General features: G+C 59.8%; 49 protein-coding genes and 2 pseudogenes (2 of these 51 cut by a window edge). 32 read left to right on the top strand and 19 right to left on the bottom strand.

All coding sequences use genetic code 11. From position 1 onward, the window contains the following. Window positions 1-400: the 5' portion of a PAS domain-containing protein gene (locus ACYZUC_RS15640; RefSeq protein WP_461989150.1), read on the bottom strand. 77 nt of this gene lie to the left of the window's left edge; 400 of the gene's 477 nt are visible here — the first part of the coding sequence; its start codon is at window positions 398-400; the stop codon falls past the left edge of the window. A gap of 143 nt (window positions 401-543) precedes the next feature. Here ACYZUC_RS15640 and ACYZUC_RS15635 point away from each other — a divergent pair, with 143 nt between their 5' ends. From ACYZUC_RS15635 to ACYZUC_RS15600, 8 genes are all read left to right on the top strand, one after another. After that, on the top strand, window positions 544-999 hold the full coding sequence (locus ACYZUC_RS15635; RefSeq protein ID WP_461989148.1) for a flavodoxin: 456 nt from the start codon (window positions 544-546) through the stop codon (window positions 997-999). Window positions 1000-1222: 223 nt separating this feature from the next. After that, window positions 1223-2005: a class II aldolase/adducin family protein gene (locus tag ACYZUC_RS15630; protein ID WP_461989146.1), complete on the top strand. Its 783-nt coding sequence runs from the start codon at window positions 1223-1225 to the stop codon at window positions 2003-2005. Further along, window positions 2005-2907, top strand: coding sequence for an alpha/beta fold hydrolase (locus ACYZUC_RS15625; protein WP_461989144.1), 903 nt, complete (start codon window positions 2005-2007; stop codon window positions 2905-2907). Before ACYZUC_RS15630 ends, ACYZUC_RS15625 begins: the two co-directional genes overlap by 1 nt. A 288-nt stretch (window positions 2908-3195) precedes the next feature. Continuing rightward, window positions 3196-4107: an SDR family oxidoreductase gene (locus tag ACYZUC_RS15620; protein WP_008026988.1), complete on the top strand. Its 912-nt coding sequence runs from the start codon at window positions 3196-3198 to the stop codon at window positions 4105-4107. Window positions 4108-4602: 495 nt separating this feature from the next. Further along, the gene (locus ACYZUC_RS15615) at window positions 4603-6396 is read left to right on the top strand and encodes a DUF1302 domain-containing protein (protein WP_461989142.1); all 1794 of its coding nucleotides are present in this window, start codon (window positions 4603-4605) and stop codon (window positions 6394-6396) included. 23 nt (window positions 6397-6419) lie between these two features. After that, window positions 6420-7787 carry a DUF1329 domain-containing protein gene (locus ACYZUC_RS15610; protein WP_461989140.1) on the top strand — a complete coding sequence of 456 codons (1368 nt, stop codon included), beginning with the start codon at window positions 6420-6422 and terminating at the stop codon, window positions 7785-7787. 140 nt (window positions 7788-7927) lie between these two features. Further along, entirely contained in the window at window positions 7928-10483 is a 2556-nt protein-coding gene (locus tag ACYZUC_RS15605) for a LuxR C-terminal-related transcriptional regulator (protein WP_461996672.1), read from the top strand. Window positions 10484-10623: 140 nt separating this feature from the next. Next, the gene (locus tag ACYZUC_RS15600) at window positions 10624-10959 is read left to right on the top strand and encodes a hypothetical protein (RefSeq protein WP_461996671.1); all 336 of its coding nucleotides are present in this window, start codon (window positions 10624-10626) and stop codon (window positions 10957-10959) included. A 25-nt stretch (window positions 10960-10984) separates the two neighbouring features. Here ACYZUC_RS15600 and ACYZUC_RS15595 read toward each other — a convergent pair whose 3' ends face one another. After that, window positions 10985-11779 (bottom strand): IclR family transcriptional regulator, encoded by a 795-nt coding sequence (locus ACYZUC_RS15595; protein ID WP_008026998.1) that lies wholly within the window; start codon window positions 11777-11779, stop codon window positions 10985-10987. A gap of 165 nt (window positions 11780-11944) precedes the next feature. Between ACYZUC_RS15595 and hmgA the strand changes: the two genes are divergently transcribed. The 3 genes from hmgA to maiA are packed head-to-tail and all read left to right on the top strand — an operon-like array spanning window position 11945 to window position 15205. Then, window positions 11945-13249, top strand: a complete 1305-nt coding sequence (gene hmgA / locus ACYZUC_RS15590; protein WP_461996670.1) for a homogentisate 1,2-dioxygenase — start codon at window positions 11945-11947, stop codon at window positions 13247-13249. A 3-nt stretch (window positions 13250-13252) separates the two neighbouring features. Continuing rightward, a complete protein-coding gene (gene fahA / locus ACYZUC_RS15585; RefSeq protein ID WP_461996669.1) occupies window positions 13253-14557 on the top strand; it encodes a fumarylacetoacetase in 1305 nt (434 codons plus the stop codon). Window positions 14558-14569: 12 nt separating this feature from the next. Further along, window positions 14570-15205, top strand: coding sequence for a maleylacetoacetate isomerase (gene maiA / locus ACYZUC_RS15580; protein ID WP_461996668.1), 636 nt, complete (start codon window positions 14570-14572; stop codon window positions 15203-15205). A 541-nt stretch (window positions 15206-15746) separates the two neighbouring features. Here the strand turns inward: maiA and ACYZUC_RS15575 are convergent. Continuing rightward, complete coding sequence (locus ACYZUC_RS15575) at window positions 15747-16550, bottom strand: SirB1 family protein (RefSeq protein WP_461996667.1); 804 nt, start codon at window positions 16548-16550, stop codon at window positions 15747-15749. Between the two features lie 172 nt (window positions 16551-16722). On the opposite strand from ACYZUC_RS15575, the gene ACYZUC_RS15570 reads away from it, so the two are divergent. The 3 genes from ACYZUC_RS15570 to ACYZUC_RS15560 all read left to right on the top strand — a co-directional run bounded on the left by ACYZUC_RS15570 (window position 16723) and on the right by ACYZUC_RS15560 (window position 19103). Continuing rightward, complete coding sequence (locus tag ACYZUC_RS15570) at window positions 16723-17742, top strand: Glu/Leu/Phe/Val dehydrogenase family protein (protein ID WP_461996666.1); 1020 nt, start codon at window positions 16723-16725, stop codon at window positions 17740-17742. Window positions 17743-17901: 159 nt separating this feature from the next. Continuing rightward, window positions 17902-18675, top strand: a complete 774-nt coding sequence (locus ACYZUC_RS15565) for a hypothetical protein (protein WP_461996665.1) — start codon at window positions 17902-17904, stop codon at window positions 18673-18675. Then, window positions 18672-19103 (top strand): hypothetical protein, encoded by a 432-nt coding sequence (locus ACYZUC_RS15560; protein ID WP_461996664.1) that lies wholly within the window; start codon window positions 18672-18674, stop codon window positions 19101-19103. The genes ACYZUC_RS15565 and ACYZUC_RS15560 overlap by 4 nt, the downstream gene beginning before the upstream one ends. Window positions 19104-19270: 167 nt before the next feature. On the opposite strand, the pseudogene ACYZUC_RS15555 reads toward ACYZUC_RS15560, so the two are convergent. Next, window positions 19271-19510: pseudogene (locus ACYZUC_RS15555) on the bottom strand (YebG family protein); the annotation flags it as partial. Between the two features lie 371 nt (window positions 19511-19881). Here ACYZUC_RS15555 and ACYZUC_RS15550 point away from each other — a divergent pair. Then, on the top strand, window positions 19882-20382 hold the full coding sequence (locus tag ACYZUC_RS15550; RefSeq protein ID WP_192417342.1) for a phosphate-starvation-inducible protein PsiE: 501 nt from the start codon (window positions 19882-19884) through the stop codon (window positions 20380-20382). On the opposite strand, the gene ACYZUC_RS15545 is transcribed toward ACYZUC_RS15550, so the two are convergent. From ACYZUC_RS15545 to ACYZUC_RS15535, 3 genes are all read right to left on the bottom strand, one after another. Continuing rightward, the gene (locus ACYZUC_RS15545; RefSeq protein WP_008025323.1) at window positions 20379-20696 is read right to left on the bottom strand and encodes a DUF3509 domain-containing protein; all 318 of its coding nucleotides are present in this window, start codon (window positions 20694-20696) and stop codon (window positions 20379-20381) included. The genes ACYZUC_RS15550 and ACYZUC_RS15545 overlap by 4 nt on opposite strands. Before the next feature lie 274 nt (window positions 20697-20970). Further along, the gene (locus ACYZUC_RS15540) at window positions 20971-22272 is read right to left on the bottom strand and encodes an HAAAP family serine/threonine permease (protein ID WP_461996663.1); all 1302 of its coding nucleotides are present in this window, start codon (window positions 22270-22272) and stop codon (window positions 20971-20973) included. A 63-nt stretch (window positions 22273-22335) separates the two neighbouring features. Continuing rightward, on the bottom strand, window positions 22336-23712 hold the full coding sequence (locus ACYZUC_RS15535) for an L-serine ammonia-lyase (protein ID WP_461996662.1): 1377 nt from the start codon (window positions 23710-23712) through the stop codon (window positions 22336-22338). Between the two features lie 135 nt (window positions 23713-23847). Between ACYZUC_RS15535 and ACYZUC_RS15530 the strand changes: the two genes are divergently transcribed. After that, window positions 23848-24795, top strand: coding sequence for a LysR substrate-binding domain-containing protein (locus ACYZUC_RS15530; protein WP_008025326.1), 948 nt, complete (start codon window positions 23848-23850; stop codon window positions 24793-24795). A gap of 213 nt (window positions 24796-25008) precedes the next feature. After that, entirely contained in the window at window positions 25009-25416 is a 408-nt protein-coding gene (locus tag ACYZUC_RS15525) for an HPF/RaiA family ribosome-associated protein (RefSeq protein ID WP_461996661.1), read from the top strand. A gap of 222 nt (window positions 25417-25638) precedes the next feature. Here the strand turns inward: ACYZUC_RS15525 and fecA are convergent, their stop codons facing one another. From fecA to ACYZUC_RS15510, 3 genes are all read right to left on the bottom strand, one after another. Next, on the bottom strand, window positions 25639-27972 hold the full coding sequence (gene fecA, locus ACYZUC_RS15520) for a TonB-dependent Fe(3+) dicitrate receptor FecA (RefSeq protein WP_461996660.1): 2334 nt from the start codon (window positions 27970-27972) through the stop codon (window positions 25639-25641). A 216-nt stretch (window positions 27973-28188) separates the two neighbouring features. Next, window positions 28189-29127 carry a FecR domain-containing protein gene (locus ACYZUC_RS15515; protein ID WP_461996659.1) on the bottom strand — a complete coding sequence of 313 codons (939 nt, stop codon included), beginning with the start codon at window positions 29125-29127 and terminating at the stop codon, window positions 28189-28191. Continuing rightward, complete coding sequence (locus tag ACYZUC_RS15510; protein ID WP_461996658.1) at window positions 29124-29612, bottom strand: sigma-70 family RNA polymerase sigma factor; 489 nt, start codon at window positions 29610-29612, stop codon at window positions 29124-29126. Before ACYZUC_RS15510 ends, ACYZUC_RS15515 begins: the two co-directional genes overlap by 4 nt. Before the next feature lie 183 nt (window positions 29613-29795). On the opposite strand from ACYZUC_RS15510, the gene ACYZUC_RS15505 reads away from it, so the two are divergent. The 6 genes from ACYZUC_RS15505 (at window position 29796) to ACYZUC_RS15480 (ending at window position 36187) form a co-directional block, all read left to right on the top strand. Continuing rightward, window positions 29796-30089, top strand: a complete 294-nt coding sequence (locus tag ACYZUC_RS15505) for a DUF3649 domain-containing protein (protein ID WP_461996657.1) — start codon at window positions 29796-29798, stop codon at window positions 30087-30089. After that, window positions 30086-31666, top strand: coding sequence for a PepSY-associated TM helix domain-containing protein (locus tag ACYZUC_RS15500; protein ID WP_461996656.1), 1581 nt, complete (start codon window positions 30086-30088; stop codon window positions 31664-31666). The genes ACYZUC_RS15505 and ACYZUC_RS15500 overlap by 4 nt, the downstream gene beginning before the upstream one ends. Then, a complete protein-coding gene (locus ACYZUC_RS15495) occupies window positions 31667-31993 on the top strand; it encodes a DUF3325 domain-containing protein (protein ID WP_461996655.1) in 327 nt (108 codons plus the stop codon). It abuts the gene before it with no gap. Window positions 31994-31997: 4 nt separating this feature from the next. Further along, on the top strand, window positions 31998-32561 hold the full coding sequence (locus tag ACYZUC_RS15490; RefSeq protein WP_461996654.1) for an RNA polymerase sigma factor: 564 nt from the start codon (window positions 31998-32000) through the stop codon (window positions 32559-32561). Next, window positions 32558-33544, top strand: coding sequence for a FecR family protein (locus tag ACYZUC_RS15485; RefSeq protein WP_461996653.1), 987 nt, complete (start codon window positions 32558-32560; stop codon window positions 33542-33544). Before ACYZUC_RS15490 ends, ACYZUC_RS15485 begins: the two co-directional genes overlap by 4 nt. A gap of 213 nt (window positions 33545-33757) precedes the next feature. Further along, the gene (locus tag ACYZUC_RS15480; RefSeq protein WP_461996652.1) at window positions 33758-36187 is read left to right on the top strand and encodes a TonB-dependent siderophore receptor; all 2430 of its coding nucleotides are present in this window, start codon (window positions 33758-33760) and stop codon (window positions 36185-36187) included. 113 nt (window positions 36188-36300) lie between these two features. Here ACYZUC_RS15480 and ACYZUC_RS15475 read toward each other — a convergent pair whose 3' ends face one another. Further along, window positions 36301-37176: a helix-turn-helix domain-containing protein gene (locus ACYZUC_RS15475; protein ID WP_461996651.1), complete on the bottom strand. Its 876-nt coding sequence runs from the start codon at window positions 37174-37176 to the stop codon at window positions 36301-36303. A gap of 136 nt (window positions 37177-37312) precedes the next feature. Here ACYZUC_RS15475 and ACYZUC_RS15470 point away from each other — a divergent pair, with 136 nt between their 5' ends. Continuing rightward, window positions 37313-38215: a DMT family transporter gene (locus ACYZUC_RS15470; protein ID WP_223434757.1), complete on the top strand. Its 903-nt coding sequence runs from the start codon at window positions 37313-37315 to the stop codon at window positions 38213-38215. A 28-nt stretch (window positions 38216-38243) separates the two neighbouring features. Here ACYZUC_RS15470 and ACYZUC_RS15465 read toward each other — a convergent pair whose 3' ends face one another. The 4 genes from ACYZUC_RS15465 to ACYZUC_RS15450 form a co-directional block, all read right to left on the bottom strand. After that, the gene (locus ACYZUC_RS15465) at window positions 38244-38753 is read right to left on the bottom strand and encodes a DUF2165 family protein (protein ID WP_461996650.1); all 510 of its coding nucleotides are present in this window, start codon (window positions 38751-38753) and stop codon (window positions 38244-38246) included. Window positions 38754-38924: 171 nt separating this feature from the next. Then, a complete protein-coding gene (locus ACYZUC_RS15460) occupies window positions 38925-39899 on the bottom strand; it encodes a 2-hydroxyacid dehydrogenase (protein ID WP_461996649.1) in 975 nt (324 codons plus the stop codon). A gap of 356 nt (window positions 39900-40255) precedes the next feature. Beyond that, complete coding sequence (locus ACYZUC_RS15455) at window positions 40256-40561, bottom strand: DUF6124 family protein (protein ID WP_461996648.1); 306 nt, start codon at window positions 40559-40561, stop codon at window positions 40256-40258. A 404-nt stretch (window positions 40562-40965) separates the two neighbouring features. Continuing rightward, window positions 40966-41934, bottom strand: a complete 969-nt coding sequence (locus ACYZUC_RS15450; RefSeq protein ID WP_008025343.1) for a LysR family transcriptional regulator — start codon at window positions 41932-41934, stop codon at window positions 40966-40968. A gap of 274 nt (window positions 41935-42208) precedes the next feature. Between ACYZUC_RS15450 and ACYZUC_RS15445 the strand changes: the two genes are divergently transcribed. The 4 genes from ACYZUC_RS15445 to ACYZUC_RS15430 all read left to right on the top strand — a co-directional run bounded on the left by ACYZUC_RS15445 (window position 42209) and on the right by ACYZUC_RS15430 (window position 47113). Continuing rightward, window positions 42209-43708, top strand: coding sequence for an efflux transporter outer membrane subunit (locus tag ACYZUC_RS15445; protein WP_461996647.1), 1500 nt, complete (start codon window positions 42209-42211; stop codon window positions 43706-43708). A 148-nt stretch (window positions 43709-43856) separates the two neighbouring features. After that, a complete protein-coding gene (locus ACYZUC_RS15440; RefSeq protein WP_461996646.1) occupies window positions 43857-46049 on the top strand; it encodes an FUSC family protein in 2193 nt (730 codons plus the stop codon). Beyond that, window positions 46039-46239 (top strand): DUF1656 domain-containing protein, encoded by a 201-nt coding sequence (locus tag ACYZUC_RS15435; protein WP_192420812.1) that lies wholly within the window; start codon window positions 46039-46041, stop codon window positions 46237-46239. The genes ACYZUC_RS15440 and ACYZUC_RS15435 overlap by 11 nt, the downstream gene beginning before the upstream one ends. Window positions 46240-46249: 10 nt before the next feature. Continuing rightward, window positions 46250-47113: an efflux RND transporter periplasmic adaptor subunit gene (locus ACYZUC_RS15430; RefSeq protein ID WP_461996645.1), complete on the top strand. Its 864-nt coding sequence runs from the start codon at window positions 46250-46252 to the stop codon at window positions 47111-47113. Between the two features lie 132 nt (window positions 47114-47245). Here ACYZUC_RS15430 and ACYZUC_RS15425 read toward each other — a convergent pair whose 3' ends face one another. The 3 genes from ACYZUC_RS15425 to ACYZUC_RS15415 all read right to left on the bottom strand — a co-directional run bounded on the left by ACYZUC_RS15425 (window position 47246) and on the right by ACYZUC_RS15415 (window position 49089). Next, window positions 47246-47644, bottom strand: a complete 399-nt coding sequence (locus ACYZUC_RS15425; protein ID WP_461996644.1) for a DUF4440 domain-containing protein — start codon at window positions 47642-47644, stop codon at window positions 47246-47248. 122 nt (window positions 47645-47766) lie between these two features. Continuing rightward, the gene (locus ACYZUC_RS15420; RefSeq protein ID WP_461996643.1) at window positions 47767-48591 is read right to left on the bottom strand and encodes an SDR family oxidoreductase; all 825 of its coding nucleotides are present in this window, start codon (window positions 48589-48591) and stop codon (window positions 47767-47769) included. 33 nt (window positions 48592-48624) lie between these two features. After that, complete coding sequence (locus tag ACYZUC_RS15415; RefSeq protein WP_461996642.1) at window positions 48625-49089, bottom strand: multidrug transporter; 465 nt, start codon at window positions 49087-49089, stop codon at window positions 48625-48627. 160 nt (window positions 49090-49249) lie between these two features. On the opposite strand from ACYZUC_RS15415, the gene ACYZUC_RS15410 reads away from it, so the two are divergent. Both ACYZUC_RS15410 and ACYZUC_RS15405 read left to right on the top strand, forming a co-directional pair. After that, window positions 49250-52054 carry an RHS repeat-associated core domain-containing protein gene (locus ACYZUC_RS15410; RefSeq protein ID WP_461996641.1) on the top strand — a complete coding sequence of 935 codons (2805 nt, stop codon included), beginning with the start codon at window positions 49250-49252 and terminating at the stop codon, window positions 52052-52054. A 154-nt stretch (window positions 52055-52208) separates the two neighbouring features. Next, a complete protein-coding gene (locus ACYZUC_RS15405) occupies window positions 52209-54926 on the top strand; it encodes an RHS repeat domain-containing protein (RefSeq protein ID WP_461996640.1) in 2718 nt (905 codons plus the stop codon). Window positions 54927-55025: 99 nt separating this feature from the next. On the opposite strand, the pseudogene ACYZUC_RS15400 reads toward ACYZUC_RS15405, so the two are convergent. Then, window positions 55026-55115: pseudogene (locus ACYZUC_RS15400) on the bottom strand (alginate biosynthesis protein AlgA); the annotation flags it as partial. 126 nt (window positions 55116-55241) lie between these two features. On the opposite strand from ACYZUC_RS15400, the gene ACYZUC_RS15395 reads away from it, so the two are divergent. Both ACYZUC_RS15395 and ACYZUC_RS15390 read left to right on the top strand, forming a co-directional pair. After that, window positions 55242-57071, top strand: a complete 1830-nt coding sequence (locus tag ACYZUC_RS15395; RefSeq protein ID WP_461996639.1) for an RHS repeat protein — start codon at window positions 55242-55244, stop codon at window positions 57069-57071. After that, window positions 56963-57249, top strand: partial view of an RHS repeat-associated core domain-containing protein gene (locus ACYZUC_RS15390; protein WP_461996638.1) — the 5' end (the start) only. The gene runs 679 nt beyond the window's last position; only the first 287 of its 966 coding nucleotides appear in the window; the start codon lies at window positions 56963-56965; the stop codon falls past the right edge of the window. Before ACYZUC_RS15395 ends, ACYZUC_RS15390 begins: the two co-directional genes overlap by 109 nt.

Below are 57249 nucleotides of genomic sequence, written 5' to 3'. Positions count from 1 at the left end.
CAAGCTGCGCTACCCGCTGCTGCGCCTTGACCTGAACGGTGACGTCCTTTTGCACGCCGACAAAATAAGTCTGACCATCGCTCGGGTTTTTCACCGTCGAAAGCGACAGCTCATTCCAGAACGGCGTGCCGTCCTTGCGGTAGTTTCGCAGGATTTCCCGGCAGGAGCCGCCACTGTCCAACGCATCGCGAATCAAGGGCAGCGCTTCCTGGTCGCGGTCTCCTGATTGCAGAAAGCGGCAATCCTGGTAGAGGATTTCTTCGCTGGTGTAACCGGTCAGCCGTTCAAACGCCGGGTTGACGTAAATCAGGATGTTGTCGTGTTCACCTTCTTTTTCGGCAATCACGATGCCGTCGTTGGACGCGTTAATCACCATTTGCAGCAGTTGTGCGTTGATCATCGGAGAATCCTTTCCAGATTGATTGAGCGCAGCATTCTAAAAGAACTCTAGCGGCCTTCAATGCTTAATGAGAGCCAATCGCAGCTTTTTTGCTGCGGCTGTTAATATCCCTCATCTTTTTACTCAGCTTCAGGATCAGATTGATGAAAGTCGCCATCTTTTCGGGCTCGGTGTACGGCACGGCTGAAGAAGTCGCTCGCCACGCTGCGAATATTTTGAAAACTGCGGGCTTCGAAACCTTTCACAACCCGCGCGCTAGCCTTGCCGATGTTCAGGCGTTTGGCCCGCAAGCCTTTCTGGCAGTGACTTCGACCACTGGCATGGGCGAACTGCCGGACAACCTGCAGCCGTTGTATTTCGCCATTCGTGAACAATTACCGGCCGCCTGGCGTGGTTTGCCGGGCGCCGTGATCGGCCTGGGCGATGCGAGCTACGGCGATACGTTCTGTGGCGGCGGTGAGTTGATGCGCGAGCTGTTCGGCGAACTGGGCATCCGCGAAGTGCAGCCGATGCTGCGCCTGGATGCCAGCGAAAGCGTCACCCCGGAAACCGATGCCGAACCCTGGCTGGCGGAACTCGTCACGGCTCTGCGGGGCTGACTGGCCATTCGCGCAGCAAGGCGAGCCAGGATTGTGCCGCTTCGGGGCTGCGGAACCGGTTCGCTGTCCCCTTGCTGGCGGCGGTACTTTGACATGGATCCAAGCGGCCTGGCGCAGTGACTCGCTAGGCCATCAAGCTGGCTGCCAATGCAACTACACGAACCCCGGGGGCTGACTAGACTGCTAAACGTGAGCAAAACAATAAGAACAGGAGTTCCTTGTCGTGAGCGTAGCCCCCGTCCAATCGCCCCACAGTGTCAAAGACCAGGTCAGTGCCGCCGAGTGGCAGGCCCGCGTCGATCTGGCCGCCTGTTATCGTCTGGTCGCCCTGCATGGCTGGGATGATCTGATCTTCACGCACATTTCCGCCAAGGTGCCAGGCACTGAAGATTTCCTGATCAACCCGTTCGGGTTGATGTTCCACGAAATTACCGCGTCGAGTCTGGTCAAGGTCGATCAGGCCGGCAACAAGCTGATGGACAGCCCTTACGAGATCAACCCGGCGGGTTACACCATCCACAGCGCCGTGCACGAAGTGCGGCACGATGTCGTCTGTGTGTTGCACACGCACACGGCGGCAGGCGTTGCGGTGTCGGCGCAGAAACAAGGCATTTTGCCGATCAGCCAACAGTCGCTGTTTGTTCTGTCGAGCCTGGCGTATCACGCCTATGAAGGCGTTGCGCTGAACCACGAAGAGAAGGCGCGGTTGCAAGCCGACCTCGGTGAAAACAATTTCCTGATGCTGCACAACCACGGGTTGCTGACCTGCGGTAGCACCATCGCTGACACGTTCCTGATGATGTTCACCTTCCAGCGCGCCTGCGATATCCAGGTGCTGGCGCAGAACGGTGGTGCGGAACTCATCGCCATCGAACCGCAGATTCTGGCGGGCGCCAAGGCGATGATCGCCGGCGTCACCAAAAGTGCACAAGGGATGGGCGGCGCGCTGGCCTGGCCGGCGCTGCTGCGCAAACTCGATAAACAAGACGCGGGATATAAACTCTGATGCCTCTCGCCGAGATCCCCCTGTGTGTCTGGCGCAAGCGCAGCCAGACGTTCGTCTTTCGTGATCAGACCGTGCGTTACTGGACGGCGGGGCAAGGTGAGCCACTGTTGCTCATTCATGGCTTCCCGACCGCCAGTTGGGACTGGCATTACCTGTGGCAGCCGCTGGCCCAGCGTTATCGGCTGATTGCCTGCGACATGCTCGGTTTCGGCGATTCAGCCAAACCGGTGGATCATGATTACAGCCTCTTGGAGCAGGCCGATCTGCAACAGGCGTTGCTGGAACATTTGAACGTCGAGCAACCGGTGCACGTGCTCGCCCACGATTATGGCGACAGCGTTGCTCAGGAATTGTTGGCCCGGCATTACGAGGCGCGCATTCATCTCGCCAGTTGCGTGTTCCTCAATGGGGGGCTGTTTCCTGAAACCCATCGTCCGGTACTGATGCAAAAACTGTTGCTCAGCCCATTGGGCTGGATGATCGGCCGCGCGTTTTCCCGTGATGCGCTGGTGAAGAGTTTCCGCCAGATCTTCGGACCGCAGAGCCGTCCTACCGAGAGTGAGATGGATGATTTCTGGAGCCTGATCGACAACAATCACGGGCCACGGATCATGCACAAGCTGATTGCCTACATCCCCGAACGTCGGGTTCAGCGTGAGCGTTGGGTGAGTGCCATGCAGCGCGGTGAAGTGCCGTTGCGGGTGATCGATGGCGAGGTCGATCCGATCTCCGGCGGGCACATGGTCGAACGCTATCGGGAGCTGATCCCGAACCCGGATACGGTCCTGCTGCCCGGCATCGGCCATTACCCGCAAACCGAAGCACCGGCTCAGGTGCTCAAGCATTATCTGGCGTTTCGCGACCGGCTGATTTCACAGCCGCTGAAAGTGGCCTGTTCGTAGACATCACCGCAACCTTGTCGGCGAAGGCGTCCTTGAGGCTTGTGGTGCCTGTCGGATTGCCATCGCCGGCAAGCCGGCTCCTACAGTGTTTTTGTGGTGTTTGATGAGTTTGGGACACCTCGGTCCTGTAGGAGCCGGCTTGCTGGCGATGGGCCGTGACGCGGTCCAGGCGCTCATCATCCCCCCGCCTTATCGAGCACCATTCAGCCTACCCCGTGTTCATTGTGACCGGCAGCGCCTTGCCTGAGACTCGGACGTATTGTCCCTCGGCCTGCTGGAGTCCCCCTAATGAATGAACCTGTGCGCTTCGAAGATAAAGTCGTGATCATCACCGGAGCCGGTGGTGGCCTGGGCCGCGCTCATGCGCTGTTGTTCGCGAAACAGGGCGCCAGGGTGCTGGTCAACGATCTCGGTGGTTCGGCGCAAGGTGAAGGTGCAAACGCTTCGGCAGCAGACCGCGTAGTAGCGGAAATTCGTGAGGCCGGTGGCACTGCCGAGGCCAACCATGACTCCGTCACCGACGGCGACAAAATCGTCCAGAATGCCCTCGACGTTTTCGGCCGTGTCGACGTGGTGGTCAACAATGCCGGGATCCTGCGGGACAAAACCTTCCACAAAATGGACGATGCCGATTGGGACCTGGTCTATCGCGTCCACGTCGAAGGCGCCTACAAAGTCACCCGCGCCGCCTGGCCGCACATGCGCGAGCAAAACTACGGTCGGGTCATCTTCACCGCATCGACCTCGGGCATCTACGGCAACTTCGGTCAGTCCAACTACGGCATGGCCAAGCTCGGCCTCTACGGCCTGACCCGCACCCTGGCCATCGAAGGCCGCAAAAACAACATCCTGGTCAACGCCATCGCCCCCACCGGCGGCACCCGCATGACCGAAGGCCTGATCCCGCCGCAAGTGTTCGAACAACTCAAACCGGAACTGGTCAGCCCGCTGGTGGTGTACCTTGCCAGCGAAAACTGCCAGGAAACCTCGGGGCTGTTTGAGGTCGGTGGCGGCTGGATGGGCAAGGTGCGTTGGGAGCGCAGCCTCGGCGCCGGGTTCGATCCGCGGGTCGGGTTTTCACCGGAAGATGTGGCGGCGCACTGGCAGCAGATCTGCGACTTCGAAGGCGCAGCGCATCCAAAGGACAACATCGAAGCACTGAAGGAAATGATGGGCAACTTGCAGAAGTATTCCCTCTGACCCTTTCGCCTCGCGCAGGGCTCGCCTGAGTCCTGCCTCCGCGCAAAACCATCGCCCATAAAAAAGGCCGCTGCAAACGCAGCGGCCAAAGTAAGACGTTGGATCAAGGAGCTACAAATCAACGTCAGTGAACACGGGGCGATGAGTCGAAACCTTCGACACATCTGAAATCTGTCGCTAATGGCGCGGACTGATCGCACGCCATCGCTGTGTGCTGTCAGGCTGTTTGCCGTGAAAGCCCGACAAGAATAAGCGCTTGAGTCCAAAGGAAAAATATCGATTCCAGACATGCAGTATTGCAGCCTGGGCAACAGTCTCGCGCTCATGCATCCGGCTGATGAACCTCCATCCACTTCATCCATACCTCGCGCAACCCCCCGCGCCGCAGGGCCATTCATCCTTTAGAGCTACACAACGAATACCTCCTTGGTGCGCTTATCGCTCCCGACCTGCGGCAGTAGGGTGTGGCCTTCTGTCACTCACCGGGGAAGACGCATGACAAAAACAACAATGCGCGCCATCTTCACGCCGCAGGCGCTGGCCGCTGCGGTTGCCTTGGGTTGCTGTGCCCAGGCGCAGGCCGTTTCATTCAACATTGGCGAAATCGAGGGGACATTCGACTCCTCGCTGTCCGTCGGCGCGAGTTGGGGCATGCGCGATGCCGATAAATCGCTGGTGGGCATCGTCAACGGCGGGACCGGCCAGGCGTCGACCGGTGACGACGGGCGTCTGAACTTCAAGAAGGGCGAAACCTACTCCAAGATCTTCAAGGGTATTCACGACCTCGAACTGAAGTACGGCGACACCGGCGTGTTCGTTCGTGGCAAGTATTGGTACGACTTCGAACTGAAGGATGAAGACCGCGAGTTCAAGCCGATCAGCGATCACAATCGCAAAGAGGGGGCCAAGTCTGCCGGCGCGCAGATCCTCGATGCGTTCGTCTATCACAACTACTCCATCGCCGATTTGCCGGGCACCTTTCGCGCAGGCAAGCAGGTGGTCAGTTGGGGCGAAAGTACCTTCATCGGCAACTCGATCAACAGCATCAACCCGGTCGACGTTTCAGCGTTCCGCCGTCCTGGCGCAGAAATCAAGGAAGGCCTGATTCCGGTGAACATGCTGTTCGCCTCCCAGGGCCTGACCGACAGACTGACGGTGGAAGGTTTCTATCAACTGGAGTGGGACCAGACCGTTCTCGACAACTGCGGCACCTTCTTCGGGGGGGACGTGGCGGCAGATGGCTGCAACACGGGATACACGGTCGCCAGCCCGGCGATTGCACCGTTGCAACCGATCGCTGCCGCTTTTGGCCAAGGCTTCCAGGTCGGCAAGGAAGGGGTGATTGTGCCCCGTGGCGGCGACCGCGACGCCCGCGACTCCGGGCAGTGGGGCACGGCGTTGCGCTGGTTGGGTGATGACACCGAGTACGGCCTGTACTTCATGAACTACCACAGCCGCACGCCGAACGTCGGCACCACCACCGCCGGGGCGGGAACGCTGGCACGGATACCGGCCATCGTTGCTACCGCCAATGCCGTTGCACCCGGCACCGGTTCGGCACTGGCCCAGAGTGTGATGCTCGGTCGCGGCCAGTACTACCTCGAGTACCCGGAAGACATCCGCCTCTACGGCGCGAGTTTCTCCACCACCTTGCCGACCGGCACCGCATGGACCGGCGAGATCAGCTATCGCCCCAACGCACCGGTGCAGGTCAACAGCACCGACCTGACACTGGCCTTGCTCAACCCGATTGCCGGCGGCGCGGCCTCGCCTATCGCCACCCGGCCAGGCGCGGACAACAAAGGCTATCGCCGCAAGGAAGTGACGCAGATCCAGAGCACCCTGACGCACTTCATCGATCAGGTCGCGGGTGCGGACCGCCTGACCCTGGTGGGTGAGGCGGCCGTTGTTCACGTCGGCGGGCTGGAGGACAAAAGCAAGCTGCGTTACGGCCGCGACTCGGTCTACGGAGCGTACGGTTTCCGCGGTGATACCGACGGTTTCGTCACCTCGACGTCCTGGGGCTACCGCGCCCGCGCGATCCTTGATTACAACAACGTCATCGCCGGGATCAATTTCAAACCCAACCTGTCGTGGTCCCATGACGTCGCCGGTTATGGCCCCAACGGGCTGTTCAACGAAGGCGCCAAGGCCATCAGCGTCGGCGTCGATGCGGACTATCGCAACACCTACACCGCGAGCTTGAGTTACACCGATTTCTTCGGCGGTAACTACAACACTCTGGAAGATCGCGACTTCCTGGCGCTGAGCTTTGGCGTGAACTTCTGATCTGGCTGAGAAGGATGATTTCAATGCGCAAAATGATTCTGCAATGCAGCGTTCTGGCCCTGAGCCTGTTGGCCGTCGATGTAATGGCCGCGGTATCGCCGGACGAAGCCAACAAACTCGGTACCAGCCTGACGCCGTTGGGCGCCGAGAAGGCGGGCAATGCCGATGGCTCGATTCCGGCCTGGACCGGCGGCATCCCGAAAAACGCTGGTGCGGTGGACAGCAAAGGGTTCCTTGCCGACCCGTTCGCCAATGAAAAACCGCTGTTTACCATCACGGCGGCAACCGTCGACAAATACAAGGACAAGCTCTCCGACGGCCAGATCGCGATGTTCAAACGCTACCCGGAGACCTACAAGATCCCGGTCTACCCGACCCACCGTACAGTGGCTTTGCCACCAGACATCTACGAGTCGGCCAAGCGCAGTGCGCTGAATGTAACGCCGATCAACGACGGCAATGGCCTGGCCAATTTCACCGGCAATCGCTACTACGCGTTTCCGATTCCGAAGAACGGCGTCGAAGTGATCTGGAACCACGTCACCCGTTATCACGGCGGCAATTTGCGTCGCACCATCACCCAGGCCACGCCGCAGTCCAATGGCGACTTCACGGTGATCCGCTTCAAGGATGAGGTCGCAGTGCCTTCGCTGCTGGGTGACTTGAAACCCGGCAGCGACGACAACGTGCTCAGCTACTTCAAGCAGGAAGTCACGGCGCCGGCGCGGTTGGCGGGCAACGTGCTGCTGGTTCACGAGACCCTCGATCAGGTCAAGGAGCCGCGCAAGGCCTGGATCTACAACGCCGGCCAGCGTCGGGTGCGGCGTGCGCCGCAGGTGGCCTATGACGGCGTCGGCACCTCGTCCGACGGGTTGCGCACCACCGACAACTTCGACATGTTTTCCGGCGCTCCGGATCGCTATGACTGGAAACTGATCGGCAAGAAGGAAATGTACATCCCTTACAACAGCTACAAGCTCGACTCGCCCAATCTCAAGTACACCGATGTGATCAAGGCCGGGCATATCAATCAGGACCTCACACGCTACGAGTTGCACCGGGTCTGGGAGATCGTCGCCACGGTCAAGCCCAACGAACGGCACGTGTACGCCAAGCGTCACATGTACCTCGACGAAGACAGCTGGCAGGTGGCACTGGCCGATCACTATGACGGTCGCGGTCAGCTGTGGCGTGTGGCCGAAGGTCATGCCCAGTTCTACTACGATCACCAGGTGCCGGCCTACACCGTTGAAGCGCTGTATGACTTGATCGCCGGTCGCTACATCGCACTGGGGATGAAGAACGAGGAGAAGCGCAGCTTCGAATTCGGTATCGATGCCAAAGCAGGTGACTACACGCCAGCAGCGCTGCGGAGTACAGGGGTGAGGTAATCATTCCTACAGGCTCTACAGAAAAAGGTGACTTCGCGGTCACCTTTTTTATAGGTGTCGATAAGTGTGTTGAATACTTCTTCAACAAGCCGTGTAGAGAGGGCTAGGGTGGCGCCACAATTATAAAAAGGCGCACCACTATGACCGCCATGACCCCGTGTCTGGACCGTCCTGGACTTCTGCCCCGTTTGTCTTCCCACCACCAGTCTCGCGAGCGGCTGATCGAGCCGTTACTGGCCTCGACCGCCCGCGTGAAATTGCTCTGTGCGCCGGCCGGCAGTGGCAAGAGTGCGCTGCTGATCGAATGCCTGTTGCAGGCACCGGAGCAGTGCCGGGTCTGTTGGTTGCCGTTGGCGGGGGAACCGATGAAGGCTGCCGATTTTCGGCAGCGGCTGGCCCACGCGTTGGGATTGGCCGCGGCGGACGAATCCGCATTGCTGGCATCGCTGGCTCAATGGCAGACGCCGACTTGGCTGTGCCTCGATGACTATTGCCGCACGCCCAACCCGGAGCTGGACCTGCTGCTCGACCGGTTGCTGGCCATCAGCAGTCCGATGATTACCTGGTGGCTCAGCGGTCGCCGCCGACCGCAATGCAATTGGCCACGCTTGTTGCTCGCCGATGAGCTGTACGACTGCGAGCGCGCCACGCTGGCCTTCACTCAAACGGAAATTGCCCGACTGCTGCATCACCTGGAGCCGGAGCAGGCGGCGAAACGTGCCGGCAGGATCATCGAACTCAGCGGTGGCTGGTGCGCAGGCGTGCGGATAGCGCTGCTGCAAAAATGCGACTGGTCGCGCAACGAGTCGCTGCACGGTCGGCCGGACACCCTGCACGATTACCTCGAACACGAATTGTTCGGCATGCTGACCCCGGAACTGGCAGAAGCCTGGCGGGTGCTGGCCCATTTGCAGCGATTCAATGCGCGGTTGTGCGACCACCTGTTCGGTGCAGGCGAGGGCGCCCAATGCCTGAGTACGTTGCAGGCGTTGGGCTGCTTCATCGAGCCCTGGCAGGACTCGACCGACTGGCTGCAGATTTTCACCCCCCTCACGCAATTGATGCGCGAAGAGCAATGGCCGGCGGGACGTTCCTGGCATCGTCGCGCTTGTCAGTGGTTCGCCGCCGAGCTGGACTGGAAAGCCGCATTTGAACAAGCCTTGCTGGCCGAAGAGTTCGAAGTCGCGGTCAGCTTGTTGCAGCATTTCAGTTTCGAGCACCTGTTCGAAGAGCAGACCGTGGTGCTGTTGTTGCGTCTGCATGAACACAAAGGCGATGAGCTGATGCTTGGCTCGCCGCAACTGGTGGGGTTGATCACCGCGGCGTTGCTGTTTGCCGGGCGGTTCGAGCAGGCGGGCGAGTGCATCGGGCATTTGTCACGCTTCGCCCCTCAGCCGTCGGCGTTTCATCAACGGCAGCTGATGGCGCGTTGGCAGGCGATGCAGGGGTGGCTGCTGCATTTGCAGGGGCGCATGGCGCCTTCGCGCGCGCATTTGCTTGAGGCACTCGACGAACTCGACCCCTCGCTCTGGACGGCTCGGCTGATGTGCCTGTCAGCGCTGACCCAGCAAGCCTTGCTCAGGGGCGAGCTCGACGTGGCGCAGGCGACCAACCGTGAGGCGTTGTGCCTTGCGCGTGCGCAAGGTTCGCTGGTGTTCGAGGGGCTGCTGGAGCTCGATCATGCGCAATTGCTCGAGCAGCGTGGAGCGTCCGGTCGGGCTGAAACCCTGCTGGCCAACATGCATGGCTTGCTCGTCCAGCAGCAACCGCTGGCCCAACCGCTGCTGGGGCGGATTGCCTTGCATCGCGGACGCTTGAGCCTGTGTCAGGGACGAGAGACGCAGGCGGCCGCGTACTTCGAGAGCGGCCTGCAAATCTGCCTGCGCAGCCAGGACAAACGCGTGCTTTACGGTTTCCTCGGCCTCGCGCAATTGGCCGCCAATCGCCAGGACTACGCCCAGGCCTTTGTCCTGCTGCGTGACGCCGAACGATTGATGCAACAGCGGCGGATTCCAGACACGGTCTACCGCAGTGTTCTGCTGCAATACAGCTGCCATTTCTGGCTACAGCAGGGCCGTCCGGATTTGGCCCATGAAGCCCTGACCCGGGTGCTGCGCCACTATCACGGCGTCCATGCTCGTCAGGCGCCACCGGCGACGCTGGAGCTGATTCCCGGCCTTGAATACCTGCTGGTGCTGACCGAAGTGTATCGAGGGCAGGCGCCAAACCCTCTGGTGCAGCTCGAGGCTCAGTTGCACTGGGCACGGCAACGGGGAATGGCGGGGCTGCAAGCGCAATTGCACCTGGCGCTGGCAGAAGTGGCCTGGCTGACGGGCGATACGCCTGCCGCTCGCGAGGCGATGCAGGAAGGTTTGGCACTGGTCGAGCGCTGCAATCTTCAACAGGCCCTGCGCGATCTGCAATTGCGCCAGCCACGCTTGCCGGAGGCGATCGGGCGTACCGAGTCGGGTAACCCTGCTGAACCGCTGTCTTCGGTCCAGAACCGCTTGAGTCAGCGTGAAATAGAAGTGCTTGAGTTAGTCGCCCTGGGTAACTCCAATCAACAGATAGCGGATCAGTTGTTCATATCGTTACATACAGTGAAAACCCACGCGCGGCGGATCAATGGGAAGTTGGGTGTAGAGCGAAGGACTCAGGCTGTGGCCAAAGCAAAAGTTCTGGGGATTGTTGTTTGAAGTGTTTGGTATGTTTACGTCTGCATACAAGTTGCGGGGTGTACTAAGTTAATTGAGTTGTTTATAAAGTGGGCGTCGGCCCGTCAATCAGTGTTTGTCTTTTTTGAATGTGTTTTGGCCGACTTCCATTATTAGTAAGGATGCTATTTGTGAGTAATAAGTTGCTGGAAGAAGTAAGTAAGAAATTGGCCGAGGTGTTCGGTCATATGGGGTATGCCATTAATGTCGATGAGACCTACCTGAATTCGGTAGTGGTCAACGACGAGGGCAAGCAGGTAGTTGATTACTCCGAGAGTCTGAGCTGGGCTATCATGGAAAAAGTGCAGGCGGATGAGTTGCCGGCTTTCAATGATGTTTACGCAGGTATCTTTTTCGAGCGGTGGACTTTTGATAAAGCTGATCGAGTTGCCGGTTTGGATGTTAACGATCTTAATAATGCAGGTCGTGTTGTGGTCGAGTCCTACCGAAGCAAGTAATCACTGCAGTAGGCTGACAACTTAGTTATCCAGTGAAAGCGGATGGCTCATACCCCATTCGCCAACTCACGGCCCGCGTCGCCGCCAGCAATCGCTGCGCCGCCGGGCCGTTTTCGTCGGCGTGAAACAGTGACGCCGGGCCAACGATGGTCATGACGGCCACCACATTTCCCACCGCGTTGAACACCGGGGCCGACAACGCATCGACGCCGGGCATCAACAAACCATGCACATGGTGCAGGCCGCGCTCGCGGATCTGTTCACACAAGGTCACATAAGCCTGATCGTCCGCCAGCGTATGGGAATTGCTTGCCAGCACTTCCTGCTCGCGTAAATCCACCGTTTCACGCTTGGGCAGATAAGCGCCAAACACCAATCCCGTGGATGAACTGAGCAACGGCAACACAGAGCCCAATTGCGTCACCACGGTCACCGCGCGCACCGCCGGTTCGATATGCACCACGGTTGCGCCCTGATTGCCCCATACCGCCAAAAAACACGTTTCATTCAATTCATCGCGCAGTTCGGCCAGGGGCAGGGCGGCGACTTTCAGCACGTCCATACTGTTAAGTGCGGCCAACCCCACGCGCAGTGCTTCACGGCCCAGGCCGTAGTGGTTGGTGGCGGTGTTCTGTTCGGCAAAACCGCTGGCGATCAACGCCTGTAGATAGCGGTGAACCTTGCTTGCCGGCATCTGCACATGCTCGGCCAGGCGCGACAGAGAAGTCGATGGCGACAACTCGGCCAGTGCCTTGAGGATGTCGGTGCCGACCTCGGCCGAGCGGACTTTCTGTTTGTCGTTGTTGCGCGGCGTTTCCATGGAGGCAGTCTGATCCCGGGACGAATGGGCGTCTTTATAGCTTGACGGTCAATACCAATCAAATTACGTTATGCGTAATTGAATTACGATAAAAATAACCCAGGCGTGCCGAGACCTCTGCAACAGAGCGACAGGCCATTGCCTACTCCCTGTTCAGGAGGCTCCATGAACCTCGATTCAACGGCGCCCGCGCTGGCTTATCAGTCCGGCTTCGGCAATGAATTCAGCAGTGAAGCGTTGCCCGGCGCACTGCCCGTCGGCCAGAACTCCCCGCAAAATGCCCCATACGGCCTCTACACCGAACTGTTCTCCGGCACCGCGTTCACCATGGCTCGCGCCGAAGCGCGGCGGACCTGGATGTACCGCATTCAGCCGTCGGCCAATCACCCGGCGTTCGTCAAACTGGACCGGCAACTGGCCGGCGGGCCGTTGGGTGAAGTGACCCCCAATCGTCTGCGCTGGAACCCGTTGGACATCCCGACCGAGCCCACCGATTTCATTGACGGGCTGGTGAGCATGGCTGCCAATTCGGCGGCGGAAAAACCGGCCGGAATCAGCATTTACCATTACCGTGCCAACCGCTCCATGGAGCGCGTGTTCTTCAACGCGGATGGCGAACTGCTGCTGGTGCCGGAACTGGGCCGCCTGCGCGTTGCCACTGAACTGGGTGTGCTGGAACTTGAGCCGCTGGAAATCGCCGTGCTGCCGCGTGGTCTGAAATTTCGCGTCGAACTGCTCGACCCTCAGGCGCGTGGCTACATTGCGGAAAACCACGGCGCGCCATTGCGCCTGCCGGACCTCGGACCGATCGGCAGCAACGGTCTGGCCAATCCACGGGACTTCCTGACCCCGGTAGCGCACTACGAACACCTCAAGCAGCCGACCACCCTGGTGCAGAAATTCCTCGGCCAGTTGTGGGGTTGCGAGCTCGATCATTCGCCGCTGAACGTGGTCGCCTGGCACGGCAATAACGTGCCGTACAAATATGACCTGCGCCGTTTCAACACCATTGGCACGGTCAGCTTCGATCATCCGGATCCTTCGATTTTCACCGTCCTGACTTCGCCGACCAGCGTCCACGGCCTGGCCAATCTCGACTTCGTGATCTTCCCGCCACGCTGGATGGTCGCCGAAAAAACCTTCCGTCCACCGTGGTTCCACCGCAACCTGATGAACGAATTCATGGGTCTGATCAAGGGCGAGTACGACGCCAAGGCTGAAGGTTTCGTGCCCGGCGGTGCGTCGCTGCACAGCTGCATGAGCGCCCACGGCCCGGACGGCGAAACCTGCACCAAGGCAATCAACGCGCAGCTCGCTCCCGCGAAAATCGACAACACCATGGCCTTCATGTTCGAGACCAGCCAGGTGCTGCGCCCGAGTCGCTTCGCCCTCGACTGCCCACAACTGCAACCCCATTACGACGCCTGCTGGGCCACGCTGCCCGCCACTTTCGACCCGACCCGGAGATAACCCATGACTCAGACTTCCATCACTCGTAGCTGGGTTGCCTCCGCCAATGGTCATGCCGACTTCCCGCTGCAAAACCTGCCGCTGGGCGTGTTCAGCGTGAAGGGCTCTGCACCGCGCAGTGGCGTGGCGATTGGCGACCACATCTTTGATCTGCAAGCGGCACTCGATGCCGGCCTGTTCGACGGTGCTGCAAAAGCGGCGGTCGAAGCCACCCGTGGCGGTCAGCTCAATGCGTTTTTCGAACTCGGCCGCGAGGCTCGTGTTGCCCTGCGTGAGCGCTTGATCGAACTGTTCAAGGAAGGCAGCACCCTGCACGGCAAGATCGAAGCCCAAGGTGCAAAACTGCTGCCGCTGGCGGCGAACTGCGAGATGCACCTGCCGGCAAAAATCAACGATTACACCGACTTCTACGTCGGCATCGAGCACGCGCAAAACGTCGGCAAACTGTTCCGTCCCGACAACCCGCTGCTGCCGAACTACAAGTACGTGCCGATCGGTTACCACGGCCGCGCATCGACCATTCGCCCGTCCGGCACTGATGTTCGCCGGCCGAAAGGCCAGACCTTGCCGGCCGGTCAGACCGAACCGACCTTCGGCCCGTGTGCACGGCTGGATTACGAACTGGAACTGGGCATCTGGATCGGCCAGGGCAACGACATGGGCGACTCGATTGCCATCGGCGACGCTGCCGATCACATCGCCGGTTTCTGCCTGCTCAACGACTGGTCGGCGCGGGATATCCAGGCGTGGGAATACCAGCCTCTGGGGCCGTTCCTGTCGAAGAGTTTCATTACCAGCATCTCGCCATGGGTGGTGACGGCCGAAGCGCTGGAGCCGTTCCGTCGTGCGCAACCGGCGCGTCCGGAAGGCGATCCGCAGCCGCTGCCTTACCTGTTCGACAAACGTGACCAGGCCGCGGGTGCCTTCGACATCGAACTGGAAGTGTTGCTGCTGACCGAAGGCCTGCGCGAGCAGAACCTGCCGGCCCATCGCCTGACCCTGAGCAACACCCGACACATGTACTGGACCGTGGCGCAAATGGTCGCGCACCATAGCGTCAACGGCTGCCAGTTGCAGGCCGGCGATCTGTTCGGTTCGGGCACGTTGTCGGGGCCGGAAAACGGTCAGTTCGGCAGCCTGCTGGAAATCACCGAGGGCGGTAAAAAGCCGATCGAGCTGGCCTCCGGCGAAGTGCGTAAATTCCTTGAGGACGGCGACGAAATCATCCTGCGCGCCCGTTGCAGCCGCGACGGTTTTGCCTCCATCGGTTTCGGCGAATGCCGCGGCAAAGTGCTGCCGGCGCGTTAAGAGGAACGGGTCATGGAACTCTATACCTACTACCGTTCGACCTCGTCTTACCGGGTGCGTATCGCGTTGGCGTTGAAGGGCCTGGATTACCGGGCGCTGCCGATCAACCTGATCGCGCCGCCGGGCGGTGAGCATCGCCAGCCACCGTATCTGGCGATTAATCCGCAAGGCCGGGTGCCGGCCTTGCGCACCGACGAAGGCGAGTTGCTGATTCAGTCGCCGGCGATCATCGAGTACCTGGAGGAACGTTATCCACAGGTGCCGCTGCTGTCCAAAGACCTCGCAGCTCGTGCGCATGAGCGTGGTGTGGCGGCGGTGATTGGCTGCGACGTGCATCCGCTGCACAACGTCAGCGTGCTCAACAGGCTGCGGCAGTTGGGCCACGATGAAGCGCAGGTGGTCGAGTGGATCGGGCACTGGATCAGCCAAGGGTTGGCGACGGTGGAGCAGTTGGTGGGTGATGAAGGTTATTGTTTCGGCGATGAGCCGGGGCTGGCGGATGTGTACCTGATTCCGCAGTTGTACGCGGCTGAACGTTTCAACATTTCGCTGGAGGCGTACCCACGGATTCGCCGAGTGGCGACGCTGGCCGCGACGCATCCAGCGTTCATGAAAGCGCACCCGGCCAATCAGCCAGACACTCCATAGATCCGTAGGAGCCGGCTTGCTGGCGATGAACGATAACGCGGTGTTTCTGGAAGACCGCGGCGTTTGAATCGCCAGCAAGCCGGCTCCTACAGGGTCAAATACCGCACAATTCCCTGTAGGAGCGAAGCTTGCTCGCGATGAACGATAACGCGGTGTTCCTGACTGACCGTGGCGTTTGAATCGCCAGCAAGCCGGCTCCTACAGGTTCGAGTGCCGCACAATTCCCTGTAGGAGCGAAGCTTGCTCGCGAAGAACGATAACGCGGTGTTCCTGATGGACCGCGGCGTTTGAATCGCCAGCAAGCCGGCTCCTACAGGTTCAAATACCGCACAATTCCCTGTAGGAGCGAAGCTTGCTCGCGAAGAACGATAACGCGGTATTCCTGATGGACCGCGGCGTTTGAATCGCCAGCAAGCCGGCTCCTACAGGTTCAAATACCGCACAGTCTTTTGTAGGAGCCGGCTTGCCGGCGATGAACGATAACGCGGTGTTTCTGGGAGACCGCGGCGCCTGGATCGCCAGCAAGCCGGCTCCTACCGGTTCAGTGGACGATTGAGTTGGGGGGCAGGTGGCCGAGTCGTTCGGTCAGGCGGATCCGCTGGATCGGGTCGTCGCTGAGCAGCAGCGCATGCTCCAGATCGAAACGCTCGGCGTTCGGGCAGTCCAGCCGCTGGTAAAGGCTGGCCCGGGCCAGGTAATCGGAGGCGCTGGCATTGCCCAGTTCAAGCACACGTTCGGCGTCGATCAACGCACCAATGTAGTCATCGTGGGAAAGGTGCAACTGGCGCAGGTTGCGTGATAACCGTTGGAGCATTTGCACCGGCTCGGCCGTCAGCAAATGTTCGGCGCTGAGTTTCATGTTCGGGCCGTACTGGCGATGCAGCAGTTCCCGGCAATCGTTGGGGTACAACCGTCGACCGCCGCAAGGGTCCAACAGGTGATCGGCCCCCGGAACCCGCAGCAGGAAATGCCCTGGGAAGTTGACCCCGACCAAGGGGATTTCCAGGCCTCTGGCTAGTTCCAGCGCAATCAGGCCCAGGGCCAATGGCTGGCCACGCCGGCGCTCCAGCACTTTGTCGAGCAAGGCCACTTGCGGTCGCAATGGCGTGAAATCGTCCTGGGCGTATCCCAGATCATTCAGGCGTCGCAACAGCGGCTGGGCCAGCTCGCTCACCGGCAACATCGGCAAGCCATAACTGACGCGCTGTTGCAGGTCCTTGAAATTCGCCAGTACCGCCTGCGGATCCACCTCTTTATCGTGCTCGACGGCAATCCACAGCGCCGCTTCGAACAGCGCGGGCGGTGATCGTTGCAGGCAGTCGAAAAAGCGTTGGCGGGGCGTCATCAAAATCTCCGGGGCATGCCTCGTTTTAGCCTCCCCTGCGGCATTCGTCCAGTGCCGCGCAGGTTATGTCCGAAAGCCTGCATGGCGGCGCCGCTTATTCCGGTGCGCTTCTGCAAATTTTGGGCGCAAGCCTATACTGGCGACTACAAGAAGTGATTCGGGAGCCCCTACGATGTTCGCTCTCATGCAAAGCACTCGCCTTGAATCGCTGCATCTGAGCGTCGACTCGGTTACCGGCTTGAAGGCGGTCATTGCCATTCATAACAGCCGTCTGGGGCCAGCCCTGGGCGGGTGTCGTTACCTTGCCTATCCAAGCGACGAGTCCGCGGTCGAGGATGCCATTCGACTGGCTCAAGGCATGAGTTACAAGGCGGCACTGGCCGGCCTGGCTCAGGGGGGCGGCGTGGCGGTGATTGTTCGACCGGTCCATGTGGAAAACCGCGGCGCGCTGTTCGAAGCGTTCGGGCGCTGCATCAATCAGCTCGACGGGCGCTACATCACGGCCATCGACAGCGGTACCTCAGTGGCGGACATGGATTGCATCGCCCAACAGACCCAGCACGTCACCAGCACCACTTCGGCGGGCGACCCGGCGCCTCACGCGGCGATGGGCGTATTCACCGGCATTCGTGCCACCGCCATGGCTCGCCTGGGCAGCGACAACCTCGAAGGCCTGCGCGTGGCCATTCAAGGCCTGGGCAATGTCGGCTTTGCCCTCGCTGAACAACTGCACGCCGCCGGTGCGGAATTGCTGGTCAGTGACATCGACCACGGCAAGGTACAACTGGCGATGGAGCAACTGGGCGCTCACCCGATCGCCAACGATGCGCTGCTCAGCACGCCGTGTGACATTCTCGCGCCGTGCGGCCTTGGCGGGGTGCTCAACAGCCACAGCGTGACGCAACTGCGCTGCTCGGCGGTGGCCGGTTCCGCGAATAACCAACTGACTCATCTGGATGTCGCGGATCAACTGGAACGGCGAGGCATTCTTTATGCGCCGGATTACGTGATCAATTCCGGCGGGCTGATCTACGTGTCGCTCAAACATCGTGGCGAAGAGCTGACGACCATCACTGCACACTTGTCGAAAATCAGCTCACGGCTGACCGAAGTGTTCGCCCATGCCCAGGCGGAAAAGCGTTCGCCGGCACGGGTGGCGGACGAGTTGGCGGAGAAAGTCTTGTACCGGTGAAGGCTCGCCGCGCCCTTCACCTCGCTGGCAAATTCTAAAGACCTGACTACGCTGCAAGCGGGATGGCGCAACGCCACCCGCCCGGTTGATGAGGGCCTGCCAGCGTCTGGGGCAATCATGACTGGCGCACTGCTTTTTCGTGATTTCAAGGAGCGAATCATGTCTTCCAGTTCTTCTCTCACCTGCAATTTCACGATCAACTCCAGCCTTGATATTGGCGTGTCGTTTGTCAGCGACGACAACGGCGCCAATTACGGCGGGCAGATCACTATTTTCACCCCCGGCACCGCAGGTCCGGTGAGCACCGGTTTATGGGACAACGACGGCAACGTCTTCTTCACCCTCTACCAGTCTGAAAACCCGGCCATCAACTGCGTGATCAATTCGGGATCGACGCCCGGTTCCTGGGACCCCTACGTGGAGGTCGCCCAGCAAAATGGCCTGATCTGCACCATCACCGGCCCGGTGCCGCAACCCGGTGAAAACACGTTTGGTTATACCCTCAATGTCGCGCAGGGCACGGGCGTTGGTCAGGGAGCCGTTACGGGACAGGCAGCAGGATCGCCGACGCCGCAACACGTTGCGCGAATGATGCTTCCCGCAGGCGGCAAAGAGGCGTGGACGCTGATCATGCAGGGCAATACCCCGGTGCCCGACGAGATCAGTGTTGGCTCGCCGGTCGTCATGGCTTGGGCGCGGTTTGACGACGGGACGCAGGTCGCCGGCGGTGTCTACAAATCGGACACCCCGACGGACTACAACGTCAAGTTCATGTGGGTGCTGGACGCCAACGGTAATCAGTATCCCGGTTGGCCCATCGATGTCAGCGATCACGAGGACTTCCTCAACAATGGCTACCTGTTTTCACTGACGCCTGACAGTGAAGAGGTCTACCTGTTGAACGTCGTTGAACGGCCATGGGTGAAATCATGAGCACTACTTACACCTTTTCCGTCAGCCTGTTCGACGCGAGCGCCAACCCGAACGGGTTGCAGGTTTGGCAGAGCGGCACGTTGACGTTCGACACCGATTCGGTGACGGGCGCATTGGCGCTACCGGATTTTTACCAGGATCCGATCCCGTACGAGGGATGTACCGTATCGCCAGCAACGTTGGCGGGCACGATCATCGAGGCCTCGGGCAAAAGTGCCGAGGCACAGATCACCTTCACGGTGACCTATAACTTTGATGGTTTCCTTTACAACGGTAGCTATGTCGGCGGTTTGGTCAGCGTGCTCGACTACGCTGCGCAAGAAACGTATCTCTACGTCATCCAGGGACTTTCTCCGCAGTCGCCATGGGGGGCGTCAGTACGTGGAAGCTCGACAGCTGCAGACAAGCGAACGCCGCGAACGGTTTGAGCCGCGTTTTTCGCAGGCATGAAAAAGGCCCTGAGCCATTCGACTCAGGGCCTGTTCAATTCTAGTGTTGCTTACTTCGGCGTCTTGGCGGCTTTGGCTGGCTTGGTCGGCTCAGCTGTTTCTTCTGCCACTTCAACCTGTTCCGCGACTTCAACAGGCGCGCTCAGCAGCTCGGACAACGCATCCGGCTGGCTCTTGAACGCCTTGGCAAACACATCGCGATTCTTCGCCATGTAGATCCCGGCTTCTTCCACTTGCTGCTCGGTCAGGGACGGAACGGCTTTTTGCAACACTTCTGCCAGCAATTCGGCCAGTTCGAGCATTTTGTCATGACGGTCAGCTTCGGCTTTATCCATGAACAAGCGCTCCAGATCTCGGCTGCTGCGGTATACCACTTCGACGGCCATTCACCACCTCACATGCCTTCACGATAGTTGTCTGTTTCGACCACTGTGTTTTTATACAGCGAAAAGGATAAGCGAATCCCTGCGCTTTGGGTAGTGGCTTTTTAATGTAGACCGAAATCAGCGTTTGTCAGGTAGACCGCGTTGCTCCATTCGCGGGCAAGCCTCGCTCCTACAGAGCAATACCGCTACGTAGGAGCGAGCGGTGCGGCGGTCCGACTTGCCCGCGAAGGCGCCCGTCCAGACACCACAAAAGTGTCCACTGGCAGCCTATCGCCATCTCACCATCAACCTCTGGCCTTTTTTCTGCATGCAGAACAACCGTCACGTCCAACCCGCATCATCCGCTCGAACCGAGCTAAGGAAGAATCATCGTGAAAATCAACTGGGCCGAGAACCTGCGGCAGAACGTGCACCAACTGGCTGAATCCCTGGGCAATCTGTTCGTCGAGACCTTTCACTACCTGGCGTTGTTCGCCATCGGTGCGGTGACCGCGTGGGCGGCGGTGATGGAGTTTCTGGGGATGATCGAAGCGGGGCACATCAAGATCGACGACATCTTGCTGCTGTTCATCTACCTCGAACTGGGCGCGATGGTCGGGATTTACTTCAAGACCAATCACATGCCGGTGCGTTTCCTGATCTACGTGGCGATCACTGCGCTGACGCGGCTGTTGATCTCCAACGTCTCGCACCACAATCCGCCGGACCTGGGCATCATTTACCTGTGCGGCGGGATTCTGCTGCTGGCGTTTGCGATTCTGGTGGTGCGTTACGCCTCGTCGCAATTCCCTTCGGTGAAGATCGAACACCCGCAACGCAAGACCGGTGCGGGTTCCGGTGAGCATCCCGAAGTGGAGAAGGGCGAGATCTAAAACCGCATGGCGGGGCGCGGGTGGGCTTTGGTCGATGGCGGCGGAGGGGTGCGATTGTCGCTGTCGGTCATGGCTTCGAGGATGGTCATTGCGCTGTGACCCTGCTCGATGGCGATGCCGAATTGAATACTTTGCACCAGGCGTTTGAGGCGCTTGGGGTCATTGCGTTGTTCGGCGCTGATCATTCGCTTGGCCACGACGCGGCCGCTGTTGGAGAGAGTCAGCATGATGCTGCCGTCCAGCCCCTGAATGCTCAGGTTGATCTGGTAATCCGGTGCAAAGGCATCGGTAATGAGCTGAAAAGGGTTGTCCATGATGCGTCACCGCCTGATTGAACGTGCAGTTGTTGACCGGCCATGATCGGGTTGGTTCGCAACACCGGACCATCGGCATGTCGCTCGCTGAGGTTTTCAAAAATCCTTTTTGCCTCGTCAGGGATGTAGCAAGGGGCATGCCGGAAAGATTGTCGAACAATGTAGGAGCGAGCCTGCTCGCGATGGTCGTCAACGATTACGCGTGTTTATCGGTAAACGCGGCGCTCTGAAGTCCATCGCGAGCAGGCTCGCTCCTACAAGAACGTTGCCCGTTTCAGGGCATGAATGAGTAGATGATCGCAGACAGTGCAATCAGACCGATCAACACCACAAACACATTCGACGCCTGGCCCGAATACTGGCGCAAAGCCGGCACGCGACGGATGGCGTACATCGGCATCAGGAACAACAGGCACGCAATGATCGGCCCGCCGAGGGTTTCGATCATGCGGAGGATGCTCGGGTTGAAAGTGGCCACGGCCCAGCAACTGATGATCATGAACAGCGCAGTCATGCGGTTCAGCCAGCTCGCCGACATCACCCGGCCACGGCCACGCAGGCTTTTCACGATCAGGCCCTGAAAGCCTTCGCTGGCGCCGATGTAATGGCCGAGGAAGGATTTGGTGATCGCAACCAGCGCAATCAACGGCGCGGCGTAGGCAATGACCGGGGTCTGGAAGTGGTTGGCCAGGTACGACAGGATCGAGATGTTCTGTGCCTTCGCCGCCGCCAGATCAGCCGGGGACAGGGCCAGCACGCAGCTGAAACAGAAGAACATCACGGTCACCACCATCATCCCGTGGGCAATGGCGAGGATGCCGCTGCTCTTGCGCTCGGCCTGCTCGCCGTACCGCTGCTTCTGATCGACAGCGAAGGCGGAGATGATCGGCGAATGGTTGAACGAAAACACCATCACCGGGATCGCCAGCCACAGCGTTTTGAAGAACAGCGGCATCGGCATGCCTTCACCGGCGGTGGCGAAAAATGCGCCGTTCCAGTTCGGAATCAGACTGATGCCGAGCAGCAGCAACGCCGCGACGAACGGGTAAACCAGCACGCTCATGCATTTGACGATGACGCCCTGGCCGCAGCGGACAATCGCCATCAAACCAAGGATCAGCCCCAGCGACAGCACCGCCCGAGGTGGCGGGGCGATGTGCAACTGGTGCTCCATGAAACTGCTGAGGGTGTTGGTCAGCGCCACGCTGTACACCAGCAGAATCGGGAAGATCGCGAAAAAATACAGCAGCGTGATCAGCTTGCCGGCACCGATGCCGAAGTGTTCTTCCACCACTTCGGTGATGTCCCCGGAGCGTCCCGACAGCACGAAGCGAGTCAGGCCGCGGTGGGCGAAGAAGGTCATCGGAAACGCCAGCACCGCCAGGATCAGCAGCGGCCAGAAGCCACCCACACCGGCGTTGATCGGCAGGAACAGCGTGCCGGCGCCAATCGCCGTGCCGTAGAGGCCCAGCATCCAGGTGGTGTCGTGTTTGCTCCAGCCCTTGTGGGCTGTTTCTGTATTGCGTGTCAGGTCTACAGCAGGATTATCGGCAGCAGGTGTACGTACATCGGTCATCGTTATTGGCCTCGTTATTATTCTTGCTCGGGCTCACGTGTTGCGGACGGTCGGGAATGCTCCTCAGCACTCCACCCAGCTGACAGCCAGGCCGCCCCGTGAAGTCTCTTTGTATTTGTCGTGCATGTCGGCGCCGGTATCGCGCATGGTGCGGATCACCCGGTCCAGGGAAATGAAGTGTTTGCCGTCGCCGCGCAGGGCCATTTGCGTGGCGTTGATCGCCTTCACGGCCGCGATGGCGTTGCGCTCGATACACGGCACTTGCACCAGGCCGCCAACCGGGTCGCAGGTCAGGCCCAGATTGTGTTCCAGGCCGATTTCGGCGGCGTTTTCCAGTTGCTCGGGCGTGGCGCCCAGTACGTCGGCAAGGCCGGCGGCGGCCATGGCGCACGCTGATCCGACTTCGCCCTGACAGCCGACTTCGGCGCCGGAGATCGAGGCGTTTTTCTTGCAGAGAATGCCTACGGCTGCGGCGCCCAAAAAGAACGCAACGACGTCATCGTCCGACGCGTCCGGGTTGAATTTCATGTAGTAGTGCAGGACGGCGGGAATGATCCCGGCCGCGCCGTTGGTAGGCGCCGTGACCATCCGTCCGCCGGCGGCGTTTTCTTCGTTCACGGCGAGGGCAAACAGGTTCACCCATTCCATCGCCGACAGCGTCGAAGTGATGACATTCGGCTTGCCGATTTCCAACAGGCTGCGGTGCAATTTCGCTGCGCGGCGCGGAACATTCAGACCGCCGGGCAAGATGCCTTCGTGGCGCAAGCCTTGCTCGACGCACTCGCGCATCACCGACCAGATGTGCAGCAAACCCTGACGGATTTCGGTTTCGCTGCGCCAGGCCCGTTCGTTGGCCATCATCAGCTCGGAAACTCGCAGGCCATGCTGATTGCAGAGCTTGAGCAATTCGGCGGCACTGGAAAAATCGTACGGCAGCACCACGTCGCTGGTCGGCGCGATGCCGGACTCGGCTTCGGCCGCTTCAATGATGAAACCGCCGCCGATCGAGTAGTACGTTTGCTCTGACAATTCGCCGGTGTCGCCGAAGGCTGTCAGCGACATGGCGTTGGGGTGGTAGGGCAGGCTCTCGTCGAGCAGCAAGAGATCGCTTTGCCAGTTGAAGGCGATTGTTTTTTTGCCGGCGAGATTCAGTTCGCCGGTCTCGAGCAGCGTTTTGATGCGGCTGTCGATGCTGTTTGGATCGATGCTGTCCGGCCATTCGCCCATCAGGCCCATGACGCAGGCGCGGTCGGTGGCGTGGCCGACGCCGGTGGCGGAAAGGGAGCCGTACAGGCGGATTTCCACTCGGCGTACGGCGTCCAGCAAATGCTGGTCAATCAGTGCCTGGGCAAAGGTCGCGGCGGCGCGCATCGGGCCGACGGTGTGGGAACTGGACGGACCGATGCCGACTTTGAAAAGATCAAAAACACTGATAGCCATGCTAAAGCCTATACAAGCAATGGAAGAGAAATCGCTGCCATTTTTGTAGGACAAGCGCAATGTCGGCGATACTGCCTACCTCGGTCCTACGTGACCAACGAAACTTCCTAAGACAGCCTTTAGCAGGACTAAACAATGAGTCGCCAATTGCACGCCCAGACTTACGTCTGGCTGCACGTGTTTTCCTGTGCCGCGCGGCACTTGTCCTTCACCCGCTGCGCCGAAGAACTGCACATCACGCCGGGGGCGGTCAGTCAGCAAATCCGACAACTGGAAGAACGGTTGGGATTCCGACTGTTCCACCGGCGTGCCCGGGGCGTGGAGTTGAGCGCGCAAGGCCAGCGACTGGCCATTACGGTCAACGAGGCTTACGGCAGCATCGACGCGGAATTGCGACGACTGGACGCGGGAATGATCAGCGGGATTTTGCGGGTACGGTCGATTCCATCGTTCCTGAGCAAATGGCTGACCCCGCGTCTGCCGCGCTTGCAGCAACGTTTTCCGGACATTCAGTTGCGCCTGGTGGCCGAGGACAGCAGCGTGCCGTTGCACGAGGGCGACTTTGACCTGGCCATCGACCTGAACGACGGCAGCTACCCAGGCTTGTTATCCACAACCTTGCTCGACGAGCAGATCTTCCCGGTGTGCGCGCCGAGCCTGTTGCGCGGGCGGCCGCCGTTGCATGGCCCGGCAGACCTGTCGCACTTCCCGCTGTTGCACGACATTACGGCCTGGCGCGGCAGTTACGAGTACGCGGAGTGGGAGTTCTATCTCAACGCCATCGGCTTCGAAGGCGCGGACGTGCGGCGCGGGCACACGTTCAATCGCAATCACCTGACCATCGAAGCGGCGATTGCCGGCATGGGCGTGGCGATTGCGCGGCGAACGCTGTTGAACGATGAGCTGGAGCGCGGAACGTTGATCGTGCCGTTCGGGCTGGCGGTGCCCAATCACAAACGTTACGTGTTGCTGTATGCGCCGGGGGCGCTGAGCCATCCGGGCGTGCGCGCGGTGCATGACTGGCTGGTAGAGGAAGCGGGAGTTTTTCGAAGCCTGCATCCGCTGGCGGAGCGGCAGATGTGAGTAATTATGACAAAGAAGTGAAGCGACCCAACTCCCGACCTTAACAGCGCTTTTGCTCCTTGTCCGGCTTTTTTTGCGTATGAAAATTTATCTTTTTTCAGGGGTTGAAATGTTCGGCGCACAGACCGATTGTGTAGGTAAGAGGTCACGGTGATGACGCCCAAGGGCCAGCCGAGGGGCCTCTCGCGAGCTAGCTGAAATAAGGGATGAACTATGCAAATCCAAGTCAACAGCGATAACCATATTCAAAGCAGCATCCGACTGGAGGAGTGGGTACGTACTACCATTGAGAGCACGCTCGAACGTTATGAAGAGGACCTGACACGCGTCGAGGTCTACCTGCGGGACGAGAACGGCGACAAGCCCGGTCCCCACGATTTGCGCTGCCAGCTGGAAGCGCGGCCAAAAGGCCACCAACCGATTTCTGTCACCCATAAAGCCGAAAACCTGGAACTGGCGATCGACGGTGCGGCTGAAAAACTCGAACATGCACTGGAACATCTGTTCGGCAAACTGCGGGGCAAACCACGAGCCGCTGTGGTGCCATTCGAGAGGCGTGCAGCCGATGCGCTGCTGGAAGACGAGTTTCTCGAGAACGAACAGGCTGCACAAAACGGCTGAGGCCTGATTCACTTTTTATCTTTCCACCACTGAAAACGGGCCTGCTTATGCAGGCCCGTTCTTGTTTGCGATGATTATCGCGGCGCTGCGATTCCTTGTAGGAGCGTGGCTTGCCCGCGAAGAGGCCCGGAAATCCAGCGCATATGTCGCTCGTTAAATCGCCTTCGCGGGCAAGCCTCGCTCCTACAGGGGCGAGTTGCAGCTAGGCTGTTCAGTTTCAGATCAGAACGCCACCGACGTCTGCACATACACCGTCCGCGGTTCCCCGACGTACTTGCCCTTGTTGTTGTCATCAAACGAGCGTGTGAAGTACTGGTGGTTGAAGATGTTTTTCACCCCCACCGCCACATTCAAATCCGACAACTTCGGCCCGAAGTCATACGCCGCGCGGCTGCTGAACAGCATGTAGCCAGGAATCGTGCCCGTGCTGCCGTCTGCACTTTCTTTCGACGTATTCGCGTTGTCGGCAAACTGGTCGCTCTGATAACTACTGTCCAGGTTCAACTTCCACGCGCCTTCTGTGTAACCGACACCCACGGTGCCCTTGTGCTTCGAGGAGAACGGCACACGATTGCCCTTGTTCGGCCCGTCTTCGCGGATGGTCGCGTCCACATAGGCATAAGTGGCGTAGACATCGAAGCCGGCCAGTGCCGGGCTCAAATCATCAAGTGCGTAGTTGACGCTGGTTTCGATGCCCTGATGGCGAGTCTCGCCCCGAGCGATCACCGAATCGTTGGTCTGATTACTTTCGTACTGATTGTCGAAGTTGATCAGGAACGCGCCGATTTCCGCGCGTAACGCACCGTTGTCGTAACGGGTACCCAGTTCCCAGGTGCGCGCCTTTTCCGGTTTGACTTCGCCGCTGGTCACGCGGTTTGGCATCTGGCTGTATTGCACGCTGCCGAACGAGCCTTCGGTGTTGGCGTACAGGTTCCAGCTGTCGGTCAGGTGATAGAGCACGTTCAGCGCCGGCAGGGCGGTGTTGTAGTCACCCTTGTACTTCTCGTTCGTCAGGTTGTTGGTCTGTTGCGATTCGATCATTTCGTAGCGGATGCCCGGCGTCACCGTCCATTTGCCGATGTCGATCCGGTCATCGATAAAGAACGCGTTGGCCTCGGTGCCGCCACGGGTATCGCGGTCGTTGCGGCTGTTGGTGGTCGGGTATTGGTTGCTGGCAATCGGTGTGCGATAGCGCAGTTCGTGGCCGGCCTCGTTGATGTAGCGATAGCCGACACCGACTTCATGGCTGGTCGGGCCGACATCAAAACCTTGTGCGAAGCGGGTTTCCAGGCCACGTACCCAGTACTCGCGTGGCGACAGCGACAGGAACGTGCCCTGATCCAGATAGCCGCTGCGCAGGGTTTTGGTGAAGAAGGTGTTGGCGGTGAACTCGCGGCGATCTTCCTGATAGCGATAGCCGAAGTTGAACATTGTCCGGCGGCCCCAGAACTGATCTTTCGGGCGGGTCGACTGGTACGGGTCGGCATCATAATTGGCGACGTTCAGGCCACCGGGCATGTCGGCCTTGCCTTCGTAATACTGGGCCATGGCGTTGAAGCTGTTGGCGTCGTCGAGCTGGTATTTGCCTTTGAGAATCAGGTCATCGATCTCGGTGTCGCTGTGTTCACGCCAGTCGCCACCGCGGGTGCCGGAATACAACAACGCGCCGCCCAGGCCATTGTCGCCAGTGCCGCCGGCCAGCAGGTTGCCGGTGGTCTTGAAGCCGTCGTGGCTGGAGGAGGGGCTGGTTTCGGTCTGGAAACCGCCTTTCACCGTGGGCTCGTCGGGAATCGCGCGGGTCACGAAGTTGACCACGCCGCCGACGTTTTGCGGGCCATAACGCACCGCGCCGCCGCCGCGCACCACGTCGACCGCGTCCATGTTGCCCATGCTGATCGGCGCGAACGACAACTGTGGTTGACCGTAAGGCGCGAAGGGCACCGGGATGCCATCCATCAACACCGTCGAGCGCGACGCCAAGCGCGGATTGAGACCACGAATGCCGAAGTTCAGCGCCATGTCGTGGCTGCCCGTGCCGTTGTTGTCCGGCGCGTTGACGCCGGGGATGCGGTTGAGCACGTCCCTGGCCTGGGTTGCGCCCTGGCGTTCGAATTCCTCGCGACGGATTACATCGCGCGCGCCGGGGTGCTCGAAGACGTTGATTTGCTGCGCATCGCCGAGCCAGTCGCCGACCACTTTCGATGTGTCCAACTCCAGCGCAGCATTGCCCACCGGTTGCAGGCTGAACGCATTGTTGCCTTCGGCGCGGGCTTGCAGGCCGGTGCCTTCGAGCAAGGCGTTCAAGCCCTGTTCGGCGGTGTAGTTGCCCTCCAGGCCACGACTCTGCACACCGCTGGTGACTTGCGAGCCAAACGAAATCAACACACCGGCTTCACGGCCGAACTGGTTGAGGGCGTTTTCCAGCGACGAAGGCGCGATGTGGTACGGCTTGGCATCGTCGGCGTGGACGAGTGGCAGCGCGCCGAAGCTCAGGCTGGCGCCCAGCAAGAGTTGGCGCAAGGTGCGGGCCAGCGGGGTGAGGCGGGTGGGGTGCATGGAGGACGATCCTGAGAAGGTGGAATCAAGGTGGCTTTCCTTCTCTGTCACGCCAGATCTGAAAAACGGCTCACGTTTTAAGAATATTTTTTAAGAAAGAAATCGCACTCCTTGTGGGAGCGAGCCTGCTCGCGATAGCGGTGTATCAGTTGACACCTGTATTGACTGATACACCGCTATCGCGAGCAGGCTCGCTCCCACAGGGATTAGGGTGTTTCAGGCGCGTGCCTCGACGGTTACCCAATACCGCGTAAAGCGCTTCACCTTCACTGGCAAACTGATTTCCAGCAGATCGAGAATCCGCTCGCTGTCGTCCAGTGGATAAGTCCCGGAGATCAACAAGTCCGCAACTTTCGCATCGCAGTTCAACTGCCCGCGACGATAGCGGCCGAGTTCCTCAAGGAAATCCCCGAGGCGCATGTGCGCAGCCACCAGCATGCCGTCGGCCCAGGCGCCGCTGTTGGCATCCAGAGGCACGGGGTTGCCGATTCCGCGAGCATCAAAACTCAACTGCCGGGCGCTTTGCAGTACCCAGGGAGAACCGCCATCAGGCGTCAATTCAACACGGCCTTCAAACACCGCGACCTGAGTGCGATCCGCAAACTGCCGAACGTTCAGGCGCGCCCCTTCGGTTTTCAACAGACCTTGTGCCGTGCGCACTTGAAACGCTTTGGACGTCGTCAGCAGCATCTCGCCTTCAAGCAAACGGATCAGCCGTTGCTGACCCTCGACCTGCACGTCCGCCGAGCTCGCGGTGTTGAGTTGCAATTGGCTGCCATCTGCGAGCGCGATCTTGCGCCGCTGGCCAATGGGGCTGCGGTAGTCGGCCAGCAACGGTGGCAGCAAGTTGCGCTCGCGCATGCCCCAGGTGACGGCCGAACCTGCACCAAGAATCAGCAACAACTTCAGCGCCTGACGCCGGCTGCTGGACGTCGTTGCGTTCAGGGCCGCATGCGCCAGCGGCGAAGACAAACCGCGCAGGCGCTGGTTGACCCTTTGAATATGCTCCCACGCCCGTTGATGTTCGCTGTGCGCATCGAGCCATTGTTGCCAGGCGTTTTGCTGGCGCGGGCTCAACGGCCCTTGCTGCATTTTCATCAACCACTGCACCGCCTGCTCGGCGACTTGCGGTGAAAAATCCGGGGTGCCGTTCATAGGGCGAAGTAGCAGCGCATCGCCGCTTTATTCAGGTGCCGCTTGACCGTGGCGATGGAAATCCCCAACTCGGCGGCGATCTGTGGGTACGTCAGGCCATCGACCTGGGCCAACAGAAATGCGCGCTTGACCAGGCGCGGCAAACCGTCGAGCAACTGGTCCAGCTCCATCAGGGTTTGCAGGATGATCGCCCGATCTTCTTCCGACGGTGCAACCCTTTCCGGCATCTGCGCCAAGGCGTCGAGGTAGGCGCGTTCCAGATCCTGACGGCGGTAATGATTGAACAGCACGCGTTTGGCGAGGGTGGTGAGGAACGCTCGCGGCTCGATGATCTGCGGCGTGTCTCGTGCGGTGAGCACCCGCATGAACGTGTCCTGGGCCAGATCTGCCGCGCTGTCAGGGCAGCCGAGCTTGCGCCGCAACCAACCGGTGAGCCAGTTGTGATGGGCGTGATAAAGGACTTCGACGGTGTGGGCTGGCTGCAACGGTAACTCCGAGCGCGGTTTAATGCGTTAGAGAACAAGAATTGTTCGCATTGTAGTGGCGCGAACCCGCTTCCGGCAATCGGCGCTGATCGGATCTCTTTTGCGTATGAGAATATTTATCATTAATATCGCCGCCCTGGCCTCGTGATTTTCCCCAGGCCTCACCGGTTTCAAGGTCGAAACATGAAAGTAATTCCCGTGTCCTACCGATTGGCCGTCACCTCGCGGGTGCTGGCCGCCGTGCTGGGCGGCTACATCGTTGCGGCGCTGGCCAGTGTCAGCCTGACGCTGTGGGTGCCCATGGCCCGCGCGGACGCCGTGGTGACCGGGATGATGACCTCGTTTCTAGCCTACCTCGGCGCGGTGATCTGGTGCTTCGCCTGTCGTAGCGCATGGCGGGCCTGGCTCGGGTTGATCGTGCCAAGCCTGGTGCTGGCGGCGGCTTCAGGCCTCGCGTACTGGATGGGCCACTCATGAAAGAGGGCTTTCGTCAGGCCATGGCTTGGTTGCACACCTGGGCCGGGTTGATCTTCGGCTGGTTGCTGTTCGCGATTTTCCTCACCGGCACACTCGCGTATTTCAAGGACGAGATCAGCCACTGGATGCAGCCGGAAATCCCTGCGCGTTCGGTGACTTCCGAAGCCAGCCTGACCGTGGCGCAAAACTACCTTCAGCAACACGCCGCCGGCGCCTCACGCTGGCTCATCGATCTTCCCGATGCCCGCGAGCCAGGCCTGTCGGTACGCTGGCAGCAAACCCCGGCCAAACGTGGCGAACGTGGCCAGTTCACGGAAAAACTCCTCGACCCGCAAACCGGCGCCGAAGTGCAGGGCCGGGCAACCAGCGGCGGCGAGTTTTTCTACCGCTTCCACTTTCAGCTACAAATGCCATATCCGTGGGGCCGCTGGTTGTCGACCATCGCCGCCATGGTGATGTTCGTCGCGCTGATCAGCGGGATCATCACCCACAAGAAAATCTTCAAGGACTTCTTCACTTTCCGTCCGCGCAAGGGCCAGCGTTCCTGGCTTGACGGGCACAATGCGGTGGGTGTGCTGGTGCTGCCGTTTCACCTGATGATCACCTACAGCAGCCTGGTGATTTTCATGTCGATGGTGATGCCGGCGAGCATTCTTGCCGCGTACAACGGTGATGCGCGGGCGTTTTACGATGAGGTGTTCCCGGCCTCCACCACCCCGGAACGTGCGGACAAACCGGCGCAGTTGGCGCCGTTGGCACCGCTGCTGGAAAAGGCGCGCGAGCCGTGGTCGGGCGGGCGCACAGGGCGGCTGACGGTGAACAATCCGGGCGACGCGAATGCCTCGGTGGTGCTCGTGCGTGACGGCGCGGACCGTGTGGTCCACGACTTCGGCAGCGCGGTGACCTTCAACGGCGTGACCGGGCAACTGCTCGGCACGACCCCTGAGCAATCGCTGCCGAGGGCGATTGCCGGCAGTTTCTATGGTTTGCACATGGGCCATTTCGCCGGCCCGGTGCTGCGCTGGTTGTACTTCATTTGCGGGTTGGCCGGCACGGCGATGATCGGCACCGGGCTGGTGATCTGGCTCGGCAAGCGTCAGCTCAAACACGCGAAAAGCGCCGTGATGCCATTCGAGTTGCGACTGGTGGAAGTGCTGAATATCGCCAGCATGTCCGGGTTGATGGTGGCGGTGGCGGCATTCTTTTGGGCCAACCGGGTGTTGCCGGTCGACATGGCCGGACGTGCGGATTGGGAAGTGAACAGCTTCTTCATCGTCTGGGGTTTGAGTGTGCTGCATGCCATGGTCCGCCGGGGCTGCACGGCGTGGATCGAGCAATTGGCACTGGCGGCGTTGCTGTTTGGCGCGGTGCCGCTGCTGAACGCCCTGACCACGCCGTTTCACTTGGGAAACACGCTGGCGCAGGGCGATTGGGCGATGGCCGGTTTCGATCTGACGTGCCTGGGCGGCGGTGTGTTTTTCGCCTGGGCTGCGTGGAAAATGCAGCGTTCGGGACAAGCCAGGATCGTCCCCCGGCAGCGTGCACAACCGATCACCCTTGAGCGAGAGGCGAACTGAATGTTGCTGTCGCTGTTGCTCTGTTACGGAGGCTTCACTGCGCTGTGTTTATCGATGGACCGGCATCATGCCGAGCTGTTGGGCGGCAAACCGACGGCCCGTCGTCGCTGGTTATTGAAACTGGGTGGCTGGCTGTTGCTGGTCTTGTCACTGTGGGTGGCGGTGTCTTCGACCGGCTGGGGACTTGGCCTGGTGGAATGGTGTGCGGTGTTGATGCTCAGCGCGTTGCTGCTGGTGCTGTTGATGCCATATCGCCCGCGCCTGGCGCTGTCGATGGCTGCTTTGAGCCTGCTCGTCAGCCCCGTTGCCGCGTTTGCGCAGTACTGACCCGATGATGACTAGCCCTCCGGATTCCCATGACAACGAACCTTGCGGAGCACGTGCGCATTTCCTGCAGGTGTTCCTGTCCCAGCGTTCGCAGATGGAAGCGCTGGTGAACCGCCGCGTCGGGTGCCGGGCAACGGCGGCGGACCTGGTGCAGGATTTGTTTTTGCGCTTCTGGCGCCGGCCGCTGGTGCAGGTCGAAGAGCTCAGCACCTACCTGTTGCGTTGTGCCGGCAACATTGCCATCGACCATTTGCGCAGCGAAGGCACGCGGGTGCGGGTCAACGAAGGTTGGTTGCCGGATCAACCGGACAGCCACGGCAGTGAGCCGCAAGCCGCGCTGGAAGCCGGTAACGATTTGCGTCACGTCGAAGCGGCGTTGCGTGCGTTGCCTGAACGTACGCGGCAGATCTTTTTGCTCAATCGCATCCATGGCCGCAAATACGCCGAGATCGCCAAGGCCATGGGTTTGTCCCAAAGCGCCGTGGAAAAACATATGATGCGCGCCCTCGAAGCCTGCAAGGCCAGCCTGCGGGACCCCGAACCGCGCACGCCAGGGAAAGCACCGTGAATCACATCGAACGCGTCACCCCGACACCCGCTCAGGAACAGGCCGCTTTCGCCTGGCTGAGTCTGTTGCATGACCAGCCGAGCAGCGGCGACCAGGCCACCTTCAGCCATTGGCTGCAGGCCGATCCCGCGCATGCCGAGGCCTATGCCCAGGCGCAAGTGGTGTGGGAATTGAGCGAAGGCCCGGCGCGGACGCTGGCCAACGAAGACGCGTTTGCCTTGCAGGGTTACCTCAATGCGATGAATCGCTCGCGGCGCAGCAGCGTTCGGCGCTGGTCCGGAGCGCTGGCAATGGCGGCGTGCCTGTTGTTGATGGTCAGCCTCGGTTCAGGCTGGCAGCCGATGCGCTGGGTGGATGATCTGGGCGCTGACTATGTGTCGGCGCCGGGGGAAGTTCGCACCGTCACGCTGGCGGATCAATCGCAGGTCACGCTGGATGCCGACAGCGCCATCGCGGTGGATTTCAGTCGCGGTGAGCGTCACATTCAGTTGCGTCGTGGCGCTGGTTTTTTCAGCGTGACGCACACCGGCGAGCCGTTTGTGGTTGAGGCTGAAAAGGGCCAGGCGCGGGTGCTGGGGACGCAGTTTGAAGTGCGTTTGCAACCTCACGGCGCGCAAGTGACGGTGTTGTCCGGCCGGGTCGGCGTGACGGCGGACAAGCATGCCGAGCAGCAGATTCTGACCGCCGGCCAGCAAGTGGCTTACGGCGACGGTACGGCGGAAAAACTGCATGCAGTGGACAGCGAAGCACAGTTGGCATGGCGTCAGGGCTGGCTCAATTACTACAAGGCGCCACTGGCCGACGTGGTGCAGGATTTGCGACGTTACTACCCGGGGCGGATTGTGCTGCTCAACGATGAGCTGGCGGCGCGGCGGGTCAGTGGCAGTTTCCCGAGCAAGGATCCGCAGGCGGTGTTGAGTTCGTTGCAGGGAGTGATGGGGTTTGAGCAGCATGCTGTGGGGCATCTGATTATTTTGCGGTGAGGCGTCCGGCCCCTTCGCGGGCAAGCCTCGCTCCTACGGATCACACTGTCCTGTAGGAGCGAGGCTTGCCCGCGAAGGCGTCAAATCAAACACCCCATCATTCAAATAAAAATATTTTCAAAATCTTGGTGAGGTAAACCCAAGCCCCATCCGTGTAGTGACTGAAACTGCGAGTCATTCGCATCCGTAGCGGTTCTACACAGGTCATGAGCAATGAAGTCCAGGGCAAAATCGGGTTCGGTCAAACAGTGGTTGGGCGCTTCGGCGCTGAGCATTTCGGCATTGGCATTGCTGCCATTGAGCGTGGCATTGGCCGCTGAAGCGGGCACGACGCAGCAGCGCACGCAGTTCAGCTTCGCGATGGCCGCCAAACCGCTGCCCCAGGCCCTGAGCGACTTCAGCCGGATCACCGGCATCAGCGTGGTCTACACCGATGAAGCGCCGTACGGCATGACCGCGCCAGCGGTCAGCGGGCAGATGAGCGCCGAACAGGCGATCCAGCGTTTGCTCAGCGGTTCGGGTTTGACCTTCCGTCGCACCGATGCGCACACCATGGCGCTGGAACCGCAGCCCACCGAAGGCGCCTTGAACCTCGGCGCGACCACCATCACCTCGGTGATGGATCAAACCATGAGCTACCAGCCGCCGCCGACCAGTTCGGTGATGCGCTCTTCGGCCTTGCTCCAGGAAATCCCCCAGACCGTCAACGTCATCCCGGCCCAGGTCATTCGCGACCAGGCACCGCGCAATCTGGATGATGCGCTGGCCAACGTCAGCGGCATTACCCAGGGCAACACGCTGGGCAGCACCCAGGATTCGGTGATGACCCGCGGCTTCGGCGACAACCGCAACGGTTCGATCATGCGCGACGGCATGCCGGTGATTCAGGGCCGTGGCCTCAACGCCACAGTCGATCGGGTCGAAGTGCTCAAGGGCCCGGCCTCGTTGCTCTACGGCATCCAGGACCCGGGCGGCGTGGTCAACATGGTCAGCAAGAAACCTGAACTGGAACAGTACAACGCGTTGACCGTGCGTGGCTCGACGTACGGCGACGGCAAAAACGGCAGCGGCGGCAGCTTCGACAGCACCGGCGCGCTCGGTGATTCCGGGCTGGCCTACCGCATGGTGCTGGACCACGAAGACGAAGATTACTGGCGCAACTTCGGCACCCACCGCGAGACTCTGGTGGCGCCGTCCCTGGCCTGGTTCGGTGAAAGCACCAAGCTGTTGTTCGCCTACGAACACCGTGAATTCCTCACCCCGTTCGACCGTGGCACGCTGATCGACCCACGGGACAACCATCCGCTGGACATCTCCCGCGAGCGTCGCCTGGACGAGCCGTTCAACAACATGGAAGGGCGCTCGGACCTCTATCACTTCGAGGCCGACCACGAGCTTAACGACAACTGGAAAGCGCACTTTGGCTACAGCTGGAACCGTGAAACCTACGACGCCAGCCAAGTGCGCGTTACCGCCATCGACACCAAAAAAGGCACGCTGACCCGCAGCATGGACGGCACGCAAAACGCGATCAGCACCGACCGCTTCACCACGGCCAGCCTCGAAGGCAAAGTGAATGCGCTGGGCATGCAACATGACCTGGTGTTCGGCGTCGATGACGAGTACCGCAAGATCTACCGCGAAGACCTGATCCGCCAGAAAAGCCTGACCACCTTCAGTTACCTCAACCCGGTCTATGGCCGTGAAGTCGCCGGCACCACCGTCAGCCCGGCGGACAGCGCACAGACCGATCAACTGCGCAGTGATTCGCTGTTTCTGCAGGACTCGATCCACCTCACCGATCAGTGGATTCTGGTGGCTGGCGGCCGTTTCCAGGAGTACGACCAGTACGCCGGTAAAGGCGTGCCGTTCAAGGCCAACACCGACAGCAACGGCCAGAAATGGGTGCCGCGTGCCGGCCTTGTCTACAAGTACACCGACGCGTTGTCGTTCTACGGCAGCTACACCGAATCGTTCAAACCGAACTCGACCATCGCCCCGTTGAGCGGCAGCAGCACCGTGCTCGACGGCAGCATCGCGCCGGAAGAAGCCAAGTCCTGGGAAGTGGGAGCGAAGCTGGATATTCCGGGGCGTGTGACGGGTAACGTCGCCCTGTTCGACATCAAGAAACGCAACGTGCTGGTGGCCAATGCCGAAGGTCCGGTGACCCTTTACAGCGCCGCTGGCGAAGTGCGTTCCCGTGGTCTGGAAGTGGACCTGAGCGGTCAGCTCAGCGATCGCTGGAGCATGATCGGCAGCTATGCCTACACCGATGCCGAAGTGACCGAGGACCCGACCTACAAAGGCAAAAAGCTGCAAAACGTGGCGAAGAACACCGGGTCGCTGTCGGCGGTCTACGACTTCGGCACCATTGTTGGTGGCGATCAGTTGCGGGTCGGTGCCGGCGCTCGATATGTCGGTGAGCGGGCGGGTAACGCGGTGAACGATTTTGATCTGCCGAGCTACACCGTGGCGGATGCGTTCGCCACCTACGACACCAAGGTCGAGGGGCAGAAGGTCAAGTTCCAGCTCAACGTGAAGAACCTGTTTGACCGCACTTACTACACGTCGGCGGCGAGCCGGTTCTTTGTGTCGATGGGGGATTCGCGGCAGGTGTCGTTGTCTAGCACTTTGGAGTTCTGATCACAGACCGCGTTATCGTTCTTCGCGGGCAAGTCGGATCGCCGCATCGCTCGCTCCTACAGGGATTGTGAAACCTGTAGGAGCGAGGCTTGCCCGCGAAGGCGGCTTCCGGATCAACGCAAAAACGCCTGCCGATACTCCCCAGGCGTCCCACCCAACGCCTGCCGAAACCGATTGGTGAAATGACTGGCACTGGCAAACCCACACGCCAATGCAATCTCCCCCAACGGCTGCGATGTCGAACGCAACAACTCCCTCGCCCGGCTCAGCCGCCGCGCCAACACATACTGATGCGGGGGCAAGCCGAAGCTCTCCCGGAACATCCGCGCAAAGTGATACTCCGAGAGCGCACACAACCCCGCCAACTGTCCAAGGCTGATGGCTTCGGCCAACTGATTGTCGATGAACTCCACCAGTTGCCGACGCTGGTGCGCCGCCAATCCGCCCTTGAGCCGCAAGCCGTCGCGCATCCCGACTTGGCCGAGCAACACGTGGCTGAGCATTTCATGGGCCAGGCTGCTGGTCAGCAGGCGTTCGCCGGGTTCATCCCAGTTGAGCGTGAGCATCTGGCGAAAACGCCGGGCTTGCTGCGGGTCGTCGAGAAAAGTCCCTTCGCGCAACTGCAATTCGCGAGGTTCGCGGTCCAGCAGCGTGACGCAACCGAGGGCGAACTGTTCCGGGCTGAAATACAGATGGGCCAGGCGAATGTCGCCATTGATCACCCAGCCTGACTGATGGTCGGCCGGCAGAATGCACAGTTTGTCCGGACCACCCTTGGTGCCGGGCTGGTCGCGGCGAAAAGTGCCGGTGCCGCCCGCGATGTAACAGGACAAGGTGTGATGGCTCGGCGCTTCGTAGTCCTGGGCGTCGTGATGGTTGCTCCACAGGGCTGCAGCCATGCCGTCACCGAGCTCGGCGCTGTGCTCGAGGCGAGCATTGGGCGAGCGGTTGAGGGCTTGAAAGACTTGCAGTGATTCCAGTGCGGGCATGATCGTTTCTCCAACGCTTCGCATCCTACTCCGTAGACGTTGGCCTGCCAGCCTCTGCGCCGACAAAAGCGCAAGTTTATGCAAGTGCGAAAAAGTTTGGCGCAGGACACTGGGCACCTATTGAGGAGCCTCCGCCATGAACCTTTCGCTGTATTTGCTGACCGTGCTGATCTGGGGCACCACCTGGATTGCCTTGAAATGGCAACTGGGCGTGGTGGCCATTCCGGTGTCGATCGTCTATCGCTTCGGCCTCGCCGCGCTGGTGCTGTTCGTGATGCTGTTGCTCAGCCGCAAGCTGCAAGTGATGAACCGTCGCGGGCACCTGATCTGCCTGGCGCAGGGCCTGTGCCTGTTTTGCATCAACTTCATGTGCTTCCTGACGGCCAGCCAATGGATCCCCAGTGGCCTGGTGGCCGTGGTGTTTTCCACCGCGACCCTGTGGAATGCCCTGAATGCGCGGGTGTTCTTCGGCCAGAGAATCGCCCGCAACGTCCTGTTGGGTGGCGCGCTCGGTTTGTTCGGGCTGGGCCTGCTGTTCTGGCCGGAGCTGGCCGGCCACACCGCCAGCCCGGAAACCTTGCTGGGCCTGGGCCTGGCCTTGTTGGGCACGCTGTGCTTCTCGGCGGGCAACATGCTGTCGAGCTTGCAACAGAAGGCCGGGCTCAAGCCGCTGACAACCAATGCCTGGGGCATGGCCTATGGCGCGGCGATGCTGTCGGTGTGGTGCCTGGTCAAAGGCATTCCGTTCGAGATGGAATGGAATGCGCGTTACATCGGTTCGCTGCTGTACCTGGTCATTCCGGGTTCGGTGATCGGCTTCACCGCCTACCTGACGCTGGTCGGGCGCATGGGCCCGGAGCGCGCAGCCTATTGCACGGTGTTGTTCCCGGTGGTGGCGCTCAATGTGTCGGCGTTTGCCGAAGGCTACCAATGGACCGCGCCGGCGCTGATGGGCCTGGTGTTGGTGATGCTGGGCAACGTGCTGGTGTTTCGCAAACCCAAGGCACCGATGGTGCAGGGGAGCGGCAAGCTGGCTTGAAGATGTTTCGGATTGAGTGCGTGTGCACTCAGCGCTCGATCCGGATGGCCACATAGATCATTAGCGGCATGATGAAATCAACAATATGTCGGGCCCAGTCTTTATAGTTCCATTGTTGTGATTCATCCATGTTGAACCATTCGACCCCCACCACCTGAAAACACACGTAGTAGATAAATACGGCAATCAGTAAGCCAATCAGTGCATATTTCTTTGCTTCATGAAACTTTTTGGCGCTGGTATTTATATTTTTGAATAGTTGGTAAGTGCCCATCATGCAAAAGGCGGTGAAGAGGACTTCGAGTGTAATGATCAGCCAGTAAATCCTGTGATGGGCCATGGGTGAGGTAATGGCGCGATAACTGTACTTCTCGCCCTCGCGGGTGGTGTCCATGCTGAGGATGTGGGCGATGTATTCGTAGTTGGTGGGGTAGTCGGTGAAGTTGCTAAACAACATTAAAAAACCAAAGACGCTTATAAATAGCATCAGTGTGGCTTTGCTGATTCTGATTGTTTGATCGGACGTAAGATGGTTCAAGGTAAAAGTTCTCCAGAACAGGTTCCCGTCAGGGCGGGTAAGTAAGGAGAGTCTATAGCGAAGTGTATTTGTTGAGGGCTGGACTAAATTACAAGTTGTGTATTTGTTGTTTTGTAACGTGTGAGGCTTAGTTGTAAGCGGGCAGGCGCTTTAATCGCCTGCCCGTTTTTTTCAGCCTTTCCAGACTTGCGGGTTCACCAGGTCCTGCGGTCGTTCACCCAACAAGGCGCTGCGCAGGTTGGCCAAGGCGCGATTGGCCATCGCTTCACGGGTTTCATGGGTGGCGGAGCCGATGTGCGGCAACGTCACTGCGTTTTTCAATTGGAACAGCGGCGATTCGGCCAGCGGTTCTTTCTCGTAGACATCCAGCCCGGCGCCACGGATCTGGTTGTTTTGCAGCGCTTCGATCAGCGCGGGCTCATCCACCACCGGGCCGCGGGCGATGTTGATCAGAATCGCGTCCGACTTCATCAGCGCCAGTTCACGGCGGCTGATCAGGTGTTTGGTCTTTTCGCTGAGCGGCACTACCAGGCAAACGAAATCGGCTTCGGCCAGCAACTCATCGAGGCTGCGGAACTGCGCACCGAGCTCTTGCTCAAGTGCAGTTTTGCGACTGTTGCCACTGTAGATAATCGGCATGTTGAAACCGAGCCGACCGCGCCGGGCGATGGCGGCGCCGATGTTACCCATGCCGACGATGCCCAGGGTCTTGCCATAGACATCGGTGCCGAACAGCGGAGCGCCGATGGTGGCTTGCCATTGACCGGCCTTGGTCCAGGCATCGAGTTCGGCGACGCGGCGGGCGCTGCTCATGATCAGGGAGAAGGCCAGGTCGGCGGTGCTTTCGGTCAGCACATCTGGCGTGTTGGTCAGCATGATCCCGCGTTCGTTGAAGTACGCGACGTCGTAGTTGTCGTAGCCCACCGAGACGCTGGACACCACCTCCAGGCTGCTCGCGTTCTCCAGTTGTGCGCGACCGAGCTTGCGACCCACGCCAATCAAACCGTGGGCATGGGGCAGGGCCTCGTTGAATTGGGTGTTGATGTCGCCTTTTTTCGGGTCAGGCACGATGACGTCGAAATCCTGCTGGAGGCGTTCGATCATGGCGGGAGTGACGCGGCTGAAAGCGAGGACGGTCTTTTTCATGAGAGGAGGGCTCGTCGGGCGTGGAGAATGCCAAGCACGCTAACATTCTTCCGCGCTTTTGTGCGAGTGCCCGGATGGGGCGGATGCACGCATTTCCCCCTGTTGGATGGGTGATGCGCAAAAGGTACTTCGTACGCGAACTTGTAGGAGCCGGCTTGCTGGCGATGGCGGTGGGTTAGGCACACCGTGTTGCAGTGATCGCCGGCAAGCCGGCTCCTACAAGTGATGGGTGATGCGCAAAGGGTACTTCGTACGCGAATTTGTAGGAGCCGGCTTGCTGGCGATGGCGGTGGGTCAGGTACACCGTGTTGCAGTGATCGCCAGCAAGCCGGCTCCTACAGATTGCGGGTGACTGCCTAATCCTGCGGGTCGATGTTGTCCAGCGCGCGGTTGACGGCCAGTTCGCCGAGCATGATGACTTGTTGAATGCCCAGCAGGGTGTTGCGGTGGGGACCGTCCAGAAATCCGGCGAGGTCGCTGGCCATGACGCTGGCCGAGGCGAGGGATTCGCTGGCGTGGACCAGGAGGGTTTCGGTGTTGATGTCGGGGGCGACGAGGAATAGATGGCTGGGGGTGTGGGGCGGGATCAAGGCTTTCAGGGTGAATGAGTTTTGGGGGGAGGTGATTTCCGCATCTGGCGGATTGGGTGAGGGCTTTTTCATGGCAAAGATCCTTAGAGGCTAGGAGCTGCCACTTTTCGTTTTCCAGACAAAGGGTGGCAGCTGTACGCAAGCTGGAAAAACCGAGAAGGATCAAACCCGGCAGACCCGAAGGTCTCCCACGTACAGCCGCCATAACTCAACGTACAGCGCTGAAAAAGCGCCGCATTATGTCATGTGCGGTGATCCTATACTTCGGGTTTTCCAGACCCGGTCGCTGATGTGCAACGACCGTCAAAGCCTACCCATCTCGCGTCCCACCCGACAACCGACAGAACGTGTCGGAAACATCCTAGGACACCACGCCCTTTGTGGGAGCGGGCTTGCTCGCGAAGGCGGCGTGTCATTCAGCTCAGATGTTGGCTGACACATCGCCTTCGCGAGCAAGCCCGCTCCCACAAGGGGGGTCAATTTGCCAATCTTGCCCCACCCAGGCTCCCGCTCAACTCATACGCCGCCAGTTCCGCCTGATGCGCCGCCAATATCTCCGGCAACGACCCGCGCAAATACTCGACCCAGGTTTTGATCTTCGCATCCAGATACTGCCGCGACGGATAGATCGCATACAGATTCAATTCCTGCGAGCGGTAGTTCGGCATCACCCGCACCAGCGTGCCGTTGCGCAAGCCTTCGATCGCCGCATACACCGGCAACACGCCGACGCCCATGCCGCTGATGATTGCGGTTTTCATCGCATCGGCGGAGTTCACCAGAAACGGCGAACTGTTGATGGTGACCATTTCCTGGCCTTCCGGGCCGTCGAAATTCCATTTCTCCAGCGGAATCACCGGGCTCACCAGGCGCAGGCACGCATGGTTCAGCAAATCGCTGGGCTTGTGCGCGCAGCCGTTGGCTTTCACGTAGGCCGGCGAGGCGCAAACGATGCTGTAGGTGATGCCCAGGCGCTGGGAGACGAAGCCCGAGTCCGGCAGTTCGCTGGCAAGGACGATGGACACGTCGTAACCCTCGTCGAGCAAGTCCGGCACGCGGTTGGCCATGGTCAGGTCGAAGGTCACGTCGGGATGGGTCTTGCGGTAGCGGGCGATGGCGTCGATCACGAAGTGCTGACCGATGCCGGTCATGGTGTGCACCTTGAGTTGCCCGGCCGGGCGCGCGTGGGCATCGCTGGCCTCGGCTTCAGCCTCTTCGACATACGCCAGGATCTGCTCGCAGCGCAACAGGTAGCGCTTGCCGGCCTCGGTCAGGGCGATGCGACGAGTGGTGCGGTTGAGCAGGCGGGTTTGCAGGTGGGCTTCCAGGTTGGAGACCGCGCGCGAGACGTTGGCCGTGGTGGTGTCGAGTTGCACGGCGGCGGCGGTGAAGCTGCCGGCCTCGGCCACGTAGCTGAAGGCGCGCATGTTTTGCAAAGTGTCCATGGGGTGCTCTCGGGTGCGATGGCAAATTGTGACACGAAGTTACGGAGGCGGTGACCCCGACCAAGGGATTATCGCGTTAACGGTAACAAAGATTCACAGGAATCCCAGCTTATCGCCATCAAACCCGCCCCCTAGAATTGCGCCGTTCCTTGTAGGAGCGAAGCTTGCTCGCGAAGAACGATAACGCGGTTTAACAGATGGACCGCGTTATCGTTCTTCGCGAGCAAGCTTCGCTCCTACGGGATCCAGTCCACTTTCTCGGGAAATCGCAGCAGTGCCGCGTCGCATCAGCAGAGCGCTTCAGACGCTCAGTGTTTTGGCTTTAACCCTGGCAATCAGCGGCTGCATCGGAACCGCAGGTATTGCCCCGCAGGGCAAGGCACTGGAGGCCAATTCACTGGCCACCGACGACGCCATCCAGAGCGCCGCGCAGGACGCTCACTGGCCCACCGCGCAATGGTGGCAGGCCTACGGCGACCCGCAACTGAACCGCTGGATCGACCTCGCCCTGCAAGGCAGCCCGACCATGGCCATGGCGGCGGCGCGGGTGCGTCAGGCCAAATCCATGGCGGGCATCGCCGAGTCTGCCGAGTCGCTGCAGATCAATGGTGAGTCCACCCTCAAGCGCCACAACTGGCCCACCGATCAGTTCTACGGGCCGGGCGAGCTGGCCAACTCGACGACGTGGGACAACAACGCCGCGCTGGGCTTCAGCTACGCCCTCGACCTCTGGGGCCGTGAAAGCAACGCCACCGAGCGCGCCGTCGACATGGCGCACATGAGCGCCGCCGAAGCGCGTCTGGCCCAGCTCGAACTGCAGAACAACATCGTTCGCGCCTACATCGAACTGTCGCTGCATTACGCGCAACGGGACATCGTCACCGCGACCCTGCAACAACAGCAGCAAATTCTCGACCTCGCGCAGAAACGCCTGAGCGGCGGCATCGGCACCCACTTCGAGGTCAGTCAGGCCGAAACGCCGCTGCCGGAAACCCACCGCCAACTCGATGCGCTGGACGAAGAAATCGCCCTCAGCCGCAATCAGCTTGCCGCACTCGCAGGCAAAGGTCCGGGCGACGGCGCGCAGTTGCAGCGACCGACGTTGGCATTGGGCACCGCGCTGAAACTGCCATCGTCGTTGCCGGCGCAATTGCTCGGCCAGCGTCCAGACGTGGTCGCCAGCCGCTGGCAAGTAGCGGCTCAGGCGCGGGGCATCGATGTGGCCCACGCCGGTTTCTACCCCAACGTCGATCTGGTCGGCAGCCTCGGCTATATGGCCACCGGCGGCGGTGCGCTGGAGTTTTTGACCGGCAAGAAACTCAACTACAGCGTCGGCCCGGCGATCTCGTTGCCGATCTTCGACGGTGGCCGCTTGCGCGCCGAGTTGGGGGAAGCCTCGGCCGGTTATGACATCGCCGTGGCGAAGTACAACCAGACGCTGGTCAATGCGCTGAAAAACATCTCCGACCAGTTGATCCGCCGCGAATCCATGGACAAGCAGCAAACCTTCGCCGCCGAATCCGTGGCCACCGCGCAGAAGACTTATGACATCGCGATGGTCGCTTACCAGCGTGGGCTCACCGATTACCTCAACGTGCTCAATGCCCAGACCTTGTTGTTCAAACAGCAGCAGGTTCAGCAACAGGTTCAGGCTGCGCGCTTGAGTGCTCACGCTGAACTGGTGACGGCGCTCGGCGGTGGGCTTGGTGCGGGTAACGATGTGCCGAATGCTGAGAAAACCCAGCCCCCGAAAACCCCGGTTCTATTGCGTTGAACACAAATCCCTGTGGGAGCGGGCTTGCTCGCGAAAGCGGTGTGTCAGGCGACATCAGCATTGACTGACACACCGCTTTCGCGAGCAAGCCCGCTCCCACAGGGACCGAGTTTTCGCCGCACAATCTTCGACCAATAAGCAGGATTTCATGACTCCCTTGCCCGCACCGATGCGCTGGCTGTATTCCCTTGAATGGCGCCGGGGTTTCTTCGACTGGGCACGCAGCGACGGCGTGACCTGGGTCTACATTTTCAAGGTGCTGTTCGCCGCGTTCCTGACCCTGTGGCTGGCCATGCGTCTGGAATTGCCGCAACCGCGCACGGCGATGATCACCGTGTTCATCGTCATGCAGCCGCAAAGCGGCCAGGTGTTCGCCAAAAGTTTCTATCGCTTCCTTGGCACGTTGACCGGGTCGGCGGTGATGGTCGCGCTGATTGCCTTGTTCGCACAAAACACCGAGTTGTTCCTCGGTTCTCTGGCGATCTGGGTTGGCATCTGCTCGGCCGGTGCGGCGCGTTCTCGCAACTTCCGCGCATACGGTTTTGTGCTGGCCGGGTACACCGCCGCGATGGTCGGCTTGCCGGCTCTGGCGCACCCGGAGGGCGCGTTCATGGCGGCGGTCTGGCGCGTGCTGGAAATCTCGTTGGGGATTCTCTGTTCCACGCTGGTCAGCGCTGCGATCCTGCCGCAAACCGCCAGCGCGGCGATGCGCAACGCCTTGTATCAGCGCTTTGGTGTGTTCGCCTTGTTCGTCACCGATGGCTTGCGCGGTCGCAGCAAGCGGGACGCCTTTGAAGCCAGCAACGTGCGCTTCATCGCCGAGGCGGTCGGCCTGGAAGGGCTGCGCAGCGTCACCGTGTTCGAAGACCCGCACATGCGTCGGCGCAACGGTCGGCTCAGTCGCTTGAACAGCGAGTTCATGGGCGTCACCACGCGGTTCAATGCCCTGCACCAACTGCTCGAACGCTTGCGCAGCAGTGGCGCCGATCACGTGGTCGCGGCGATCAAACCGGGCTTGCAGGACCTCGCAGAAGTGCTCGACGGTTTCAGTGGTCGCGCGTTGACCAGCCCTGACGCCGCACGTTTGGTGATTGCACTGAGTGCCTACAAGGAAGCGCTGCCGGCGCGTGTCCGCAGCCTGCGCGCGACCTTTCAGGAGAGCGAGCCAAGCGACGCCGAGCAGCTCGATTTTCATACCGCGTATGAGCTGCTTTATCGCTTCGTCGACGACCTGCACGGTTATGCACAGACCCACGCGTCCCTGGCTGATCACAGCCATGAACGGGAGCAGTGGGACGAGCCTTTCACTCCGCAAACCAACTGGATGGCGTCCGCCGCTTCGGGGATTCGCGCGGCGTTTATTCTGGTGGTGCTGGGCAGTTACTGGGTGGCAACCGCGTGGCCGAGCGGGGCGACGATGACGTTGATTGCCGCTGCAACGGTGGGCCTTTCGGCAGCGACGCCGAACCCGAAACGCATGGCGTTCCAGATGGCCTGCGGCACATTCCTGGGTGCGCTGATCGGCTTCGTCGAGATGTTTTTCATCTTCCCGTGGATCGATGGCTTTCCGTTGCTGTGCGTGATGCTCGCGCCGGTGATCGTGCTCGGTTCGTTCCTGACCTCTCGCCCGCAATACGCCGGTGTCGGTCTCGGTTTGCTGATCTTCTTCAGCACCGGTTCGGTGCCGGACAACCTCACCGTCTACAACCCTTACACCTTCATCAACGACTACATCGCCATGGTGCTCGGCATGCTGGTGTGTGCCGCCGCCGGCGCGATCATCCTGCCGCCGAACAGCCGCTGGTTATGGCGCCGGTTGGAGCAGGACCTGCGCGGGCAGGTGGTGTATGCGATCAGCGGCAAACTGAAGGGCCTGGCGTCGAGTTTCGAAAGCCGCACGCGGGACTTGCTGCATCAGGCTTATGGCCTCGCCGCCGGTCAGCCGCAGGTGCAACGGGACTTGCTGCGCTGGATGTTCGTGGTGCTGGAAGTCGGTCACGCGATCATCGAGTTGCGCAAGGAACAGGCGATTCTGCCGGTGCACCCGGCGTACGCCGAATCGCAGCCGTGGCGCCAGGCAATCCGCGTGATGGGCCGTTCGCTGGTGCGGCTGTTTCTGCAACCGGGCCAGAGCAATCTGCAGCGCTGCCTGATCGCGGTCGACCATGCGATCAGCCGCGTGCAAGCCACCGACGAACCCTTCGCGCCGCACTTCGACACCTCGGCGTTGCGCCGGGTGAAGAGCTACCTGCATTTCATCCGCACCTCATTGCTCGACCCGCAATCACCGCTTGCCGCCTACGCAATGACCACGCCCCAAGGACTTGAACATGCCTCGTGAAATCGCCTTCCACGGCGTGTACATGCCAACCATGACGTTGATGTTTTTCATCGCCGCGGTGCTGGCCTGGGCGCTGGACCGGTTCCTGTCCGGGTTCGATCTGTACCGTTTTTTCTGGCACCCGGCGCTGCTGCGTCTGAGTTTGTTTACCTGTCTGTTCGGTGCTTTGGCGCTGACTGTCTACCGTTGAGAACGTCCTGATGAAAAAGCTTTTCAGCCTGCTCGCCACTCTGCTGGTGCTGGCCCTCGCGCTATGGATCGGCCGGACCCTCTGGGTGCATTACATGGACACGCCGTGGACCCGCGACGGCCGGGTGCGCGCCGACATCATCAACGTCGCCGCTGACGTCACCGGTGAAGTGGTGGAAGTGCCGGTGCGCGACAACCAACAGGTTAAGAAGGGCGATCTGCTGATGCGCATCGACCCCGAGCACTACCGCATCGCGGTCAAGCAGGCGCAGGCACTGGTGGCTTCACGCAAGTCGACGTGGGAGATGCGCAAGGTCAACGCCCATCGCCGCGCCGACATGGATGCCCTGGTGATCTCCAAGGAAAACCGCGACGACGCCAGCAATATTGCGGACTCGGCCCTCGCCGATTACCAGCACGCGCAAGCACAACTGGAAGCCGCCGAACTGAACCTCAAACGCACCGAAGTGCGCGCAGCGGTGGACGGTTATGTGACCAACCTTAATGTGCATCGCGGCGATTACGCACGCATCGGCGAAGCGAAAATGGCCGTGGTCGATATGAACTCGTTCTGGGTCTACGGCTTCTTCGAGGAAACCAAACTGCCGCACGTGCGGGTGGGCGATAAGGCCGATATGCAACTGATGAGCGGCGAAGTGCTCAAGGGGCATGTGGAGAGTATTTCTCGCGGGATCTACGACCGCGATAACCCGGAAAGCCGCGAGCTGATTGCGGACGTGAACCCGACTTTCAACTGGGTGCGCCTGGCACAGCGGGTGCCGGTGCGGATTCACATTGATGAAGTGCCGGAAGGGGTGTTGTTGGCGGCGGGGATTACGTGCACGGTGGTGGTTAAGCAGGATGGTGGGGTGTAACAGGTAGACCGAGGCGCCTGAATCGCCAGCAAGCCGGCTCCTACAAATAGGTGTCGTACACACATTTTTGTGTTCGGCGCAAAATCTGTAGGAGCCGGCTTGCTGGCGATGTGGCCAACTCGGTCTTACAGTTCACTCCTTGCAAAACGTCTCATGCAAATGCCGCCAAACCACCTTGCCACCGGCCTGCTTCTCAAACACCACCGTCGAACGACGATCGGAGTGCAGGCCGGTCGCATCGGTCTGCTGCTCGCGATAGCTCACGGTCGCGCCGTTGTCGGACAGCGCAATGCCACGCAACTCGCTGAGCTCAATCCTGAACCCGAGCTTCTTCCCGCCCGCCATCCGGAACAACTCGCCAAGCGCGTCGAAGTCCAGCACCCGGCCCAACGGCGAGACCATGGAAAACTGCGCTGAAAAACGGGCGAGCAGTTGTTCAAGTTCGCTGGCGTTTCGTTCTTCGGCCAGCCATTGCTCGATGGCGACGTGGGCCTGGATCACTTCGTCAAAGTATTCGGTGTAGTCGGTCATGTTCCTTCCTGAAGATTTTGCAGAGTCTGTTCTGACGTCTTCGCGGGCAAGCCTCGCTCCTACAAGGGCCGAGGTGCTCTCCGTAGGAGCGAGGCTTGCCCGCGAAGAACGATAACGCGGTCTCAAAGCTGCCCGCGCAACCCGAACCGCTTCATCAACCCCGACTCCAGCAACCCTTTGGGCAACAACCCCGCCAACAACGGCAACGCCCGGCTGCCATTGCCCAAACGAATCAGGCGCGGCGGTTTGCTTTGCTGCACCGCCTTGAGCAAACCGGCGGCAAACTCATTGGCCGGCGTCGGGTTGTCCTGGGACGCCTTGGCCCGCGCACGAATGCCTTCGCGCAGCGGAAACCACGGTGACTGTTCGCTGATCAACTGCTCCGCCTCGGCCCCGGCATTCTTGGCAAAACTGGACGCGATGGCGCCCGGTTGCACCTCCATCACTCGCACACCGAACGGCGCCAGTTCCATGCGCAGCGCATCGCTCAAGGCATGCACTGCGGCTTTCGAGGCGCAGTAAGCACCGGCAAACGGCGTGACCAGAACCCCGGAAACGCTGCCGATATTCACCACTATCCCTTTGGCCCGGCGCAGCACCGGGAAGAGCGCGCGCGTCACGCCGACAATCGCAAACACATTGGTTTCGAACTGCCGCTGCATGGCCGGCACACCGCCGTCCAGCAGCGGCCCCATGGCGCCATAACCGGCGTTGTTGATCAGCACATCGAGGCCGCCATGTTGCTGGTTGATCTGCCCGGCCAACGCTTCAAGTGCCACGCCATCGTTGACGTCCAGTTGCACGGCGGTGAAACCGGCCGCCGTCAACGCGGCGACGTCTTCAGCCTTGCGGGCGCTGGCCCAGACTTTATAACCGGCACCTTTAAAGGCATCCGCAAGAGCGCGGCCAATGCCGCTGGAACAACCGGTAATCAACGCAACGGGCATGGCGCGGTCCTTGTGCAAAGGGAAGAGTGGGGATCAGTCGGAGAAACTACCCTGCAAACGCTCGGCGCGAAACTCCAGGGTCTGCGGGCGATAACCGGGACGCAGCGGCGGCATGGGCAAGCAATCTTCCCAGTTCGCGCCGGCTTGCAGTTCACCAGGGCCGCGATAACGCGGTGCGGCGTATTGATTGTCGGCGAGGTTGACCGTATCGCCCGGCGCGTAGGCAGCAATGCGCCAGCGCAGTTCGGTCAGCGGCACGTCGTTGCCGTTGTTCATCTTCAATAGCAACGGGCGATCTGCCGGGCAATGCTCCGGCGCGTAAGTGATGCGCAACTCAAGGCGCGCCAATTGCTTGACCTCGCGATTGTCCAGCCAGACCACCCAGGTGGCCACCAGCCCCAGGCCGATGGCGGCCGCCACCGAAACGGGCAGGGCCTTGGACGGGTAGCGCAGCAACAGGATCAGCCAGGTGATGACCAACAGGACGCCGATGAACATGTCGCACAACCTCGCAGGAGAGAGGCTCATCCTACCTAAGGGCGGGTGTGCTTGGCGATGGGCGTGGTGAGGGCGACCGTTTGTCGAGCCTGTAATTTGTGACAGTAGCCATGCATGGGTTTTCAGCATTAGCTGGTGCAAATCGACATGAAGACGCCTGATGCAGCCTCAGCTGGCTTACCTGCACCGCGACACCCCAAGCATGACGGTCGTTGAACCGCGGGGGCTGACCGTGCGTTCGGTGGATTATTACCGTGCCGCGCAGGGTGAATTCGCCGAAGCTAGGGTCAATCGCACGGTTCTTGACCCCGCTGGGCGGGCGATTGCGCAGTGGGATCCGCGGTTGTTCCTGGAGACTTCGACACCGGCCAACCTCAGCAGCATTCTGTCACTGTCCGACACTGCGTTGAGCACCGTCAGTGTCGATGCTGGCTTGAGCGTGAATCTTTTCGGCGAGGCGGATCAACTGGTTCAATCCTGGGATGGCCGGGGTTCGCAACGCTGGATGCACTATGACGATCAGCTGCGCCTGACCCTGCTGTTCGAGCAAGCCGCGAGGGGCGAAGCGGTTTGCGCAGAGCGTCTGACTTATGCGGCCAACGCTCCGGCGTTCGCCGATCGCAACCAGTGCGGCCAATTGATCCGGCATGACGACCGGGCAGGCACGCAGCTGTTCCCGACGTTTGGATTGACCGGCGGGTTGCTTGAGCAGACTCGACACTTTCTACGTGCGTTGGCATCCCCCGATTGGCCCGAGCCCGTGGACGAGCGCGATACCTGGCTGGAACCGGGGGCTGGCGCGACTACTCGCTCACGCTTCAACCCGCTGGGCGAGGCTGTTGAACAGACCGACGCCCAAGGCAACCGTCAGCTTTTCAGCCACACCGTCGCTGGCCAGTTGCGCGAGGTGCGACTGCAACTGCGCAGCGACACCACGCCAAAAACGCTGGTCAGCGCCATCCAGTACAACGCCCATGGCCAGCCCGAACGGGAAGTGGCGGGCAACGGCGTGATCACCACGCTCGAATACGCCCCGGAAGATGCTCGTCTGACCCGCTTGCACGCCAGGCGCGGCAACGACGTCCTGCAAGATTCCCATTATGAATACGACCCAACGGGCAACGTGCTGCGCATCGAAGACGCCGCCGTACCGATTCGTTACTTCGCCAACCAGCGTATCGACCCGGCCAACCGATTTGTCTATGACAGCCTCAATCAGTTGATCCGTGCGACGGGCTGGGAGGCCGGCGGCGCGAACAGAGGTCCACAGTTTTCGGCTTTCGACGATCCCGCGCCACGGGGCAATTATTGCCAGAGCTATCGCTACGATCGGGGCGGCAACCTGTTGGAACTCATCCACGAGGGGCCGCAAAAGCATGGACATCGTCTGGTCGCCGCGCCTTTCAGCAACCGTTGCCTGCCAGTGGTCGACGGCGTGGACCCCGGCGAAGAGGATTTTCGCCGGGGCTTCGACGCCAACGGCAATCTGCTGACGTTGCAACCGGGACAAACCTTGAACTGGGACCTGCGCAATCAGTTGTGCGAAGTGCAGCTGGTAAACCGAAACGGCGCCCAGAACGACAGTGAGCGTTACAGCTACGGAGCCGACGGCATGCGCGTGCGCAAAGTCCGCTCGACGCAGACCAATGCCCGTACAGTGATCGCGGAAGTGCGTTATTTGCCAAACCTGGAAATACGTACCCACAGCGGCACCGGCGAAGTGCTGCATGTGATCAACATCCAGGCCGGGCGCAGCAGCGTACGGGTGTTGCACTGGGAAACGGCGCCGCCGAAGGACAGCGCCCATGATCAATACCGGTTCTGCCTGAATGACCATTTGGGGTCCTGCACCCTGGAACTCGACAGCGACGGTGAAGTGATCAGCCAGGAGCGTTATCACCCGTTCGGGACTACCGCCTGGTTTGCCGGGAGGGGGGAGGTTGAGGCGAGTCGTAAAACGGTTCGGTATTCGGGGAAAGAGCGGGATGCGACGGGGCTTTATTATTATGGGTTGCGGTATTACGTGGCGTGGTTGCAGCGGTGGTTGAATCCGGATCCTGTGGGAATTATCGATGGGCTTAATCAAGTTTCTTTTGTCGGAAATAATCCATTGAAATTCATTGATCATTCCGGACTAACCCGACGTCGAGCGGACCAGGCTTATTTCGATATGCAACAAGAGGAGGGGCATTGGGAGCAGTGGTTGGAGAAGCAGGGAGGGCGAGTTTTGAAGTTGGGTGGCATAGAAATGATGCAAGAAATCAGTGGGGATAATTTGATGAACGCTAGAGAGGACGTCTTGACGCCTAACGAGAGTGAGTTCCTTGAAAATTTTGTTGAAGCGGGTAAGAAGAGCTACATAGTTCACTTTACGGGAAGCGAAATCCCTCAGGATAAAAGAGGCAATATTGTATTGAGGTCGCGTAAAAGTTTGCAAAAAAAAGGAATTAAATTTAATACTGGTAACAGTCAGCAGGGTGATATAGATGGCGTTGGAAGTTTCGATTTTGTTCACTTTTCACTCAATGTTGTTCCTCTTGCAAAGCTCGAAAGCAGGTTTGGAAAGCATCGATATCAAATGGCGCTAGTCGATGCAAATAAATCACCCTACGTTAAGTATGCTCATGTGCAGTTGAGCGACACTCTTTATTTTGCTAAGCGTCAGACTAAACGTTATCCAGACTATCTTTCTGAAGCTGACGTTGAATTACTTAAAAAACAAGTGGTGGCCAAAGATCCTACCGAATTGATATCTAGTCCGGAACATGCTATCGAATTGCTGGGGCGTAGAATCATTCGCGACGTGAGGCTGCTAAGTTCTGCTGCTCAGGAGAAAATCATGTCTTTAGGGGAGGGGCGTGAACTGGATGAAGTTCTTAATACATTTTATAGGCCGCAATTTGCTGTTCCCAAAAAAATAGTTATGAATAAAACAGATTTCGATCATAAAAATATGGGTGAGTGAACTGGGGTTTTGGCCAACTTACGCAAGTGGGGAGACGATTCTGTCGCAATGAAAATCGACTTTTTATCGCACCGACAGTCGTGACTGTAGCTTTTTTAGTAGCCATATATGGATTTGAGCATTAGCTGATCGTCATTCTTCGAGATGAATTGTCATGGATACCCAAGTAACGGCCATGCACCGCCATACCCCAAAGCTGATTGCCATTGATCCGCGTGGTCTGGCCCTACGTTCAGTAAATTACTACCGTGCTGGCCCCGGCGACTTGGCAGAGGCGCGGGTCGATTACACGACCCATGACCCAGCGGGAAGGGCAGTTGTGCAGTGCGATCCGCGCCTGTTTCAGGATGCCTCGGCACCGGCCAATCTGGTTACGATTCATGGCCTCTCCGGCACGGCCATGTGCACCCTCAGTGTCGATGCCGGGCTGCACTTGAGCCTGTTCGGCGAGGCGGGTCAACCGGTTCAATCCTGGGATGGACGGGGTTCGAAACGTTGGATGCACTACGACAATCAACTGCGATTGACTGCGTTGTTCGAGCAAACGTTAGAGGGTGAAGCGATTTGCGCGGAGCGTCTGACTTATGCGGCGAACGATCCCGTTTCCGCCGATCACAACCAGTGCGGCCAACTGATCAGCCACGCAGACCTTGCCGGTGTTCTGCAACTCAACGACTATGGATTGACCGCCACGCTACTCGAGCAAGAGCGACGTCTCGGCGACATCGCGCAGTCTTTTTCAACGCACTCACGCTTCAGCCCACCGGGTGAGCTGCTGTCCCGAACCGATGCCCAAGGCAACGAACAACGCTTCAGCCAGACGGTGGACGGTCAGTTGCGCGCTGTGGATTTGCGTCTGAGCCACACGACCCAGCGCCTGCCAATGGTCAGCGCCATCACCTACAACGCCCACGGCCAGGTCGAAAGGGAAGTCGCCGGCAATGGCGTGATCACCACCCTCGAATACGCCGCCGAGGACGGGCGCTTGCAACGCCTGCTGTCCCGGCTTGGTCAGAACCCGCCGTTACAGGATCTGCGTTACAGCTACGACCCGGTCGGCAATGTGCTGAGCATTGAAGACGCCGCGCTGCCGATCCGCTACTTCGCCAATCAGCGTATCGAACCGGTCAGCGATTATTGGTACGACACGCTCGACCGGTTGATCGCAGCCACAGGCTGGGAGGCCGGCTCGGTCAGGCACGGCCCGTCGTCGGCGATGACGGCGGATCCCGCCATGCCCGGCAACTACCGCCAGACCTACCGTTATGATGCCGGCAACAACCTGCTTGAACTGACCCACACCGGCCCGCAAAACCCCGGCCATCGTCTGGTCGCCGATGCTCACAGCAACCGCTGCCTGCCGGTGCGCGATGGTATCGAGCCGACTGAACAAGACTTCCGTGACAGTTTCGATGCCAACGGCAACCTGCTGACGCTGCAACCGGGGCAAACGTTGCGCTGGGACGCGCGCAATCAATTGTGTGAAGTACGCCCGGTGGCGCGTGATACCGAAAACGACAGCGAGCATTACGTTTACGCTGCCGACGGCCTGCGCGTGCGCAAAGTCCGCTCGCTGCAAACCAATGCCCAAACGAACATCATCGAAACCCTTTATTTGCCCGGCCTGGAAATCCGCACCCACAGCGGCACCGGCGAAGTGCTGCACGTCATCGACGTGGCGACCGGGCGCGGCAGTGTGCGGGTGTTGCACTGGGAAGCGGGAAGACCGAACGAGATCAGCAACGACCAGCAGCGCTACAGCCTGACGGATCATCTGGGGTCGAGCACGCTGGAGCTGGATCAGCACGCCCGCCTCATCACCCAGGAAAGGTTTTACCCGTTTGGCGGCACGGCGTGGTGGAACGGCGCGACGGTGCAGGTCAGCTACAAAACGGTGCGCTATTCGGGCAAGGAACGGGATGCGACGGGGCTTTATTACTATGGATTTCGGTATTACGCACCCTGGTTGCAGCGATGGATTAATCCGGACCCTTTGGGGGATGTTGATGGATCGAATTTGTTTTGTTTTGTTGCAAACTGTCCTTTGAACTTTGTGGATTTACAAGGAGGGGTGAAAGTACCTGCAGGGGCGATTTTTTCAAAGGATGTTCAAAGTTTGGTTGAAAGCGGGAAGTATATTGGTGCGCAATCTTTGGCTCGTGCTAAATCTGTTTCTGATGTCCTCGTTGTTAATAAGTTGGTGTCATCTTTTATTTCTGAAGTTGATATGCAGTCGATGACCGTATTTCAGAATAGACACGATAATACAATTTATCGAGCTAGCTCTGCGGTCGAGGGTGTGGGATTTTTTGTGAAAAAAATGCAGAGCCCGGAAGGTCCTCAGCGCGAAGAACTCGCCTATACCGTTAGTGAAATGCTCAATTTGCATCTTGTCCCTCCTACAAAAGCCAAGGCGAAATCAATGGTTCAGCAGGAAGTAATTGTTGCTGGAGCTGACACTAAAGAAAGGAGGGTTTTACCTGAAGTGGCCAAGCTTTTTTATTTTCTTATTAATGAGTTTGATGATAACTCTGGTAATCAGTTGTGGGATGCTCTAGGTAACGTATACCTGATAGATCATGAGGCGGCTTTTTCTGAAAGCGAAAATTCGATTTATAACTTGTCTACTGTTGATTTGTCGAAAGCGTTCAATGCGGAACGCTGGGGTAAATTTAAGTCGATTGGTAATGCTGAGTGGAAGTCAATTATTTCCGAGAAATATTCGACTTTATCGAAGGGAGAGGTAAAAGCATTTATGGGGCGAATTGCAGATACTAAGGTTGCAGTGCAGCGAGAAATTGATCGAGGTGCGGTAAGTTTTGGGCAGAAGCGCAGTTTTTTACAGCGAACATTCGGAAGAGCAGTCTCTTGAATTCAGGAAATGGGCATTAGTTAATAAAAAAGCCCCCACCCAACCCACTGCGGATAGGGAACGCAGTGACCTGGACGGGGGCTTCTTTTTGCCGATGACTTACTGCGCGATCATTTTCACCGAAACCCCACGCTCAATCGGCGTAGACCGGGCATAGATATCTTCAAACCGCTCGATATCATCCTCACCTGGTTAGCTACCCGATTGGAATGGGTTGGCCGGTATTCGTACCACTCATCGAGACTGTAACTTTTGACAGTAGCCAGACATGGATTTTAGGCATTTGCTGATTGTCACTCTTCAAGACGAATTGTCATGGATACCCAAGTAACGGCCATGCACCGCCATACCCCAAAGCTGATTGCCATCGATCCCCGCAGTCTGGCCGTTCGCTCGGTGGATTATTACCGTGCCGATTCGGGCGATATGGCAGAGGCGCGGGTCGATTACACGACCCATGACCCAGCGGGAAGGGCAGTTGTGCAGTGCGATCCGCGCCTGTTTCAGGATGCCTCGGCACCGGCCAATCTGGTTACGATTCATGGCCTCTCCGGCACGGCCTTGTGCACCGTCAGTGTCGATGCCGGGCTGCGCGTGAGTTTGTTCGGTGAGGCGGGCCAACCCGTTCAATCCTGGGATGGCCGGGGTTCGCAACGTTGGATGCACTACGACAATCAGCTGCGATTGACGGCGCTGTTCGAGCAGGCGTTGGAGGGCGAATCGATTTGCGCAGAGCGTCTGACTTATGCGGCCAACGCTCCGGCGTTCGCCGACCACAACCAGTGCGGCCAACTGATCAGCCACGCAGACCTTGCCGGTGTTCTGCTGTTCAACGACTACGGATTGACCGCCGCGCTACTCGAGCAAGAGCGGCGTCTCGATGACATCGCACAGTCGTTTTCAACGCACTCACGCTTCGACCCACCGGGTGACCTGCTCTCCCGGACCGATGCCCAAGGCAATGAACAACGCTTCAGTCAGACCGTGGGCGGTCAGTTGCGCGCCGTGGATTTGCGTTTGAGCCACACGACCCAGCGCCTGCCGATGGTCAGCGCCATCACCTACAACGCCCACGGCCAGGTCGAAAAGGAAGTCGCCGGCAATGGCGTAGTCACCACCCTGGAATACGCCGCCGAAGACGGGCGTCTGCAACGCCTGCTGTCCCGGCTCGGCCAGAACCAGCCATTGCAGGATCTGCGTTACAGCTACGACCCGGTCGGCAATGTGCGAAGCATCAAAGACGCCGCGCTGCCGATCCGCTACTTCGCCAATCAGCGTATCGAACCGGTCAGCCATTATTGGTACGACACGCTCTACCGGTTGATCGCGGCCACAGGTTGGGAGGCCAGCTCGGTCAGGCACGGCCCGTCGTCGGCGATGACGGCGGATCCCGCCATGCCCGGCAACTACCGCCAGACCTACCGTTATGACGCCGGCAACAACCTGCTCGAACTGACCCACACCGGCCCGCAAAACCCCGGCCATCGTCTGGTCGCCGATGCTCACAGCAACCGCTGCCTGCCGGTGCGCGATGGTATCGAGCCGACTGAACAAGACTTCCGTGACAGTTTCGATGCCAACGGCAACCTGCTGACGCTGCAACCGGGGCAAACGTTGCGCTGGGACGCGCGCAATCAATTGTGTGAAGTCCGCCCGGTCGAACGTGACGGCGCCGAAAGCGACAGCGAACAATACGTTTATGGTGCCGACGGCCTGCGCGTGCGCAAAGTCCGCTCGCTACAAACCAATGCCCGAACGAACATCATCGAAACCCTGTATTTGCCCGGCCTGGAAATCCGCACCCACAGCGGCACCGGCGAAGTGCTGCATGTCATCGACGTGGCGACCGGGCGCGGCAGCGTGCGGGTGTTGCACTGGGAGGCGGGAAGACCGAACGAGATCAACAACAACCAGCAGCGCTACAGCCTGACGGACCATCTGGGGTCGAGCACGCTGGAGCTGGATCAGCACGCCCGCCTCATCACCCAGGAAAGGTTTACCCGTTTGGCGGCACGGCGTGGTGGAACGGCGCGACGGTGCAGGTCAGCTACAAAACGGTGCGCTATTCGGGCAAGGAACGGGATGCGACGGGGCTTTATTACTATGGCTTCAGGTATTACGTACCGTGGTTGCAGCGTTGGTTGAATCCAGATCCTGCGGGCGCGATTGATGGATTGAATTTCTATGCCATGGTTCGAAACAATCCAATGGTGTTGCGAGACTACAACGGTTTGGCAGGTGACGAATTATTCAACGCATCTTTCCATGAGCTTGACCTTTCAACCCAAGGCTGGAAACAGCACTTGCTTGGCACTCAACTGTT

The organism is Pseudomonas sp. GT1P32, assembly GCF_054897805.1.
The sequence above is the reverse complement of the archived record's forward strand: the minus strand, read 5'-3'. Positions and strand labels throughout refer to the sequence as shown.

What these genes read in the sequence shown, in the direction of transcription:
- ACYZUC_RS15635 (WP_461989148.1), top strand. Translation starts at nt 544, where the DNA reads ATGAAAGTCGCCATCTTTTCGGGCTCGGTGTACGGCACGGCTGAAGAA.
- ACYZUC_RS15625 (WP_461989144.1), top strand. Translation starts at nt 2,005, where the DNA reads ATGCCTCTCGCCGAGATCCCCCTGTGTGTCTGGCGCAAGCGCAGCCAG.
- ACYZUC_RS15620 (WP_008026988.1), top strand. Translation starts at nt 3,196, where the DNA reads ATGAATGAACCTGTGCGCTTCGAAGATAAAGTCGTGATCATCACCGGA.
- ACYZUC_RS15615 (WP_461989142.1), top strand. Translation starts at nt 4,603, where the DNA reads ATGACAAAAACAACAATGCGCGCCATCTTCACGCCGCAGGCGCTGGCC.
- ACYZUC_RS15610 (WP_461989140.1), top strand. Translation starts at nt 6,420, where the DNA reads ATGCGCAAAATGATTCTGCAATGCAGCGTTCTGGCCCTGAGCCTGTTG.
- ACYZUC_RS15605 (WP_461996672.1), top strand. Translation starts at nt 7,928, where the DNA reads ATGACCGCCATGACCCCGTGTCTGGACCGTCCTGGACTTCTGCCCCGT.
- ACYZUC_RS15600 (WP_461996671.1), top strand. Translation starts at nt 10,624, where the DNA reads ATGCTATTTGTGAGTAATAAGTTGCTGGAAGAAGTAAGTAAGAAATTG.
- ACYZUC_RS15595 (WP_008026998.1), bottom strand. Translation starts at nt 11,779, where the DNA reads ATGGAAACGCCGCGCAACAACGACAAACAGAAAGTCCGCTCGGCCGAG.
- hmgA (WP_461996670.1), top strand. Translation starts at nt 11,945, where the DNA reads ATGAACCTCGATTCAACGGCGCCCGCGCTGGCTTATCAGTCCGGCTTC.
- fahA (WP_461996669.1), top strand. Translation starts at nt 13,253, where the DNA reads ATGACTCAGACTTCCATCACTCGTAGCTGGGTTGCCTCCGCCAATGGT.
- maiA (WP_461996668.1), top strand. Translation starts at nt 14,570, where the DNA reads ATGGAACTCTATACCTACTACCGTTCGACCTCGTCTTACCGGGTGCGT.
- ACYZUC_RS15575 (WP_461996667.1), bottom strand. Translation starts at nt 16,550, where the DNA reads ATGACGCCCCGCCAACGCTTTTTCGACTGCCTGCAACGATCACCGCCC.
- ACYZUC_RS15570 (WP_461996666.1), top strand. Translation starts at nt 16,723, where the DNA reads ATGTTCGCTCTCATGCAAAGCACTCGCCTTGAATCGCTGCATCTGAGC.
- ACYZUC_RS15565 (WP_461996665.1), top strand. Translation starts at nt 17,902, where the DNA reads ATGTCTTCCAGTTCTTCTCTCACCTGCAATTTCACGATCAACTCCAGC.
- ACYZUC_RS15560 (WP_461996664.1), top strand. Translation starts at nt 18,672, where the DNA reads ATGAGCACTACTTACACCTTTTCCGTCAGCCTGTTCGACGCGAGCGCC.
- ACYZUC_RS15545 (WP_008025323.1), bottom strand. Translation starts at nt 20,696, where the DNA reads ATGGACAACCCTTTTCAGCTCATTACCGATGCCTTTGCACCGGATTAC.
- ACYZUC_RS15540 (WP_461996663.1), bottom strand. Translation starts at nt 22,272, where the DNA reads ATGACCGATGTACGTACACCTGCTGCCGATAATCCTGCTGTAGACCTG.
- ACYZUC_RS15535 (WP_461996662.1), bottom strand. Translation starts at nt 23,712, where the DNA reads ATGGCTATCAGTGTTTTTGATCTTTTCAAAGTCGGCATCGGTCCGTCC.
- ACYZUC_RS15530 (WP_008025326.1), top strand. Translation starts at nt 23,848, where the DNA reads ATGAGTCGCCAATTGCACGCCCAGACTTACGTCTGGCTGCACGTGTTT.
- ACYZUC_RS15525 (WP_461996661.1), top strand. Translation starts at nt 25,009, where the DNA reads ATGCAAATCCAAGTCAACAGCGATAACCATATTCAAAGCAGCATCCGA.
- fecA (WP_461996660.1), bottom strand. Translation starts at nt 27,972, where the DNA reads ATGCACCCCACCCGCCTCACCCCGCTGGCCCGCACCTTGCGCCAACTC.
- ACYZUC_RS15515 (WP_461996659.1), bottom strand. Translation starts at nt 29,127, where the DNA reads ATGAACGGCACCCCGGATTTTTCACCGCAAGTCGCCGAGCAGGCGGTG.
- ACYZUC_RS15505 (WP_461996657.1), top strand. Translation starts at nt 29,796, where the DNA reads ATGAAAGTAATTCCCGTGTCCTACCGATTGGCCGTCACCTCGCGGGTG.
- ACYZUC_RS15500 (WP_461996656.1), top strand. Translation starts at nt 30,086, where the DNA reads ATGAAAGAGGGCTTTCGTCAGGCCATGGCTTGGTTGCACACCTGGGCC.
- ACYZUC_RS15495 (WP_461996655.1), top strand. Translation starts at nt 31,667, where the DNA reads ATGTTGCTGTCGCTGTTGCTCTGTTACGGAGGCTTCACTGCGCTGTGT.
- ACYZUC_RS15490 (WP_461996654.1), top strand. Translation starts at nt 31,998, where the DNA reads ATGATGACTAGCCCTCCGGATTCCCATGACAACGAACCTTGCGGAGCA.
- ACYZUC_RS15480 (WP_461996652.1), top strand. Translation starts at nt 33,758, where the DNA reads ATGAAGTCCAGGGCAAAATCGGGTTCGGTCAAACAGTGGTTGGGCGCT.
- ACYZUC_RS15475 (WP_461996651.1), bottom strand. Translation starts at nt 37,176, where the DNA reads ATGCCCGCACTGGAATCACTGCAAGTCTTTCAAGCCCTCAACCGCTCG.
- ACYZUC_RS15470 (WP_223434757.1), top strand. Translation starts at nt 37,313, where the DNA reads ATGAACCTTTCGCTGTATTTGCTGACCGTGCTGATCTGGGGCACCACC.
- ACYZUC_RS15460 (WP_461996649.1), bottom strand. Translation starts at nt 39,899, where the DNA reads ATGAAAAAGACCGTCCTCGCTTTCAGCCGCGTCACTCCCGCCATGATC.
- ACYZUC_RS15455 (WP_461996648.1), bottom strand. Translation starts at nt 40,561, where the DNA reads ATGAAAAAGCCCTCACCCAATCCGCCAGATGCGGAAATCACCTCCCCC.
- ACYZUC_RS15450 (WP_008025343.1), bottom strand. Translation starts at nt 41,934, where the DNA reads ATGGACACTTTGCAAAACATGCGCGCCTTCAGCTACGTGGCCGAGGCC.
- ACYZUC_RS15440 (WP_461996646.1), top strand. Translation starts at nt 43,857, where the DNA reads ATGACTCCCTTGCCCGCACCGATGCGCTGGCTGTATTCCCTTGAATGG.
- ACYZUC_RS15435 (WP_192420812.1), top strand. Translation starts at nt 46,039, where the DNA reads ATGCCTCGTGAAATCGCCTTCCACGGCGTGTACATGCCAACCATGACG.
- ACYZUC_RS15430 (WP_461996645.1), top strand. Translation starts at nt 46,250, where the DNA reads ATGAAAAAGCTTTTCAGCCTGCTCGCCACTCTGCTGGTGCTGGCCCTC.
- ACYZUC_RS15425 (WP_461996644.1), bottom strand. Translation starts at nt 47,644, where the DNA reads ATGACCGACTACACCGAATACTTTGACGAAGTGATCCAGGCCCACGTC.
- ACYZUC_RS15420 (WP_461996643.1), bottom strand. Translation starts at nt 48,591, where the DNA reads ATGCCCGTTGCGTTGATTACCGGTTGTTCCAGCGGCATTGGCCGCGCT.
- ACYZUC_RS15415 (WP_461996642.1), bottom strand. Translation starts at nt 49,089, where the DNA reads ATGTTCATCGGCGTCCTGTTGGTCATCACCTGGCTGATCCTGTTGCTG.
- ACYZUC_RS15410 (WP_461996641.1), top strand. Translation starts at nt 49,250, where the DNA reads ATGCAGCCTCAGCTGGCTTACCTGCACCGCGACACCCCAAGCATGACG.
- ACYZUC_RS15405 (WP_461996640.1), top strand. Translation starts at nt 52,209, where the DNA reads ATGGATACCCAAGTAACGGCCATGCACCGCCATACCCCAAAGCTGATT.
- ACYZUC_RS15395 (WP_461996639.1), top strand. Translation starts at nt 55,242, where the DNA reads ATGGATACCCAAGTAACGGCCATGCACCGCCATACCCCAAAGCTGATT.